The organism is Pseudomonas sp. BSw22131, from assembly GCF_026810445.1.
Taxonomy (GTDB): domain Bacteria; phylum Pseudomonadota; class Gammaproteobacteria; order Pseudomonadales; family Pseudomonadaceae; genus Aquipseudomonas; species Aquipseudomonas huanghezhanensis.
This window is the reverse complement of sequence record NZ_CP113949.1, coordinates 5,481,860-5,539,530: the sequence shown is the minus strand read 5'-3', so window position 1 is coordinate 5,539,530 and position 57,671 is coordinate 5,481,860. Positions and strand designations below refer to the sequence as shown.

The window sequence follows — 57,671 nt, the reverse complement described above, 5'->3', positions numbered from 1 at the left end:
TAATAATCAATCTTCAAGAATAAAAGGACTTATTTATGCCTGTTTCACCAGGTGGCAATGGCAAAGCCAATGCCCGTAACTTTATTAGCTATATCGAGTCTGGTGTAGATCCCCGCACCGGCACCTACAGTTTCAGCTTTTCACTGTCCGACATGCTGGCCAATAATTTGAGCGGTCCGTCGTTTTCACTGAGGTTGGGTTTTGATCTGTTCAACAGAAAAGACCAGGGGTTCGGAATTAACTGGGCAATCCCCCTGACCTATTTTGATAATCAGGCGAAGACGTTGTACCTGTCCAATGGGACTAGCTATAAGGCTGAGTTTGCCAAGGGCAAATTCACGCTGCTTGATAACAAAGTCAAAGACATTGTTATCAGAAAATACGAACTCAGTAATGAACTCATCGTTGAGCATAAATCCGGAATTGTCGAAGTATTAAGCGCCCGACTGGCACCCAGCAATGTATGGAGGGTTGAGAAAATCTTCTCGGCATCCGGTAAGTCCCTAAACTTGGGCTATGCCACAAATTCATTGGTACTCGCGACTGTCAGTGATGAAAGCCAAACGCTGGTACGCGTCGACACCTCCCACATTAATCGTCCTTCGATTTCAATCTGGCCCGATGTTCCCGAAAAGCGGCTCACCTTCAGTCTGCAGATTGATCGACCGTTGCGCGGACTGCCTGGCACATTGCGTCAGATTTCATTGCATGAGGGTGCAAGCGATGCGGCCGTCGCGGCGCTCTGGGCATTTACCTATCGTGACATAAGTCTGACTCGGAACTTTCCTAACCCCAAGCTCACTGTGATTTCCGGGGTAAAGTTACCCACTGGTGCTACTGAAACCATTCGGTACAAAGAGGGAGCTTTTCAGCTACAAATACGTGGCAAGGATGATGTTGGATACCCGGCGGTTGTGTCACATCAAATAGTGCCTGGCGGAAGTCAGCCGACTATAGAATATGAATTCGTCTATTCCGCGGAAAATTACCTAGTTGTCAGTACAGGATTCTGGAGCCCAGGCTCAGGCGGCATTGTCGATTACAACTATCGCTACGACTCTACGCAGACACTGAACGTTAGTGGGGTGAAAGTCGTCACCCAGCGTACTTACGACATTCACCACCTGCAGGTGAGCGAAACGGTCCAGCAGAACGGAAAAACAGTCAGTACGCGCACTGAATATCACAGTGTGCCATGGCAGCCTGTGGCATATCAGCCATCAAATTATCAACTGCCAAAAATGGTGGCGGTCACTTATTTCGATGCGAATGCTCCCAAAGTCGAACGCACGGAATTGACACTTACACATTTCGATGATTACGGTAATCTGCTGAAAAAAGTTTCACCCTCCGGCGTTACGGAACTTTACGAATATTATCCGCCTGCGGGTGCTGACGGATGTCCGGCAGATGCACTCCCATTTGTCCGTTGGCTTAAACAGAAAACAGTGCTTTCGGCGCCTGGCCAGTTTCTGGCGCCGTCAACTGTCATCCGCTATCGCTACCGGAATCTACCGAAAGCAAGTGCTGATCGAACGCACTTCAATGTGCTGCAGCTGGAGTCAGTGTTTGAGGCGGACAGTACCGGTAAAACGGTGAAAGGGTCGGCATTCAGTTCCAAGCGTTTTGAATACAACACGAGTATTTCCAGCCCGTTCTTCGGTCAGATTGTGCGCAGGACTGAAAACACCCAAGGCGTAGACGCTATCTATGACTTTGTCTATGAGCTGAAGGACGGCATCGTCAAGCTCGACACGAACATGAGTGGTAAGGACGGCGTTCGCGCTCAACGTTCATCCTGGCAGGACGCGCGTACCGGCAAGGAGATCCGAACCCGAGATACCTCCGGCGTGGTGATCGAGACGACCTATGACCGTCTTGGTCGCAAGGCAGTCGAGGTTGTTGAACCCGGCAACACTGGCCAGGCTTTGAGAAAGTATGCCTATCGAGCTGCCGACGAATACGGCAAGCCGATGAGAATCGAGATGACCGATCCCAAAGGGGGCTTGACCATCACCTCTTACGACGGGCTAGGACGCGAGGTTGCGATTCAAACACAAGACCTGGACGCCGTCGGCAAACCAATGCGGGACGTATACCAGGCAACCTTTAACGGCACCGATCAGCTTACGCAGGAAGTGCACATAGACTGGCTGGGCGACATACCTTGCCGACTGACCACCCGTTATCTATACGACGATTGGGGTAACCGGCGAGCCCATATCGGGCCTGACAATGTGACTAACCACGATCAATACGATCCCATTCTGCTGACCCAAAGCCGTTGGCGAGACGGGATGGGGAAAACCGTGGCGAAGAAAAATCTGTTCGGCAAAGACGACAAGGTCGAGCGTATCGCAGTGAATGGAAGACCCGCTGGCTTCACCAGTTACCTGTATGACGGGTTGGGCCGCTGCGTGCGAAAAACCGCTCCTCAAAATAGGGTGACGTCTTTTACCTACGACTTCGCCAATCGTTTAACGACTACGCAATTGCCGGACATGACACTGATCAAAAAGGAGTACGCCCAACACAGTGCCGGCGATTATCCGAGCCAGATCTGGGTCAATGATTACCTCGCCGGGGAGCGAGTCTACGATGGTTTGATGCGCGTAACGGAGGTCCGTGTGGGTGGCCGCGTCGAGAAATTCCAGTACGCCGGAGCAGCGAAGCAGCCAAGTGTTCACACACGAGCCAGCGGTGTAGTGATCAAGTATTCCAACAGCACACTCCCAGGGGCGCCGGTGCTGCAGCGCTCAGTCAACGGCAAACCCCATTTGACGACCACTTTTGGCTACAACGAGATTGACGGCCAGTTGATCTCTGCCTCGCTGCCATCGAACCGCCAGGAGCGCGACTACTCTGCGAATGGCAAACTGATTACCGAGCGCTTGCTTGAAGGTGGTGTGCGGCATAAATCCGGGCATGTGTCTTCACTGCGTGGGTTGCCCCTGAGGGATACCGACGCCAGTGGCATGACCACGATCACACGCTATGACGGGTTGTGTCGAGTGACCGAGGTCGAGCAGGGCTCCGTCACTGTTCGCTTCAGTTACAACGCAGGCGGGGAAATCGCCAAAACAGATAGTTTCGATGCTGCCAGTAATAACAGGCTGATCACCGAGCTTGAGTACGATGATTTTGGGCGTGAGGTCCGGCGTTGGCTTAAGGCCAGTGGCGCACAGGTTCAAGAGTTGGCTCAGAGGTTTGACGGCAACGACCGATTGGTCAGGCGATCATTGCTTCACGGCAACACCTTCGTACTTAACGAGCGCTTCGATTATGACTCGCGAGGACGCTTGAGTTCCTGCGAATATTCGGGGCTGCGCAGGCCTCTAGACCCCCATGGTAATACGGTCGCCCGAGAGTATTTCCGGTACGACGAAATGGACAATATCGTCTGGCTCAGAACTGTATTCAAAAACGGCAGCAACGATGCCACTTACCACTATGAAAACCGTGATAAGACCCAACTGACGCGTGTCACTCATACCCACCCTGACTACGCCGCCCAGCCGGTAGTGTTGCGATATGACATTGACGGCAATCAGCTCAACGATGAAAGGGGTCGTCAACTTAACTACAACGAACTTGGCCGCCTGGCCTCGGTAACGGAGGTACGGCCATGAACACGTCGACCGCATTGATCAGCTATCGCTACGACGCACTGGACCGCTTGATTGGCATTGACCGGGCAGGAAGCCCTGGATGTACACGCTTTTATGGCAACGGTGCAGTGTCCTGTCAACTTCAGGGCACCGAAAGCCAAAGCTTCTTGAGGCATGCAAACCAGTGGTTGGGCCAGTCCCGTCAAGGAGAGGGCGTCGCCGAAACCAGCCTGTTGGCCACCAATCAGCAAAACACCATTTTGCAGGCGATCTGCGGTAATCAGGTCGAGCATATCGCCTACACCTCTTACGGTCATCGCCCTGCATCCAGGGGCTTGAACTCTCTTTTGGGCTTTAACGGCGAACAGTCAGATCCGGTGACTGGCTGCTATCTGCTGGGTAACGGATACCGGACTTATAACCCTGTGTTGATGCGCTTTCACAGCCCGGACAGCATGAGTCCGTTTGACGCAGGCGGTATCAATCCCTATGCGTACTGCCTTGGAGATCCGGTGAACTTGAGCGATCCGACGGGGCACTTCTCCTGGCGATCCATTTTGAAAATCGGACTCGCCGTAGTCGCGGTTGCCATTTCGGTCGCTACCGTCGCGGTGTTGCCTGTCTCGGGTTTCGCGGCGGTCGGACTGGCGCTTGATATAGGCTCGAACATATTGAGTATCGCCGGGGTGATCGCTGAAGAGACCTCGCCCGATTCAGAAGCAGGAGCGATACTTGGGCAGTTGAGCCTGGGCCTGACCGTGGGGGCATTGGTCTTTGGTCGAATCGGGGCGCGTAGTCCGAAACCTGCCACAGCGCTGAACAGACGAGGGATCTTCTCCCCTCGCGCGGTAACCCCTCTGCGCCGACAAGGGGCGATCAGGGTCAGCAACGGGCGAGCCTTGCAAGGTTTCAACGGTGCGGCAAACCTGACATCCCGATCACGTAACACAGTGGCGCTCACTGAGGCGTTAAAGACAGCCGGTGATTACACGAAATACATCAAATACCCGTTCAAAGCCTTTGAAGCACTCAATGACTACGTAGTGCCTTATCTGAAAAGTCCGCAGGGTGAATCGCCGGAAACCGGGGAGTCGGGCTCCAACGGTTACTCGGCTGCGTCAAGCCAAAGCCTGACCGAGTTCCTGAGCCTGGATGACGAACGCATCCAGACCATTCGCGGCATCGGTTGATGGTGCGCGAACGGCGAGTCAGTGCTTGGAAAAGTACTCAGTCAGGAAGCGCTGTATTTCTGACCGAAAAAGCATAAGCATTGACTGAAAAATTATTGTCGGGGAATAAGAAAAATCGGTAATGTCCGCTCCACGCCGCCGACCACTTGGGTCGGCGGCATTCTTGCCAGCTCAAGTCGCCCATTGAAGGCGGCCGGATTTTCCTAAGGACATTGCATGAAAAAGACGTTGCTGTTGACCGCTCTGGCGGCCGCACTTTCCATCGGCCTGGCTCAGGCAGGTGAAAAACTGGTCGTTGGCGCTACTCCGGTTCCTCACGCCGAGATCCTCGAACTGATCAAGCCTGAGCTGGCCAAAGAAGGCGTGGACCTGGAAATCAAGGTGTTCACCGACTACGTACAGCCGAACGTGCAACTGAACGAAAAACGCCTGGACGCCAACTACTTCCAGACCAAGCCTTACCTTGATGGCTTCAACAAGGGCAAGAACGCTCATCTGGTGACCGGTGTCGGCGTTCACGTTGAACCGTTTGGCGGCTACTCCAATAAGTACAAGTCCATTGCTGATCTGCCGGAAGGCGCAACCATCGCCATTCCAAACGAAGGCAGCAACGCCGGTCGCGCGCTGTTGCTGTTGCAGAAAAACGGCTTGATTACCTTGAAGGACCCAACCGATGCGTTGGCCACCCCGAAAGACATCGCGACCAATCCGAAAAAATTCAAATTCCGCGAACTGGAATCCGCCGTACTGCCACGCGCCCTGAGCCAGGTTGACCTTGCCCTGATCAACACCAACTACGCGCTGGAAGCCAAGCTCAATCCGAAGAAAGACGCGCTGATCATCGAAGGTGCCGATTCGCCGTATGTGAACTTCCTGGTGACCCGCGAAGATAACGCTCACACCGACGCGATCAACAAATTGTCGAAAGCGCTGACCAGCCAGCAAGTCAAAGACTTCATCAACAAGAAGTACGACGGTGCGGTCTTGCCGGCGTTCTAATGGTTTGAAGTAGCGGTAGCAACAAGAGTCCGGGGCGCAATAACGTGCTCCGGACTTTCTATTTTTAACGTCCTGACACGATCTGTTCGTTGAGTCCTACAGCGCCTAACTAGGTTTGCCTTCATTCAGCGTAGTTGATACGCCATTGTATGTTTTCCTGATAAACGATTAATTAGTGGCGGTCGATAACTCTACGAAGTTAGCGAAAACTGCTGCCATGGGCGTTGTGCCCCATGAGTAATTAATTGTCTAAGCATTAGGGAAACATGTCATGGAAGATCGAAAGGATTTGAGTGAGTCGACGTGGGTCGATTTGAAGCTCATGAGCATCGAGGCAACCAATAGCCATCTGCTGTATGCAAACGGATTGCAACAGGTCGAACTGCTCGTTCGGGTTCTTGGGATAGACGCAAACGGCCACGATGAAGCAATCAGCGATGAAGAGCTCCAAAGTCTTGAGTTGTTCGATGCGCGTGGTACAGACATCGAAATAACGTTGCAAAAGGTGCAAGACAGTTACAGCTATAAAAACGACCCAGAGGTCGAGTACAAAGGCTGGGGTTGGGGTTACAGGCGCAATGCTGAAATCCTGCCGCTTTCTGCGACGGGCGATGCCCCGCCATCACCCACACCGGCCACCAGCACCCATGAGCGGCGTGTGAAGATTTACTTGCATACGCGGACCGCTCAGCCACTTCATCTGGGATTTCGTATTACTCAGCAAGGCGGTGACGTATTCCATTCCGGGGACATGGCCGGCGGCGTAGCCCGACTTCTGTCGATCCCGCCGAAGGTATACAGCCCGGCGCACTACACCTTCCGACACGACCACCGCAGAACGGAACTTAACGCCAGCGGCAACGAAGTTGATTTCATCTGCTACACGCTGTCGCTGTTTGAAAATGGTGCGCGTATCGAGTTTCTTCCGGATTTTACGGTGCCTGGACAAGTGGGCATGCTTGATCTCGGTAAAGATATTCAGCAAGTGGGCACTTACGCGGGTACTTCATTGTCGGGCGGACATGAGTTCCACACCTACATCGAGCGTGCCCATCTTCCTCGGGTGCCTGCCAGCGTCAAACGCTCCGGTGATATTCCATTGGTGCTTGGATGGCAGACACCGCTTAAACGAATAGGTGACCACTTCGCGAGTCTCCAGCCTATCTTCTTCAAGACGGTCGATCACTACGGCAATGCCCATAATATTGGCGTTTCCTTTACCGAAGACAAGCAAGCTTTGAAGCTCACTTAATAGGCAAATACCTTTGGCGTTTTCGCCAAAGGTCACGCCATGGAATATTTACAATGACTTCCGCTATTCTCGATGCGCCCTCGCACGCTCATAACTTTCCAAACTTCTTCAAGTCCGGTGTCGATCCACGAACCGGTACATTCAGCAGCAACATTTCACTGTGTTCATTAATGGCCAATGCGTTGACGGGGCCTTCTTGCCCTGTGGCGCTGGTGTTCAGCCCGCTACAGGGTGTGGACATGGGCTTCGGTATTGGATGGTCGATTCCGTGTTCACGCTATTCGCCTTCAACCCGACGCCTGAATCTGGTGTCGGGCGCCTCTTATGAGGCGCTCATGACCGCTGACAGCTTTCAGGTGCTCGATCAAAAAGTCCGGTCTATCAAGACGCGTCGCAACGGCGACGAACTGGTGATCGAACACAAATCCGGGCAGATGGAAATTCTGACCAACCCAGGGGAAAACTGGCCTGAGTGGCTTGTAACGAAAATCTACTCGCCGCAGGGCCGGATGATTCGTCTGGAGTACACGGTTCACCGGGGTAAGCAGTGCCTGCATGAGATCTGGGACGAGCATCAGCGGGTGCTGCTTGTCGAGCTCAACGAAGGTTCATCGCCTGCGATCACTGCGTGGCCCGATCAGCCTCAGAACGCGCTGCGTTTTCAGTTACGCCTGCGCAACAGCGAGTTGAGTTCCATCGCCCTCAACGCCGGGACTCAAACCGCCATTCAGTGGGCGTTCACCTACACCCGACTCAACACACTGTTGTTGATGTCTGAACTGCGATTGCCCACCGGCGGCGTCGAGCGCGTGACCTACGGCGCTGACGTATTGCAACTCCCCGAGGGTGCACCGTTGCGAGCGCTGCCGGCAGTTATGAGTCATAGCGTGTTTCCGGGTGCAGGCCAGCCGCCCATTGTTCGCACCTTCAATTACTCGCTGAAAAACTACTTGGGTTACGGCTCGAATATTCGCTGGAAAAGCGGCGAAGACAATTTGTATCTGGCGCTCGGCGAGTTCGAGTACAGCAGCGTGGAAGTATTGGTCACCGGCTATGGCAGCCGCCGCCGACCGGTGAAACAGATCACCCGAACGTATAACCGCTTCCACTTGCTTGTCAGCGAAATCACCAATCAGAACGGGCACCTGATCAGCAAGCGCATCCAGTACAACGACAAGGCCGGTCTGGGCTATCACCTGCAGCCCGGGAACTTTCAGCTGCCTTGGCGCACATCCACCGAGTACTCGCTCATCAGCGATCCCGCTAACTCCCGCGTCGAGGAAACGCTTACGGAGTTCGATGAACAGGGCAATCTGCTGAAGCAGGTTCTGCCGACCGGTGTGGTTGAACTGATGGACTACTACCCGCCTGAAGGTGCAGCCGGGTGCCCCGCCGATCCGTTCGGCAGCGTGCGCTGGATCAAAAGCAAAACGGTGATACCCGCCGGCTCATCGGCGGATGTGAGCGCTGAGTCTTTGGTCACTCTTTATCAGTACGTGGATCTGCCATCGGCCACGCCAGCGCGTCCCCGCTACATTGCTTTGCACCAGCAAAAACATTGTGTCTCGACCGTTGACGGCGCAAGTACACCGTTCAAAGCCATTACTCACCAGTACGTCAGCGAGGCAGGGAGTCGCTTTTTTGGGCGTTTAAGCCAGACGCTGGAAACCGTCAACGGTGTCGATTGCCGCTATGAGTACCGCTATCAGGTGATCGACGGTCAACTGGAAACCCGCACGACGTTCTCCTCGATGGGCGTCCAGAGCCAACAGTCGCAGCGTCAGGAATTCTGCTTCGGCGGGCAGACGCGGATGGAAGACCGCTGCGGCACTGCCGTCGACATCATGTACGACCGTCTGGGACGAAAGCTGGCCGAAAGCGTTGCAGGCGGCACGAGCAATCAGTGCTCCATCACCCACGGCTACCACTTGCCGGTGTCGGAAATGGTTGCCCAGAAGACGGTCACGACTGACTCCATCGGGCGTGAAGTGACAACGACCATCGACGGTCTGGGACGCAAAGTGGCAATCGAAGCGCAGGACCTCGACCACCCTGGCAAGCCGCTGCGCAAGCTCTACGCCGCCACTTATAACGACTTGGGGCAGCTGGTTCGCGAGGAACACACCGACTGGACCCAAGACCAGCCCCGTGCGTTGGTGACTGCTTATGAATATGACGACTGGGGCAATCAGTGCGCGACCCTGGGCCCCGACGGCGTGAGGATGCTTGATCGCACTGATCCAATTTCCCTCGTTCATACAACGGGAAAGGACGGCGCAGGCAAAACCGTCGCTAACAAAAATCTGTTTGGCAAAGACGATGGCATCGCTCGCCATGATCAAAAAGGGGCGGTTGTCAGTACCCGAAGCAATCGGTATGACGGCTTGGGGCGTTGCGTTGAAATGATCGACCCGCAGGGCAACCAGACCCGTTACACCTATGACTTTGCCAATCGGGTGGTGAGCGTTTTGCTGCCTGACCAGACATTGATTCGTAAAACCTACGCCGCGCACAGTCTGCAGGACATGCCCACGCAGATATGGGTCAATGACTACCTGGCCGGCGAACGCTCCTACGATGGCCTGATGCGAATCACCGAGGTCACAGTTGGCGGCCGCCGCGAGCGGTTCACTTACGACGGCGCTCAAACGCAGCCGACTACTCACACCAAGGCAAGTGGGCTGGTCACGCGCTGGCAATATGATCTTTCGCTGAATAGTCAGCCGCTCAGCCGCGAGGTCGACGGTCACCCGCAACTGAACTGCGCTTACCGGTATGACGCAGGCCATGCGGGCCTCATTCAAGCGGCGGCGCCTTCCCGGCTGCTGCAAAAGCAGTACTCGCCGTCGGGCAGATTGAAACAGGACGACACGGTCAATGACGCCGTAGAGCGGCATGCAACGCACGGCTTTTCAATGCGTGGGGAGTGCGTCGAGTATGTCGACCCCGCAGGTGTGTCCCAGCGCACCCGATACGATGAGCACGGCCGTGCGGCATCAGTCGAGCAGGGCGGTGTCGATGCGCGTCTTACCTATGACGCTCAAGGACGGCTGTCTCGGTCCGTCGTACGGAACGCCACAACCGGCGTACAGATGGCGACTGCGCTTGAGTACGATGATTTTGATCGCGAAGTACGCAGGCTGCTTGCCGTGGACGATGGTCCGGAAGATGAACTGGTGCAGCACTTTGATCCGTGCGACAGGCTGCAACAACGCACGCTGAACCGGGCCGGGCAAACCTTGCTGGACGAACGCTATGACTACGATGTTCGCGGCAGGCTGTCGCAATACCAATGCTCGGGCGCGGCGCTGCCGAAGGATAGCATCGGTAAATCGATACGCAGTCAGGTGTATGAGTTCGATGCCATGGACAACATCACTCGCGTGACGACGGTGTTCGATGGCGGGGAAAACATTACGTCCTACCGCTATGACAGGCCGGACAAAACCCAGCTCAGTGCGCTGACGCACAGTCATCGCGATTACACGCATCAGAACACGACGTTCGACTACGACGCAGATGGTAACCAGCTCAATGACCAGGCCAGTCGTGGCCTGATTTATGACGCGCTGGGCCGTCTGACAGCTGTCACGGAGAAGCAGCCATGACGGGACTCTCCAACGCCGTGGTCTACCGTTATGACGCCCTCGACCGTCTGGTTGGCCGCAGCACTGTGTCGGCGGACATCACCCGTTTTTATCGTAACAACAGCGTCGTCGCTCAGCAGCAGGAAGGGCGGCACGACAGTATCGTGCGCCTTGATCGCCAGCTCTTCGGGGTGTTATCGCAGGTGGGTGAACAGTCGAGCGCGGTTTTGTACGCAACCGATCAGCAGTCGAGTGTGCGCATTTTCCGGGACGCCGCCGCCGCGCCCCGGACGCAGCAATACACGCCATACGGTGAGACAGAAGGGGGAGTGCAGAGTCTGCTGGGGTTCAACGGCGAACTGCCTGACCCTGTAACGGGTTGCTACCTGCTGGGCAATGGCTACAGGGCGTATGACCCTGCGTTGATGCGTTTTCATTCGCCCGACAGCATGAGCCCGTTTGGCGCAGGCGGAATCAATGCCTACGCCTACTGTCTGGGTGATCCGATCAATCTGATCGACCCTACTGGGCATTTCTCCTGGCAAGCCGCGATGGCTATCACCCTGACGGCCGCGTCTCTGCTGTTGAGCATCGCAACGCTGGGGCTGGCGACACCGCTGACCGGCCCCGCGATGTACATCAGTGTCTCGTTGGGAGTGGCTGCGATAGCCAGCGATGTGCTCGGGATAGCTGGCACCGTCGTTGAGGAGCTTGCGCCAGACTCTGATGTAGGCGCTGTGCTGGGCTACATCAGTATCGGATTGGCCGGAGTGAACTTCGTAGGCAAACGAGCGGCGCGCGAGCTTTTGGAATCCGCGGTGACCCGCACGGTACTCGCCAGGCAAGGTGCTGTGCGGATACAGGCGCGGGCCAGGCGTGTGTCGCGCGCTATCCCTGACATAAGAAACAACGTGCAGGCCATGGAGCAGATCGATGGGGCCAGAGAAATGCTGTTCTACGCCAAGATGGCATGGAAAGTCTACGACAAGCGCGACGAAGCCCTGGCTTACACGCAAGCTGCAATTGGCTACGTGTTTGGCGGCAAGCAGGACATTGCGGCAGCGCAACCTGCCGAAAACCAGCAAGGCCTGATGGGAGGCTGTCAGTCCGTTCGGCACATGCTTTCCGATGATGACGCTCAACAACAGGAGGCCATACGTCGGCCACTGCTGGCGTAATCAAGGGGCGTCTTGCCGTGCATCAATTCGGCAAGGCGCCTGTCTCGGGCCCGGTTAGATTGGGCGGTAGGGCATATGCATATGCCCTAACGGTATTTAAATTTCGATTCTTATAGCTTTAGAGTTCTCCATCCTTAGCCACATGCCTTTTCTGGAGTCGGAGTTCTCATGCCAGCAGCCTCCCACGCTTCAACGTCCGTGCAAGCGCCCGGTCAGCTATTCGACGTGCGTCCATTCGCCGAAAAGGTGGGCGCGGAGATCGTCGGTCTGGACCTGTCCCGGCCGCTGAACGACGCAGATTTTGCCCGCATTCATAAAGCCCATCTGGATCACCACGTGGTGGTTTTCCGTGATCAGCACATCACACCTCAACAGCAGATCGATTTCAGTCGCCGTTTCGGCGTGCTGCAGATCCACGTCCTCAAGCAGTTTTTGCTCGCCAATCATCCGGAAATTCTTATCGTCTCGAATATCGTCGAAGACGGTCAGCCGACAGGGCTTGGCGATGCAGGCAAATACTGGCATTCGGATCTTTCATACAAAGAGCTGCCAAGCCTGGGGTCGATGCTTTACGCGCAAGAGCTGCCGAATGAGGGCGGCGATACGCTGTTTGCCGACATGCATCTGGCGTGGGAAACCCTGCCCAAGCACCTGCGCAAAGCGGTGGACGGTCGTCAGGCGGTACACAGCTACACGTCCCGCTACCGTGATGGCCATAACGCGCAAAACTGGCGCCCGACTTTGAACGCCGAACAGTTGGCCCAAGTCGTTGTGGTCAGCCATCCGATCGTGCGCACGCACCCTGAGAACGGACGCAAGGCGCTGTTCGTCAGCGAAGGTTTTACCACGCATATCGTGGGCCTGCCGGAGGACGAAAGTCAGCAGATTCTCAACGAGCTGTACGCCCACAGCGTTCAGCCTGAGGGCGTTTACCGCCACAAATGGCAAGAAAACGACATGGTCTTCTGGGACAACCGCTCCCTGATTCACCTTGCTGGCGGCACGCCCGACCATCTGCGTCGCCGACTGCACCGCACCACCATTCAAGGTGACGCGCCGTTCTGATTCAGGAGGGTTCCATGAACGCTGTTCTGCAAAGCCACACGGCTAGCAATGGCTCCACTGCCCACGCGCTCGATCAGCCTCATGCTGAACCGCTGTTGCAGGTGCAAGGCGTCAGCCTTGCATACCGCACGCCCGAACGCGTAGTGCGAGCAACCCATCAAGTCAGTTTCGAGGTCGATCCCGCCGATCGCTTCGTGCTGCTTGGCCCTTCGGGCTGTGGAAAATCGACCCTGCTCAAGGCCGTTGCCGGCTTTATTGCGCCGAGCGAGGGCACGATTCGTCTGGCGGGTCAGCAGGTCAAGGATCCCGGCCCTGATCGCATCGTGGTGTTTCAGGAGTTCGACCAGTTGCCTCCCTGGAAAACCGTGATCCAGAACGTCATGTTTCCGCTGCTGGCCTCGCGCACCTTGAAGCGTCGCGAAGCGGAGGAACGGGCACGGTATTACTTGGAAAAAGTAGGCCTCAGCGCCTTCGCCGATGCCTATCCACACACGCTGTCGGGCGGCATGAAAGCCCGCGTGGCGATTGCACGCGCGCTGGCCATGCAGCCGAAAATCCTGCTGATGGACGAACCCTTCGCCGCGCTCGATGCGCTGACCCGTCGCAAGATGCAGGAAGAGCTGCTGGAGCTGTGGGAAGAGGTGCGCTTTACGCTGCTGTTCGTCACGCACTCCATTGAAGAGGCGTTGGTGGTCGGCAACCGGATTTTGCTGCTGTCTCCGCATCCGGGTCGTGTACGCGCCGAGATCAACAGTCACCAGTACGACCTCAAGAGCCTCGGAGGCCTGGATTTCCAGGCCTCTGCGCAACGCATTCATCGGCTGCTGTTCGATGAGGGCGACGAGCCTGTGATTGAGCGGGACATACGCTTCCAGGACATTCGGATCGCTTACTAAATTCACGCCACCCCTGTAGGAGCGAACGTGTTCGCGAGCCGTTGGACCTGACACTCCGCATCAGGCCTCTCGCCAACAAGTTGGCTCCTACAGAATCGGCGCATGGCCTGTAGACGCGAATTCATTCGCGTGGGGCGATTCTGTTTCAACCCGGACGACGCCTCGCCAACACATTGGCTTCTACAGAGCGCTGCGTCGCCTTATTCAGAGATTAAACCCATGAGCCTTTCTCCCCCCATTCGTGAAGAGTACGAAGTCGCGCTGGAGCCTTTCACTCAGGAAGACCTGGTCCGCGACATTCCCCTCGCGCAACGCATCTGGCAACAGAGCTGGGTGCGCAAAAGTGTGATCCTCATCGCCCTGGCGGTGGTCTGGGAAATCGCTGCGCGTATTCAGGGCAATGACCTGTTGCTGCCCAGTTTCCTGCAAACGGCGCACGCATTCGTCGACGGCATTGCCAGCGGTGAGCTGCTGGAAAAAGTCTGGATATCCCTGAAAGTGCTGATCAAGGGCTACCTGATCGGCATTGTTCTGGCGTTCGCGTTGACCACGCTCGCTGTCTCCACCCAACTGGGCCGTGACCTGCTCGGTACGCTGACCGCGATGTTCAACCCGCTGCCCGCCATCGCGCTGCTGCCGTTGTCCCTGCTGTGGTTCGGGCTTGGCGAGAACAGCCTGGTGTTTGTGCTGGTTCACTCGGTGCTGTGGGCGCTGGCACTGAACACGTACGCGGGTTTTCTCGGCGTCTCGGAAACCCAGCGCATGGCGGGTCGCAACTATGGTCTCAAAGGCCTTCGTTTCGTCTGGTACATCCTCATCCCTGCTGCGCTGCCGTCGATTCTGGCGGGGCTGAAAATAGGCTGGGCGTTTGCCTGGCGCACCCTCATCGCTGCCGAACTGGTGTTTGGCGCCTCGTCCGGCAAAGGCGGCCTCGGCTGGTACATCTACCAGAACCGAAACGAGCTCTACACCGACAAGGTCTTCGCAGGGCTGGTGGCCGTGATCCTGATCGGGCTGCTGGTGGAAAATCTGCTGTTCGCCAACATTGAGCGCCTGACCGTGAAACGCTGGGGCATGCAGCGCTGATGCTGGCGAACTAGAACTATCGTTATTCCAAATGCGTATTTATCTGTGGTCGTTTCGTAACAGTAAGGTATATGCACCGGACCACTGGATTCGTCGTATTTCATTCCCTATTGGTTTATCGCGAGGATTTCATGGTCTCTTCATTCAAGCGTCCAACGCTTACAACACTCGCTGCAGCGTTAGGCTTGACCGGTGCATTGCTGAGCAGCGGCGCCCACGCCGAAGGCAAGATCAGCATCGCCCAGCAGTTTGGTATCGGTTACCTGATCCTCGACGTCGTCCAGCAGCAAAAGCTGATCGAGAAACACGGCAAGGCAGAAGGGCTCGACATCAAGGTCGAGTGGAACAGCATCTCCGGCGCCACCGCGATGAATGAAGCGCTACTGGCTGGCGCGCTGGACGTCGTGTCCGCAGGCGTGCCGCCCATGCTGACCGTCTGGGACCGCACCAAGGGCAAGCAGAACGTCAAGGCGATTGCTTCTCTTGGCTCGATGCCCAACTACTTGCTGACCAACAACCCTGACGTTAAAACCCTCAAGGACTTCACCGACAAGGACCGCATCGCTGTGCCAGCCGCTGGCGTCGGCTTCCAGTCGCGCACCTTGCAGATCGAAACCGCCAAGCTGTTCGGCGATGCAGAGTTCAAGAAATTCGACAACATCTCGGTCAGCGTCCCGCACCCGGACGCGACCTCGGCGCTGATCGCAGGAGGCTCGGAGATCAATTCGCACTTCTCCAGTCCGCCGTTCCAGTACCAGGAGCTGGAAAACCCCAAGGTGCACAAAGTGCTGAGCTCCTACGACATCCTGGGCGGTCCGGCCACGTTCAACGTGCTTTACACCACACAGAAATTCCACGACGAAAACCCCAAGACCTACAAAGCGTTTTACGACGCACTGGCTGAAGCCGAGAAAATCATCAAAGCCGACAAGCCCGCCGCTGCGAAGACCTACATCGACGTTGAGAAATCGAAGCTGGCGCTGCCGTTCGTGGAGAAGATCGTCTCCGATCCTGAAATCGACTTCACCGTCGTGCCGCAACGCACCTTCATCTACGCCCAGAAGCTCCAAGAGCTAGGCGTACTGAAGAACAAGGCCGAGAGCTGGAAAGACTACTTCTTCGAAGAAGCACATGGCGGCGCCGGCAGCTGAGTCAGATTTGTTAACCCTGTAGGAGCGCGCTTGCCCGCGAATAGCAATTTGTCAGTGACACATCTGTCGCCTGAAACACCCTCATCGCAGGCAAGCGGAACGCATCATCTTTTTTCAGCGAAATCGATATGCATGTATCGACAGCCTCAATCCGGCCAGTGCCACGCCGGTTGATCGAGCATTCCCTGGCCAACCATTTCGGTCTGGCCCAGGGTTTTTTCCAGCACGATGCAATTGCACGACGTGTCTTGTTCCAGCGCGGCGATCAAGCGACTGGCGTGGGACACCACCCAGACCTGGCATTCCCGGGATGCACGAATGATCAACCGCGCCAAGGCAGGGAGCAAATCCGGGTGCAGGCTGGTTTCGGGCTCGTTCAGCACCATCATCGTTGGCGGGCGTGGTGTCAGCAGCGCGGCAATCAGCAGCAGATAGCGCAAGGTGCCGTCCGACAACTCCGCCGCCGACAACGGTCGCAGCAAGCCCTGTTGATAAAACTCAATCGCGAAGTGACCGCCCGCCGCCGCGTTGATCTCTAAACGCGCGCCGGGAAAGGCGTCAGCGATTGCTGCGTCCAGCGCTTCGGGGTCGCCGATCTCGCGGATGGTCTGCAGCGCAGCCGCCAGGTCACGACCGTCGTGATGCAACACCGGCGTGCGGGTACCCAGTTGCGGTTGTCGAGCCGGGGCTTCTGTGTCACTGCGAAAATGATCATAAAAGCGCCAGCCGCGAATGCTCTCACGCAAACGCAGCACTTCGGGCGATGAGCGCAGGCTGCCGACCTGATCGAAGAGGCTGTCGAACGTTGGCAGTTTTTGCGCCAGTACATCCCACTCGCGGCCCTCTCGCGCACGCACCATTGGACCTTTACGGTCGACCAGCAAGCTCGCAGGCCGATACAGCGGGCCCGCCCAGATGCACTCACGCTTTATTTCAGGGTCAAGGGAAAAGGCTGTCGGCGCGCCGGGCGGCGCAGGCAATCCCAGCGAAATGGCGTAGCTGAAATCCTCGCCTGCGAAGCCCAGCCGCAGGCGTTTGACCTCGGTGCGCGGCCCGCCCTGGATCTCGACTTCGCCGTTGCGCATGCGGCGACTGATGTTTTGCGGCCCGGCCCAGAACGTCGAGTTCAGTCCACCCTCACGCGCCAGCGCGTTGATCACACCGCCTTGAGCGGTTTCAGCCAACAGACGGAGGGCGCGATACAGGTTGGACTTACCACTGCCGTTGGGACCGGTGATCAAGTTCAGTCGCGCCAACGGCATGACCAGCGAGTTGATAGAGCGGTAATTGGCGACGGCGAGTGTGGTGAGCATTGGGCGCTTCCTTGGCTGCCAAGAGATCTGAACCTGTCAGTGGGATCTGAGTTTAGCCGCGCAAGGAACCCTGATCTACGCTCACAGTCGCATGATCACGGCGCGATCGCCTCCTTGAGCACATGGCTCGGAGCGTTTCAGCGAACGGCATAGGCACAAGGAGTTTGCATGCCTGCTCATCCCACTGTTTCACGTACCGGTCTGACGGCCGTTGGCGTTGCTTTGTGCATGTCGATTCTGGTTGGCTGTGGCAAAGAAAAACCCCAGGAGCCTGAGCTTCCCCGCGTACAGGTCCAAGAGGTCAAAACCGTTGAGTACGCGGCCGCGGTCGCACTGACGGGCGATGTGCAGGCACGCGTGCAGACCCAGTTGTCCTTCCGCGTGAGCGGCAAAATCATTCAGCGCATGGTCGATGTAGGCGACAGGGTATCGGCCCGGCAGGTGCTCGCCAAACTCGATCCCAAGGATTTGCAGACCAGCGTCGCCTCGGCCGTCGCGGTCGAAGCCGCCGAGCAAGCCCGTGTCAAACAGACCAGCGCCGCCTTCGTGCGTCAGGAGAAACTGCTGCCCAAGGGTTACACCAGCCGCAGCGAATACGATTCGGCCCAGGCGGCGTTGCGCAGCAGCCAGAGCGCGCTCAAGGCGGCACAAGCGCAGTTGGCCAACGCTCGTGAGCAACTGAGTTACACCGCACTGGTTGCCGATGCGCCGGGCATCATCACTGCGCGTCAGGCTGAAGTGGGCCAGGTGGTCCAGGCCACCGCGCCTATTTTCGGCCTCGCCCGCGATGGCGAACGCGACGCGGTGTTCAACGTCTATGAATCGCTGTTCGTCGAGCCGCCCACCGATCAGTCGGTCAATGTCACGCTGCTCGATGATCCTGCTATCAAAACCACTGGCAAAGTGCGTGAAGTCACGCCTGCGGTATCGGCGCAAACCGGCACTCTTCAGGTCAAGATCGCTTTGAACTCACTGCCTTCCGGCATGGAACTGGGGTCGGTGGTCAGCGCGGCGATGACCGTCCCTGCCAAGACGAGCGTCGAACTGCCTTGGGCGGCGCTGACCAAAGGCTTGGGCGATCAGCTGGGGCAGCCCGCGGTCTGGGTGGTCGATGATCAAAACAAGGCGAACCTGCGCGGGGTGACGATTAGTCGTTATCTGACCAGCAAAGTCGTCATCAGCGATGGCTTGAAAAGCGGAGACAAAGTCGTGGTCGCAGGCGGTCAATTGTTGCACCCGGACATGCAGGTTGAGTTGGCCGAAGTACTTCAACAGCCCGCAGGGGCGCAGCCATGAAGCGCGCGTCCGGTGTTCTGCTGATGGTCGTTCTGTTGTCCGGCTGTAGCGCCGAGGAGCCACCACCAGAGCCGGTGCGTCCGGTGTTGTTCGTGCAGGTGCAAACGCAGTCCGCGCAAGATCTCGGGCGCTTTGCTGGCAACATCGCCGCACGTTACGAGAGCACCCTTGGCTTTCGGGTGTCGGGGCGGATCGCACAGCGCAAGGTCGATGTCGGCAGCGAGGTCAGCAAAGGCGACTTGCTGGCAGTACTCGACCCAACGGATCAGCAAAATCAGGTGCGCTCGACGCAGGGCGATCTGGCACGCGTCGAGGCTCAGTTGATCAACGCACAAGCCAACTCCCGGCGTCAGCACGAACTGTTTGATCGCGGTGTTGGCGCGCAGGCCGCGCTGGACGTTGCCGTGACGGACCTTAAAACCACGCAATCCTCTTATGACCAGGCCAAGGCGCAGGTGCAGCAGGCCAAGGATCAACTGAGCTACAGCGAACTGCGCACGGACCACGACGCCGTGGTCACCGAATGGAAAGTCGAGGCCGGGCAAGTGGTCACGGCTGGCGAGCAGGTCGTGACGCTGGCGCGGCGGGACATCAAGGAAGCGGTGATCGATCTGCCCGCCGGGCTCGCCGAGCAACTGCCGCCAGACGTGGTGTTCACAGTCGCCAGCCAACTGGAACCCACCATCAAGACCACCGCAACCGTGCGCGAACTGGAGCCGCAAGCCGAGCGCAGCACCCGAACCCGTCGTGCACGCCTGACGCTGGCTGATACCCCGGCTGCGTTCCGGCTGGGCACTGCGATCAGCGTGACTGCCAGTTCAGCCATTGAACCGCGTATCGAATTGCCCGCCAGCGTGGTGCAGGAAGTCGATGGCAAGACGCAGATATGGATCGTCGACATGCAGAACCAGACCGTGTCGCCCCGCCAGGTCAGCGTGCTCAGCCACGAGGAGGACCGCGTTGTGCTGAGCGGCGGCGTCAAGTCGGGCGACCGTGTCGTCACTGCCGGTGTGAACAGCCTCAAGCCGGGGCAGAAAGTCAAAGTCGATAAGGAAAGCCCGAAATGAAAGGGAAGTTCAACCTCTCCGATTGGGCACTGAAACACCAATCCTTCGTCTGGTACCTGATGTTCGTCGCGCTGTTGATGGGCGTGTTTTCCTACATGAACCTTGGTCGCGAGGAAGATCCTTCCTTCACGATCAAAACGATGGTCATCCAGACGCGTTGGCCGGGCGCGACGGTCGACGAAACGCTGGAGCAGGTCACCGACCGTATCGAGAAAAAGCTTGAAGAGCTTGATTCCCTCGACTATGTGAAAAGCTACACGCGGCCGGGCGAGTCGACCGTCATGGTTTACCTGCGTGATACCACCGATGCCGAAGCGATTCCGGAAATCTGGTACCAGGTGCGCAAGAAGATCGACGACATTCGCGGGCAGTTTCCCCAGGGCTTGCAAGGCCCGGCGTTCAATGATGAGTTCGGTGATGTGTACGGTTCGATTTACGCGTTCACCGGCGATGGCCTGACGATGCGCCAGTTGCGCGACTACGTCGAAGAAGTCCGGGTGCAGATCCGTGATGTGCCGGGGCTGGGCAAGGTCGAGATGATCGGCCAGCAGGACGAAGTGCTGTACCTCAATTTCTCCACGCGCAAACTCGCTGCGCTTGGGCTTGATCAGCGCCAGGTTGTGCAAAGCCTGCAATCGCAGAACACCGTCACCCCTGCGGGCGTGATTGAGGCCGGGCCAGAGCGGATATCGGTGCGCACATCGGGCCAGTTCGCTTCGGAGAAGGATCTGGCGGCGGTCAATCTGCGGCTCAATGACCGGTTTTATCGCCTGAGTGACATTGCGGATATTTCCCGCGGCTACGTCGATCCGCCCAAGCCGCTGTTCCGCTTCGACGGCAAACCGGCCATCGGCCTGGCGATTGCCATGAAGAAGGGCGGCAATGTCCAGGAGTTCGGCAAGCAGTTGCATGCGCGCATGGACGCCACCACCGCCAACTTGCCGATCGGCGTTGGCGTTCACAGCGTGTCGGATCAGGCCCAAGTGGTCGAGAAAGCCGTTGGCGGCTTCACCAGCGCGTTGTTCGAAGCGGTCGTGATCGTGCTGATCGTCAGCTTCATCAGCCTCGGTATGCGCGCCGGACTGGTGGTGGCGTGCTCGATTCCGTTGGTGCTGGCGATGGTGTTTGTATTCATGGAATACAGCGGCATCACCATGCAGCGGATCTCCTTGGGCGCATTGATCATCGCCCTTGGCCTACTGGTCGATGACGCAATGATTACCGTGGAGATGATGGTCACGCGCCTGGAAATGGGCGACACCAAAGAGCAGGCTGCGACGTTCGCGTATACCTCCACCGCGTTCCCGATGCTCACCGGCACGTTGGTCACGGTCGCAGGGTTTGTGCCCATTGGTTTGAACGCCAGCTCGGCGGGGGAATACACGTTCACGCTGTTTGCTGTAATTGCCGTGGCGATGCTGGTGTCCTGGGTGGTGGCTGTCCTTTTTGCGCCGGTCATTGGCGTGCATATCCTCAGCGCGAACGTCAAAAAGAAGGACGAACATGCCAAGCCGGGCCGTGTGGCTCGCGCCTTTAACGGCAGCATGTTCTGGGCCATGCGCCACCGCTGGCTGACCATCATCATCACCCTTTTGCTGTTTGCAGCATCGCTGTTCTGCATGCGCTTCGTGCAGAACCAGTTCTTCCCGTCCTCGGACCGTCCCGAGATTCTGGTGGACCTCAACCTGCCGCAAAACGCCTCGATCAACGAGACCCGCAGAGTGGTGGACCGCCTTGAAGCGACGCTTAAAGATGACCCGGATATCGTGAGCTGGAGCTCCTACATCGGTCAGGGCGCGGTGCGTTTCTACCTGCCGCTGGACCAGCAACTCGAAAACCCCTACTACGCGCAACTGGTCATTGTCAGCAAAGGGCTGGAGGAGCGTGGTGCGCTGACCGAGCGCTTGAAACAGACGCTGCGCAAGGATTTCGTCGGGATCGGCACGTATGTTCAAGCACTGGAAATGGGGCCGCCGGTTGGGCGTCCGATTCAGTATCGGGTGAGCGGTGATGACGTCGACAAGGTGCGTCAGCATGCTATTGACCTGGCGACCCTGCTGGATAAAAACCAGCACATAGGCGAGATGATTTACGACTGGAACGAGCCGGGGAAAGTCCTGCGCATCGACATCAATCAGGACAAGGCTCGCCAGCTCGGGTTGTCGTCCGAAGACGTTGCGCAGCTGATGAACAGCATTGTTTCGGGCTCTGCAGTCACCCAGGTGCGCGACGATATTTACCTGATCAATGTGGTGGGCCGTGCCGAAGACGCCGAGCGTGGTTCGCCGGAGACTCTGCAAAACCTGCAGATCGTAACGCCGGGCGGCACGTCGATTCCGTTGCTGGCGTTTGCCACTGTGCGTTATGAGCTTGAGCAGCCGCTGGTCTGGCGTCGTGATCGCAAGCCGACGATCACGCTGAAAGCGGCTGTGCGCGACGAGATGCAGCCGACCGATCTGGTCAAGGAACTCAAACCCGATATCGACAAGTTTGCGGCCGGTTTGCCTACAGGCTACAAGGTCGCGACTGGCGGTACGGTGGAGGAGAGCGGCAAGGCCCAAGGGCCTATCGCCAAAGTCGTGCCGCTGATGATCTTCCTGATGGCGACGTTTCTGATGATCCAGCTGCATAGCGTGCAGAAGATGTTTCTGGTCGCCAGCGTCGCCCCGCTTGGATTGATCGGTGTGGTGCTGGCGCTGGTGCCGACCGGGACACCCATGGGCTTTGTGGCGATTCTCGGGGTGCTGGCGTTGATCGGCATCATCATCCGTAACTCGGTGATTCTGGTGACGCAGATCGACGCCTACGAGAAAGACGGTTATTTACCGTGGGATGCCGTGGCGGAAGCGACCGAGCATCGTCGCCGGCCGATCCTGCTGACTGCTGCGGCGGCAAGCCTGGGCATGATCCCCATCGCCCGTGAAGTCTTCTGGGGCCCGATGGCCTACGCCATGATCGGCGGGATCATCATCGCCACGCTGCTGACGCTGCTGTTCCTGCCCGCGCTGTATGTGGCCTGGTACAAAATCAAAGAGCCAAGCGATGAGGATCGGCAGAAGGCTGAAGCTGATAAAAAGGCCAAGAAGGAAGGCGATGGCGACGGCGGTACGGATGCAGATGTAGATGCAGATGGTGAGGATCGCGGGGAGCCAGCGCCTGCGCGGTGACAGCTTCGCGGGCAAGTCGCAATGCCCGCGAGGGAGGCGACGGGGGTTATGTTTTAACCAACGTTCGCCGGTCCAGTCACGACTTACGCCTTACGCCAGACACTCGCCAACCAGGGTTGTTGTTCAAGCGGCAAACCCGCTGGCCGGTAATAGTGTTCCAGCTCCACAAATCCCGCGCGGGTGAGCAAGCCTTGCCATGTTTCCAGATCGTGGTACGAGCCATAGCGCTCGCCTTTCCAGCCTTCTTGGTTCTGCCTGCGTGGGTTGGAGCTGAACAACACGCCGCCAGGCTTCAGGCTTGCACGCAATTGGCTCAAGACCCTGGGCAATTCCTGATTGGGGATATGAAACAGACAGGCGTTGGCGAAGACACCGTCGAAGCGTTCGGCGGGTAGATCGAGTTCCAGAAAATTCTGCTGCAACACCGCACAGCCACTGTCTGCGCGTGCCATTTCGGCGAAGCGCTCCGAGCCATCAAGCCCGGTCGCGATGTGTCCCAGGGCGGTAAAGGTTTTCAGATCTCGCCCCGGCCCGCAGCCGACATCCAGAATCTGCCAAGGCTTGTCGCTCTGGATATGGCGCAGCAATGCATCGATGTTCTGGCTGACGTCGTGATCGCGGGTGCCCTCGCGAAAGCCTTCGGCCGATTCGTTGTAATCGCTCAGCGTAATGGCATCATCATCGCCACGTTGCTGACGCTGTTGTTCCTGCCGGCGCTGTACGTGGCCTGGTACAAGATCTGAGAGCCAAACGATGAAGATCGCCAGAAGGCTGAGGCTGATAAGAAGGCTGGCGATAGCGATGCCGACGATGAGGATCGCGGGGAGCCAGCGCCTGCGCGGTGACAGCTTCGCGGGCAAGTCTCGCTTGTATGGTAGGACTTGAAGGGAGGAGGAGGGACAAGACTCGCATCTGACTGTTCGCGCAGTACAGACCGTTGGAGATTTCACCCCTCCTCCTTTCACCCAAGCGCCGATAAAGAATGCTTCTGGCTAGACCGACGATAGGAACAAGCCTGCGCCTCTGGGTAACCCCTTCAAGTCCCTGAACCTTATCCCGGAGGTTGTTCCCATGGCAATGCTGGTCTGTGCGTCAAAACCGATCGTGGGCGTGGATGTCGCCAAAGATGAGTTGGTGATTTTCCACGCCGAGCGTGATCTGCTGGAGGCTATTCCCAACACCAAAACGGCTATCAAACAGTGGTTGAAGGCGCTGCCGGCTAAAGTCGCGATCGCCATTGAAGCCACCAATATCTATCACCTGCTGTTTGCCGATCTGGCCCATGAGACCGGCTGTGTCATTTACATGGTCGGTGGATACGAGCTGAGCCACTACCGCAAAGGCGTCAATGTACGCGCCAAGACCGATGCTCTTGATGCCCGTTTACTGGCGCGCTATTTGAAAAATGAAGCCGAAGAGCTGCATCCATGGACGCCACCATCCCCGCTCTATCGCCAATTGCTGAGCCTGTTCCGCAGACGTGCCGCGCTGGTCCAGGCACGCACCAGCCTGACTCAAAGCTGGGCTAATGAGCCGCTTCTGAAAACGTCATTTACGGCGCAGGTCAAGTCAATGCAAAGACTTGAGGCGCTTGTCGAAAAGATGATCAAGAGTCTCCTGGAAAAGGCCGGTTTGCTGGGAACATTAAAACGTTGCATGCAGGTTGAGGGTATTGGATTTTTAACAGCGGCCCGGCTGCTGGCCACCTTTGAGCGAGGCACGTTCAGAGGCAGCGATGCGTTTATCGCTTTTCTGGGCATGGACTTGAGGGTGTCCAAATCGGGACAAAAGGACGGGCGCCGCAGCCTGACCAAACGGGGCGACTCAGAAGCCCGTCGCCTGCTTTATAACGCGGCGATGTCCGCCAGCCGCACAGCCGCCTGGAAGCCTTTTTATGAACAGCAAAGAGCCCGCGGATTCAGCACCACACAGGCGCTGGTCATCCTTGGCCGCAAACTGGCGCGGGTGGTGTTCGCTTTGCTGAAAAACCAAAGCGAATACCAATCAAAGGCAGTTTAAGGGCTTTCGCAGGACCATAGAATCTCCAACAATGTCTTGCGAGTCTGTTGGAGCGACGCGAAGTTAGATAGTGATTACGACAGCGACAACGCCAGATGTATCGTTGACTCCCTTTGAATGTTGTAGTCGGATAATGTTCGTCCATCCTCCAATCGCGTTCCAGCAAAAATTAATCGTTGTCGAGTCACCGGAATTTGGGAAGCATCAGTTATTTGGGCCTTTAGGCTCTCGATCGTGTCAGAAGGCTCCACCTCTAGCGTGAAACTTTTGACCTGTCAATTCAAGAATGTAGATGTTCATCGCATTATCTCTTGTGTCGCTGAATAACGCCGGAGTTCACACGTATTCAGCTTTTGGTAAGTGAGACCGATTACGGGATGACGCAAATACTTGCTCCTTGTCAGAAATTACAGTTTTATAATGACTTGCTATAAACGGCCAGTGTTCTCATCGCTCATAAAAAGAATGACTGCATCAATAGCGAGCTCGTCGGCGCCTTCAATAGGAAAACACTGAAGAAGACTTTAAAATCAGTGCAATACTCCCGTCGCAAAGAAGCGACGGGGTATGTTGGTGGGAAGGCAAAAGATAGAAGTTGGATCAGCTCTGTTTGTTTTTACGTTAGGCTAAAGTTTCCAACCCGAACAGGGCCCTCTTCGACTTCTTTATCTGCCGGTCTATCAGTTTTTATACCTGAGCCAATACCGCAGGTTACCGTTAAAATTGCGCTGGCGTAGTCCTGTTCTGGGTAAATGCCTACATCATATTTTGTCCACTCAGGTGATGCGAAGACAGGCATGGGTGAAGCGGAAATACCTCCATCAGCAGCCATCAAAATAAGTACCAGTACCACAATGACGTCGGGGCTATAGCTTTTAACGTCAAACTTGAATCTCAGCTCTCCGGTACCTACAGCCCCCAACGTCTGGGATATTTGCTGGCTTGGCATCAGCAATAGACTGTAGCCAACCTCGTACTTTTCATATTTCTCTGTAAAGTCAGCAGGTTTTTTTGCCCAGTCTGTCAGTGTTTTATTGGAAAAATTGCCATTTCTCATCATTTCGGAAGCCATGTTTATTCTCCTTGCCGATCGTAGGCCAATTCCCTGTAGAGCCCGCAAGGGAAGTATCTGTCGATTCAGTTGCGAGCTGGATTTACAAGTTTAGTGTATGGGAGTAATCGCCGTGCCGAACAGTTTTGAATAACAATTTTTTAGATTAATTCGCGATAGCAGCGGAACGGCTTACTTGCAATAATCTTATTGTTTTCGCCAGACGCTTGCCAACCAAGGCTGCTGCTCTTTCGGCATACCTGTCGGCCGAAAGTAATGCTCCAGCTCGATAAAACCAGCATCAATCAACAATCCGCGCCATGCATCCAGATTGTGGTACGAGCCATACCGTTCGCCCTTCCAGCCTTCCTGGTTATGCCCCCGGGGATTGGAGCTGAACAGCACGCCGCCCGGTTTCAGGCTCGCCCGCAACTCGCGCAGCACACGCGGCAACTCTTGCTTGGGGATGTGAAACAACACGGCGTTGGCGAAGATGCCGTCGAATCGTTCAGCAGGGAGGTTCAGCTCAAGGAAGTTCTGATGAAGCACTTCGCAGCCGCTGTCGGCACGGGCCATTTCGGCGAAGCGTTCGGAGCCGTCCAGGCCGGTGGCGATGTGGCCCATGGCGGTGAAGGCTTGCAGATCACGGCCAGGCCCGCAGCCGAAATCAAGAATCTGGAACGGCGCCGGGCTTTTGATATTGCGCAGCAGCGCGTCGATGTTCTGGCTGACGTCATGGTCGCGAGTGCCTTCGCGAAAGCCCTCGGCGACCTCGTTATAGTTGCCGAGGGTAGTGGCCGTGATCTGGGCGAGGTCGGTTGGATCGAGTTTCATGAGGCGGTTGTCTGGGCGAATAAGGCCGCCAATATACTCCCGCTCAGGTTTTGATCAATTGCTCAGTAAGGATCAAATCGACCACCTCGTCGATGGTTTCAATCCGTGCCCAATCTTCGGGCGTTGGCTTGAGTTTGTATTGCCACTTCACCTGCATCATGAAACAGGTGAGATCGTCATCGATGATCTCGAAGTCGCGGATGAAATTGGTGGTGGCCGTGACGTTGTTTCGCGGGATAAAGCCAATGATAGAAACAAAAAGCTCAATCACTTCCTGAGTCAGTTGCGCCCGATCAGAGTTGTTTTGCATTTCTCGCCTCATATGCACACAGGCCTATGCTCACCAGATCGAATACTGCCAGCCCTGCAGTCACGAAGGGAATTCCCTATAAACATCGGCACGAACCTGTAGGAGTGACCGGGGTGGCGATCCACCTTGCTCGCGAATGCCTCGTGTCAGCCAACATCCAGGTCACAGACCCACCGCTTTCGCGACCGTCGTAACCTCCGATTGCTCCTACAGTTGATTTGCATTGGGCGCGGGCTTGGTAGGACCGGCTAAAGCCGGGAAGGGGCCCGTGGCAGCGCCATCAATTTTGCAGTGTCGCATCTGACGCTTTCCCGGCTAAAGCCAGTCCTACAGGGATGGCGCGCTTTGATCAGCGCTTATTCAAACGCAACGCCAATCGATCCCCGCCCAATTGAATCACCGCCACCAATATCACCAGCAACACGATCACGGTGAGCATCACCTGCGTGTCAAACCGCTGATAGCCATATCGGTAAGCAATATCCCCCAATCCTCCCGCCCCAATGGCACCGGCCATGGCCGACGAATTGATCATGGTCACAATCGTGATGGTAAATCCGCCCACGATACCCGGCAGCGCTTCCGGCAACAGCACTTGCCAGACGATGTGCCAGCGGCGGCAACCCATCGCTTGTGCCGCTTCGATCAGACCGTGGTCGACTTCGCGCAGGCTGACTTCCGCAATGCGTGCGAAGAACGGCGTCGACGCGATGGTCAGTGGCACCACCGCTGCCCACACGCCGTAGGTCGTGCCGACGATCAGCCGGGTGAACGGGGTCAGCGCGACCATCAGAATCAGGAACGGCACCGAGCGGAAAATATTCACGAACGCGCCCAGCACCCGATTGACGTTGGGCGCTTCAAAGATGCCGCCCTTGCCGCTGGTGACCAGAATCACGGCCAGTGGAATGCCCATAATCAAGGCGATCAGCGACGACACGCCGACCATCAGAAAGGTGTCGATGACGCCCTGCCAGAGACGATCAAGCCACATAGCCCAGTACCTCCGCGTGCTGTGCGTGTTTGCGGGCGCGATTGAGCAATTCGTCCACCGACAACGGCGAGTGAGCCACCGCCAGCAGGAGATGACCCAGCGCACGCCCTTGAATGCGTTCGACGCCGCCATGCAGCAGGCTCACGCGCCCGCCAAATGCATTGAACAGCGCCGACAGATCAGGCTCCTTGCCGTCGATGCCGGTGAACTGCAGATCCAGCACAACGCTGGCGTGAAGCTCTGAAGGATGCGGCTGCAGACGCGCTTGCACATCCTCCGGCAGCGCGTGCTGCAGCGGCGCCAGCAGCGTCTTGCTCACCTCATGCTGCGGATTGCCGAACACCTGCCATACCGGGCCCTGCTCGACGACTTCACCTTTTTCCAACACCACCACGCGGTCACAGATCTCCCGGATCACGGCCATCTCGTGGGTGATCAAAATGATCGTCAGCCCCAGGCGCTGGTTGATCTCGCGCAGCAGGCCGAGAATCGATTGCGTGGTCTCCGGATCGAGGGCGGAAGTCGCCTCGTCGCACAGCAGAATCGCCGGATCATGCACCAACGCCCGGGCAATGCCGACGCGCTGCTTCTGCCCGCCCGACAACTGCGCCGGATAGGCCTTGTGCTTGCCTTCCAGCCCGACCAACTCCAGTAGCTCGGCGACTTTGCGCTGACGCTGCGCCTTCGGCACGCCTGCGACCTTGAGCGGCAGCTCGACGTTCTGCCACACGGTTTTCGCCGACATCAGATTGAAGTGCTGGAAGATCATGCCGATGCGTCGACGCAGCTCCACCAGCTTGTCTTCGTTGAACTCCCCGATGTCTACCTGATCGATGAGCACGCGCCCGCTGCTGGGTTTTTCCAGACGATTGATGGTGCGGATCAGCGACGATTTGCCTGCGCCGCTGCGGCCGATAATGCCGAACACCTCACCGTGCTGGATATCCAGATCGATGCCCTGAAGCGCAGGTACCAGCCCTTGCTGACCTTCATAGACCTTGCCCAGATTGATGAAGCGCACATGGGCGCGCTGCTTTTCCGGGTGCAGTTCGGCTTGCTCGGCGGCATGTGGGGCAGCAGCCTCAAGCCCTAAAGCGCGTTGCGCGGATGCAGTCATGATCAGTTCTTCCAGCCGACCTCATACAGCGAGCCGTTGACCTTATCCAGCGAGGCGCGCACGACCGGCGAGTGTTGGTAGATGTCGATGAACTTGGCCAGACGCGGGTCATCCTTGTGGTCCGGTTTGATGACGAACTGAATCACGTATTCCGGGTGGTCGAGGCCGTCGAACAGAATCGCCGAGCCGGCATCGAAGGTCTTCGACAAACGAATGTATGCCGGGTAGCCCTGCACCAGATCGGCATCGTCATAGGCGCGCACCAGCTGCACGGCTTCGACCTGGATCAGCTTGATCTTCTTCGGGTTGGCGGTGATGTCGTCTTCGGTGGCCTTGTAACCCACGCCCGGTTTCAGCGTGATCAAGCCGGCCTTGGCGAGCAGTTGCAGGCCGCGACCGCTGTTGATCGGGTCGTTGGCGATCGCCACGGTCGCGCCGCTCGGCAGCTCATCGAAGCTCTTGTACTTTTTCGAATACAGCCCGACGTTGTTGATGATGCCCGGCGCGTACGGCACCAGATCGAAGCCGGACGCGGCTTTTGCGTTTTCCAGAAACGGAATGTGCTGGAAGTAGTTCACGTCGATATCCCCGGCCGCGAGGCTGACGTTCGGTGCGATCCAGTCGGTGAACTCCACCAGATCAACCTTCAGACCCTGCTTGTCGGCTTCAGCGACGGCAGCTTCCAGCGGGATGGCAAAGGCTGCCGTGGTGCCGACCTTGAGCGGCTTGTCTGCGGCGTGAGCGGTCAGGGCGAGCGCGCTGAGGGCCAGAGCAATCAGGGTTTTTGTCATTTTCGGTAGTCCAGTAATCAAATGGTGGGGGAAGGCTGGAGGAGCGTGCTTGTGCCCGGCAAATTGCATCGCAGCCTCGCGTTGCTCGTCAGCGCCTACAAAGGACGTGCGATCTATTTGTTGTGTGTTCTGAAGCTCGCTCCCGCATGCCGCTCGGGCAATCGTGCACCGCCGTCGGGAAACAGTTTTTCGCGCAGCGTGCCGCTCTCGTAAGCAGTCTTGTACGAGCCACGGCGCTGCAGCTCGGGGATCACCAGATCAATAAAGTCCTCGTAGCTCTCTGGGGTGACGATTCGTGTCAGGTTGAAGCCATCGAGCCCGGTCTCGGCGATCCAGGATTCCAGCTCGTCCGCGACCTGCTCCCCAGAGCCGACCAGTGTGATATAGCGGCCACCCAAGGCATGCTGGTCGAGTAGTTTTTGCCGGGTCCAATCGTTGTTCTTGAGGATTTTGGTGGCCGATTGAATCGCGTTGCCCTTCACATGCTGGATCGGCTCGTCCAGTTCGTATTCGGCAAAATCGATCCCGGTCGACGCGGCGAAATGCGCAAGTCCGGCCTCGGCGCTGGCATAACCCTGATATTCGGCGAGCTTGGCCTGGGCCTGTGCTTCGGTTTTGCCGACGATCACGTTCAGCCCCATGAACACCTTGATGTCGTCAGGGTTACGCCCCGCGCTCTGAGCCACGGCGCGGACCTTGTCCACCTGCTCGCGGGTTGAGGCTTTGTTCTGCCCGCTGATGAACACGCACTCAGCGTTGGCTCCTGCAAACTGCAAACCGCGCTCGGAACTGCCCGCCTGAAACAACACCGGTGTGCGTTGCGGCGAGGGCTCACACAGGTGATACCCCTCAACCTGATAAAACTCTCCCTTGTGCCGGACCTTGTGCACTTTGTCCGGCTGGGCGTAGACGCGGGCCTGCCGGTCATCGATGACCGCACCATCTTCCCAGCTGCCCTCCCAGAGTTTGTAAAGCACCTCCAGATATTCATCGGCCTGGTCGTAACGGCGGTCGTGCCCATTCTGTTCGTTGAGGCCCATTGCCTTGGCTGCGCTGTCCAGATAGCCGGTGACGATGTTCCAGCCCACGCGTCCGCGGCTCAGGTGGTCCAGCGTCGACATGCGGCGTGCGAACAGATACGGCGCTTCGTACGTCAGATTGGCGGTCAGGCCAAAACCGAGGTTGCGGGTAACAGCCGCCATCGCCGATAACAGCAACAGTGGATCGTTGACCGGCAATTGAATCGACTCCTTGAGCGTCACATCCACCGAGTTCTGATACACGTCATAGACGCCCACGATGTCGGCGATGAACAGGCCGTCGAACAGGCCGCGCTCCAGCAACTGCGCCAGATCCGTCCAGTATTCGAGCGTCTTGTACTGGGTGGACGTGTCCCTCGGGTGGGTCCAGAAACCGTGATTGATATGGCCGATGCAGTTCATGTTGAAGGCGTTGAGAAGGATTTTTTTCTTGCTCATCAGATCGTCCCTCGACGCGGCGGATTGACGTTATTGAGGTAGAAATTGCCGATGGCGTGATACTTCCAGCGCACCGGGTCGTGCAGCGTGTGCACCCGTGCATTGCGCCAGTGGCGGTTCAGATTGTGTTCGGCGAGCGTTGCCTGCGACCCGGCCAGTTCGAACAGCGTGCTGCCTGCGGCGAGTGAGATTTCGGTGCTGATGGCGCGCGCTTCGGCGATGGCAATGGAGGCTGCGGCGACGTTTTCAGGGCTGCTGTCCGCCTGAGCGCGGTCCAGAAACTCCCCTGCGCGCTCAAGCAGCGCTTCTGCAGCGTGCAAGCGAATACCGAGCTTGCCGAAGCTGTGCAGGGTGAGCGGATCATCCACCGCCTTTTCGATACCGGAATCGATCCACGGCTGTGTGCGGGTGCGGACGAAATGCAGCGCGTCTTCAAAGGCGGCGCGGGCAATGCCGGTGTCGATAGCGGCATGAAGGATCTGCGCCAACGGACCGACAGTGGTCGGGCGCTCGAAGGCAGTTTGAAACGGGACCACATCTGCGGCGTTGACAGGTACGTTGTCGAACACCACCGAGCCGCTGCCCGTGGTGCGCTGGCCAAAACCGCTCCAGTCGTCGATCACTGTAAGGCCGGGCGTATTTGCCGGTACGAACGCCAACTGCTGAATGCCGTCTTCGTCGATCACCGACGTGGGAATTCGCTGTGCGTACAGCGCTCCGGTGGAATAAAACTTACGCCCGCTAATGCGAAATCCTTCGCCGTCTCGGGACAGGTGCGTCGTCCGCTCATGGGCGTTTTTGGTGCCCAGTTCTGCAAGCGCATTCCCGAAGCGCTGCCCTGCGAGAACTTCTGAGTACAGGCGTCGCTGCTGCTCCGAATTGCCATTCACGCGCAAGACTTCAAGGGCGTAGAAATGATTTTGCGGGATCTGCCCGAGTGAGCCGTCAGCTGCCGCAATGATGCGAATGACTTCGGCCAGCGTGACATTGGAAACACCCGCGCCGCCAAAGGCTTTTGGGACGCTGATGGCCCACAGACCGGACTGCGAAAACTGTTCGAGTTCGGCATGCGGCAAGCGGCGCTCGCGATCACGCGCGCTGCTGCCTTGTTTGAAGCGCAAGGCCAGGTCCCGCGCGATGTTCAGTGCTTGGGCGTCATCTTTGATGATCACGATGGTGGTTGCCGTCTGATGCTCAGGCAGCGAAACAGTAGCGCTCATAACAGTGATTCCAGTGGTCTGGTCAGATCCAGGAGTGGCGGGCAGGCAGGGCGCCGTTGAGGTGGTAGGCGCCCACGGCGTGGACCTTCCAGCGGACGGGGTCGTGCAGGGTGTGGACCCGTGCGTTGCGCCAGTGCCGGTCCAGGTTGAACTCGGCAAGCGTGGCGCGGCTGCCGGCCAGCTCGAACAACTTCTCGCTGGCTTGCAGGGCAACTTCGGTGGTCAGGACTTTGGCTTCAGCGACCGCGATAGACGCTCTGGCAGCGGATTGCTCAGTGATCGGGCTGGCTGCGATTTCGTCCAGCACCCGGCCAGCTTTTCGCAACAGCGCCTCGGCGGCGTGCAGTTCGAGCTTGAGTTTGCCGATGTCGGCAATGACATAGAGGTCGTCGCTGGCGCGTTCGATGTTGGCCTCGATCCACGGGCGCGAGCGCTCGCGCACAAAGGTGATGCTGTCATCGATGGCCTCACGCGCGATGCCTGCGTCAATGGCGGCCTGGATCAGTTGAGAAACGGCGCCCTGAATATTGGGCATCAGGACCAGTTTCCCGTGTTCAATCACACATTCGTCGCTGACGCTCACATCGGTCAGCAGCACAGTGCCGCTGGCCGTGGTGCGCTGGCCGAAGCCTGACCAGTCGTCAACGATGTGCAGCCCCGGCGTGCCGCGCTTGACGAACACCAGCACCTGATCGCCGTTATCGTTCAGCGCCTTGACCGCGACCCAGTGCGCAAACAGCGCGCCGGTTGAGTAAAACTTTTCACCGTTGAGTAGGAACCGGTCGCCGTCGGCTGTCAGGCGCGCCCGCAGATCAAGGGTGTTTTTGGTGCCGCGTTCCGGCCCGCCGTTCCCGATTCTTGCGCCCTGAAGCACGCTGCCGAACAGGGCTGTTTTCTGGGATTCGCTGGCGCTGCCGCTCAATGAATGGAGGATGCCGAAGTGGTTCTGCGGGATCTGTCCTACTGCGGGATCTGCCGCTGACAAAATCCTGAGCACCTCTGCTACGGTGGCGAAGGAGACCTGCGGCCCGCCATAAGCCTGGGGGACCGAGATGCCACCCAGACCGCTGCAGGTGAATTGCTCGATTTCTGACCAAGGCAATTGCCGCTCACGATCACGCTGCGCGGCATTTACGCGTACCGCTTTGGCAAGTTCGTGGGCGGCGGCGATGGCTTCTGCGTCGTTGCGCAGCAATGCTGCCGGCAACAGGGAAGGCGATACGTCCAGTGAGTGCTGGACGTGAGTGGCGCTCAGATCAGTCATGGTGGCGACCTCTGCAAGCGCGCAATTCCCTGGCGTTGTGCACGGGGGTAATTGTAGAAATGGCCATGCGAACCTCGTTGAGCCGCTGCTGCGGCGGTAAAGATGACGATGGTCCGGTGGTCCGGTGCATATACCCTAAGCGTGTATAAAAACTAAATAAACTTGAATTTTGGAATAAGCATAGAAGGGCAATAACGTGAGCTCGCCCTCGGCTGCCGCGCAGGTGAGTGCACACAGACTCAAACGTCGCGATGCTTGTCCATGGCCACGCTGATCGTCCGCGAAGGCGCCCACATCGAGTTGTTTCCTACCCGGTCAATGACGCAGTACGTCACATCCTGTGGCGCACCCGCACTCGCTTCTTTGATAAAGGCGCCGGGGAGGTGAAAGGTGATGGGCTGGCCAACGTCCTCCTGAGTCACGATCGGCAGATCAATACGTGTATCGCCCCAGCTCAGGGTAATTTCGTCGTAGGCGTCCATGTTTGGATACGCCTTAATCGATACATCAATGCCGTTGCTCATGTGCGTTTTGTTTAGCCCGTGGAGCAAGACTGTGTGAGGAAATGACAACGCTTGCAGTCCCTGATTTTCGTACAGGTCGGGGCCGATCAATTCGCCGCCGGGGGGTTCCAGTTTGACCCAAAGTTTGAACGGCGACGACTGAACAGCCTGGCTGCCGATCTTTTTAACGCTATAGTAAGTTTTAACTTTGCCTGTATTCAGAAAGCTTTGTGGAACATGCAGCACGCAGGTATGGCCAATATCAGATGCTGTCAGGAGTTTTGAAGCGACATAACAATCGCCCCAAAAAAGTTCCACGAGGTCGCCGATGTCCATATCCGGGTAAGGGTCGATATTGACAGCCAGGCTGGCCGCGGCGACGGAGCCAATCCCGTGCTTGTTGGCTTGAGGGAGGTAAGGGGCGAGCAATTTGAAGGGTGCGGGTTTGAATGCATTGTGGGTCATATCAGAATACTCATTTAATGGTGGTAACCATGTCTGCGTAGATCAAATGCGTGCGCAGCTTCGTGGGCTTAATCAACGGGGCACGTCTCTGGTGCGGATGAGTACACGCTCAGTACGAACTTATGGCAAACATTACAATTGGTCTCAAATCGCCACTTGAAAGTTGTGCGAGTGCCCTGCTCGTTACTCTCGAGGTAATTGTGTTGTTGGCTGAATGTCAATGGGGGAATAACGGTTATAGCCAAATGTTCATAAGAAAAAGATCTTTCCTACAAGTTGACTGAGTTCTTCAGCTTTTAGAGGTTAGGCGTTCCTACTTATTGATAAATGAGGTTGCGGGAGGAGGCGCTAAGAGAGGCTAAGCTGACGATATTCGGACATGAATGCCCACTATGAAAATTACTCGCTCAATACCGGCTGAATCAATTTGTAAAAGGCAGAGAATAAAAATAGATACGTCGGTGCTGCGCTGCTCGCATAACCGAACCACTCTTTAGATGGGATTAAAGTTGTGTAAATGTAAGGCTGTAAGAAACGGCGCTAATTAGCGCCGTTTTGGGAGTTGCATCTGTAGGATCAATTCCTGCTGCGTTCGAGAAACTGACGGGTGCGCTCTTCTTGCGGATTGGCAAACAAGGCTTTGGCCTCGCCCTGCTCAACGATCACACCCTTGTCGATGAATACCACCCGATTGGCGACGTCTCGCGCAAAACTCATCTCGTGCGTGACGATGACCATCGTGCGGTTTTCCTCGGCCAGCGCCCGAATCGCGGTGAGCACCTCGCCCACCAGTTCCGGGTCCAGAGCGGAGGTCGGCTCGTCGAACAGAATGACTTCCGGCTCCATCGCCAGCGCGCGTGCAATCGCCACGCGCTGCTGTTGCCCGCCAGACAAACGACGCGGGTAGGCGTCTTCCTTGCCTGCCAACCCGACTTTCGCCAACAAGCTGCGGCCCAGCGCCACGGCGGCGTCTTTGGCCATTTTCTTGACCACCAACGGGCCTTCGATGACGTTTTCCAGCGCTGTACGGTGGGGGAACAGGTTGAAGTTCTGGAACACGAAGCCTACGTGCTGGCGTAGCTGCCGAATCAGCCCTTGTTGCTGGCTCAGCGGACGGCTGCCATCAATCTTGATATCGCCTACCACGATGGTGCCGCTGGTAGGTTCTTCAAGAAAATTCAGGCACCGCAGCAACGTGGTTTTCCCGGAGCCGCTGGGCCCGATGATAGCCACCACTTCTCCTGCCTCAACACGCAGATCAATGCCCTTGAGCACCTGATTGCCTTTGAATTCCTTGGTCAGTTTTTCAACCACGATCATGCTTCAGGACTCCACGTCATGGCGATTGACCCTGGTTTCGAGCCGGTTCTGGAAATGCGACAGGATGGTCGACAGCACCCAGTACATCAGCGCAACGGTGAGGTACATCGAGAAGATTTCGAACGTGCGCGATGAAATCAGCTGCGCCTGACGGAACAGTTCGGGCACCTGGATCGTGGCGGCCTGCGCGGTATCCTTGACCAGCGAAATGAAGCTGTTGCCCAGCGGTGGCAATGCAGTACGCGCTGCTTGCGGCAGGATTGCCCGACGCATGATCTGCGCTCGGGTCATGCCGATGCTGGCGCCTGCTTCCCACTGACCACGGTCTACCGAGGAGATGGCTGAACGCAGAATTTCGCAGGCGTAGGCGCCCATGTTCAGCGATAAACCGATCAGCGCAGCGGGAATCGGGTCAAGCTCGATCCCCAACTGCGGCAGGCCGTAATAGATCATGAACAGCTGTACAAGCAGCGGCGTACCGCGAAAGAACGACACGTAAACCCGTGCAATACCGCGCAGAACGATTAGCCGCGACAGCCGCATCAACGCCAGGCCGAAGCCCAGCGACAGGCCGAAAACCATGCTGCCCAGGCTCAAGGGAATGGTGTACATCATCCCCTTGAGCAGGAACGGCAATGATTCCCAGAAGAGCTGGAGAAACGATTCAATCATTGGGTAACGTCAGCCTGGAAGTACTTCTGCGACAGCTTGGCAAGCGTGCCGTCTGCACGCATTTTGTCGATGGCTTTGTTGATCGCATCCAGCAGCTCGGGTTCGCCCTTGCGCAACGCGATACCGGACTCCTGACGCGAGAACGGTTTGCCAGAGACAGCCAATGTGTCTTTGGTCTTGGCAACCAGTTCCAGTGCGGCCAGGCGGTCCACCAGAATTGCATCGATACGGCCTACGCGCAGGTCCTGATATTTGGTCGGATCATCGTCGTAGGTTTTGACGATGGCGCCCGGTACGTTCTCTTTCAGCCATTGTTCGTAGTTGGTGCCCAGGCCCACGCCGATCTTGTGGTCCTTGAGGTCTGCTGCAGTCTTGAACTTGTCAGCGTCTTTTTTCTGCACCAGCGCCTGGATGCCGGAAATGGTGTAAGGCGTGGAGAAGTCATACTTCTTCTTGCGCTCGTCGGAAATGGTTACCTGGTTGATCACCACGTCCAGACGCTTGGATTCCAGAGCGGCCAGAATGCCGGCCCATGGCATTGCTTGCAGCTGCACTTTGAGGCCCAACTCCTTGGCGAGTGCTTCGGAGAACTCGACTTCGAAACCGCTCAGCTTGCCGTTGGTATCGACGAAGCTGAACGGTGGATACGTGCCTTCCAGACCCACTTTAAGGGTGCCGTTCTTTTTGATCGTATCAAGTTGATCGCCAGCCACTGCCTGGCTGACCAGACCGGTGCCCAGCACCAGGTTAAACGCCGACAGCAAAAAGGTGCGGCGGATTGCAGACATGTTCATGAGAGTCCCCTGTTTATTGGAATATCCGGCAAGAATCAGACGTGCACGAAAGCTACTGTGACGCTAAAAGTTTATCCAGCTTTTTCAGTGGCCTGCCGCACAAGCCAAGGCGCATGCTTGCGAGTGTCGGCATATCCGACCTCTCGTCTGCGCGCCAGATCCCGGCATGGGTTTAGCTCGGCCGTCACTGCCCGGAAAATACGTCCGGATAAGCAAAAAGCGCGGGGGCGCCACCGGTGTGCAGGAAAATGATCGGCCCGTCGTTGAAGCGCTGGCGGCCAATGCCGTCGAGCAAGCCGGCCATCGCCTTGCCGGTGTAAACCGGGTCCAGCAACAGACCCTCATGGCTGGCCACCAGCTTGATCGCCGATAGCGTTCCGGCATTCGGCTCGCCATACCGTGGCCCAAAATACTCGTCCCACAGTTGCACCTTGAACGCGGGCGGTAGCGGCACGCTGAGCAGCTGCGCCGTGCGTTCGGCAAGCCCTTGCACTTTGGGCGCCTGGGTTTCTTCAGGCCGGGAAACCGTCACGCCAATCACCGGCAACTGTGGCAGCACCTCAGCCAACGCCAATGCCAGGCCGCTGTGTGTGCCGGCACTGCCCGAGGCCAGCACCACTGCAGCAAACTCAAGCCCCGACTGACGAATCTGCTCGGCCAGCTCAAAGCCTGCTCGCACGTAGCCCAGCGCGCCCAACGCATTGGAGCCGCCAATCGGCACGAGATAGGGTTTTCTGCCACTGGATTGCAACCGCTCAGCCAGCGCTTGCAGTTGCTCGTCAGCGTTGTCGAGGTTCTCGACCAGCTCAACCCTGGCGTCGAACAAGTCCAGCAGCAGCCGGTTGCCGTTATTCAGGTAGTGAGGGTCTTGGGTGCCGATGGGGTTTTCCAGCAACGCCACGCAGCCCAGTCCCAGCCTGGCGGCCACGGCAGCTGTTTGTCGCACGTGATTGGACTGGATCGCGCCTGCCGTGATCAGCGTGTCAGCGCCTTGGGCCAGCGCGTCGGCGGCCAGATACTCAAGTTTGCGCAGCTTGTTGCCGCCCAGCGCGAGCGGTGTGATGTCATCGCGTTTGACGTAAAGATCGCGCCCTGCCCAGATCGACAGCCGTTCAAGCTTCTCCAGCGGCGTCGGTGCGCCCAGCAGTTCCAGGCGGTTAAAGCGTTCAAGCTGGTCTTTGATCATGAGGGAGGTTCTTTCTTCTGGTCAGTCGTGTGGCGTGTCGCAGGACTATAGGCAGACCATTCCTACACAGCAACCAAACCATTGCTGACGACCTATGCTCCAAAGGCTTACTAAAGCTGTTATTTTTTCGCGATAAACGTTTGCTGTGGAGTGGCCGGTACTTCAGCCACGCAAGGCAGATGCGCCGTCAAACTGAGGAGAGATCTGCGTGAGCACTATTCCCGAACCGTCTTCAGAGGCATGCGCCGAAGGCCTCACTGGTCACTGGCAGCTGCAACGGATCGTCGGTGAGCTGCGCGCTGCACGAGATGAATGGCGCACGCGCAACGGTCGCGTAAGCGGAGAAATGGGCGGCCGTGAACTGCCTTCGCGCGCGGCCATGCGTGACATTCTGGAAGCGCTGATTGGGGCGTTGTTTCCCATGCGACTGGGCCCTGTGGACCTGCGCGAGGAGAGCGAGGACTTCTACGTCGGGCACACGCTGGATGTTGCGCTCAATTCGCTTTTGGCGCAGGCGCGGCTGGAACTGCGCTACGTCGCCCGCCAGCGCGGCGAAGATGCCAGCTGCGCCGATGTGCACGCCGAGCGGCTGATTCAGGATTTTGCCAGTGCATTACCCGCGATCCGCAAAATTCTCGACAGCGACGTGCTGGCCGCCTATCACGGCGACCCTGCCGCGCGCAGTGTCGACGAAGTGCTGCTGTGCTATCCGGGAATTCTGGCGGTGATCCATCACCGGCTGGCCCATCATTTGTATCGTAACGGTCTGCCACTGCTGGCGAGAATCAGCTCGGAGCTGGCGCATTCGGCCACCGGGATCGACATTCACCCAGGCGCGCAGATCGGACCGAGCTTTTTCATCGATCACGGAACGGGTGTGGTGATTGGTGAGACCGCAGTCCTCGGCGAGCGCGTGCGTATCTATCAGGCAGTGACGCTGGGGGCGAAGCGGTTCCCGGCTGATGAGGATGGCCAGCTGCAGAAAGGCCACGCACGTCACCCGATTGTCGAAGACGACGTGGTGATCTATGCCGGTGCGACCATTTTGGGTCGAATCGTTATAGGCAAGGGCTCAACCATCGGCGGTAATGTCTGGCTGACCCGAGGTGTACCGGCTGGCAGCAACGTCAATCAGGCGAGCTTGCAGCACGACAATGGCAGCCAGGAGTGATGCGCCGGGTTGAAACCGGCCTCTCGCGAACGAATTCGCATCTGCAGAGAGTATCTGCGGGAGGCAAAGCTGCGTTCCGACCGACGGGAACGATCCCTCTAAACCGTGCGTCATACCTTCGCGTGAGCTAGCGTCCGAGGGCCTGAAATTGGTCCTTTGAGGCCTATCCGTGTTTAAATTGAACGGTCAGTCAATTTAAACCGGTGGTTCGCTGCCCGCTCACAACAGGAGGCTTACCCTTGCCGTATCCGCTCTTTTCTATCCGATTCCCCGCTATCAACGCGTGCCGCTCATGAGTGCCGTCAACGGTCACACCGGCTCGCCGGTACGCATGAACCCCCCCGTTTTCTACTTTGCCGCCAGCTTCATTCTGATCTTCGGAATGGTTGTCATCGGTTTTCCCGAGGCCTCGGGCAAGTGGCTCCTGGCAGCGCAAAACTGGGCAGCCAACACCGTCGGCTGGTACTACATGCTGGCGATGACGCTGTACCTGGTGTTCGTGGTGGTGACCGCCATTTCCGGCTACGGCAAGATAAAGCTCGGCGCCGACCACGATGAGCCTGAGTTCAGCTATCTGTCCTGGGCCGGCATGCTGTTCGCCGCCGGGATCAGCATCACGCTGTTCTTCTTCTGCGTCTCCGAGCCGCTCACACACATGCTGCAACCTCCGCAGGGCGAGGGCGGCACTTCTGAGTCTGCGCGTCAGGCGATGCAGCTGCTGTTCCTGCACTGGGGCCTGCATGGCTGGGGCGTGTTCGCGTTTGTGGGCATGGCGCTTGCCTACTTCGCCTATCGCCACAATCTGCCGCTGGCATTGCGCTCTGCGCTTTACCCGCTGATCGGCAAACGCATCAACGGACCTATCGGTTATGCAGTCGATGGTTTTGGCATCATCGCGACGATCTTCGGTCTGGGCGCCGACATGGGCTTTGGCGTGCTGCACCTCAATTCGGGTCTTGATTACCTGTTTGGCGTGCCGCATACGCAGTGGATTCAGGTCGGCCTCATCACCTTGATGATGGGCGCGGCAATCCTGGTCGCCATCGCCGGTGTCGATAAAGGCGTGCGCGTCATGTCCGACATCAACATGCTGCTGGCCTGTGCCTTGCTGCTGTTCGTGTTGTTCGCCGGGCCCACGCAGCATTTGCTGAACACCCTGGTGCAGAACATCGGGGATTACCTCGGCGCGCTGCCGGTCAAGAGCTTCGATGTCTACGCGTACAACGGCCAGAGCGACTGGCTTGGCGGCTGGACAGTCTTTTACTGGGCGTGGTGGATCGCATGGTCGCCGTTCGTTGGGCTATTTATCGCGCGTATCTCGCGCGGCCGGACCATTCGTGAATTCGTCTGTGGCGTACTGTTGATTCCTCTGGGCTTCACGCTGGCCTGGATGTCGATTTTCGGCAACAGCGCCATCGATCAGGTGATCAATCACGGCATGACGGCGTTGGGCCAGGCGGCTATCGACGACCCGTCCATGGCGCTCTATCTGATGCTGGAAAACTACCCGTGGAGCAAAACGGTGATTGCCGTCACGGTGTTCATCAGCTTCGTATTCTTCGTGACCTCGGCCGACTCCGGCACGGTAGTGCTGTCCACGCTTTCGGCAAAAGGCGGCAGCCCGGACGAAGACGGGCCGAAATGGCTGCGCGTGTTCTGGGGCGTGATGACGGCGCTGATCACCAGCGGGCTATTGTTCTCGGGCAGCATTGACGCGCTCAAATCAGCGGTGGTGCTCACCTCGCTGCCGTTCTCGTTGATCTTGCTGCTGATGATGTGGGGGTTGCACAAGGCGTTTCACATGGAGTCGCAGCGTAAGATCGCGCAGTTGTACTCGCTCGCTCCGGTGTCCGGCGCACGGCGTGGCGGTTGGCGACAGCGCCTGACTCAGGCCGTGGCATTTCCTTCGCGCGACGAGGTGTATCGCTTTCTTGATCAGACGGTTCGTCCGGCCATTGAAGACGTCACCGGAGTGTTCGCCGAGAAGGGCCTCAACGTTGTGACTCAGCCGGATCCGGAAAACCATACGGTTGGACTGGAAATCGGTCACGGCGAAGAGCGGCCTTTCATCTATCAGGTCACGATGCGCGGGTTCTTCACGCCGTCGTTTGCGCGAGGCGGCATGGGCTCCAAGCAGTTGAACAATCGACGCTACTACCGCGCTGAAGTGCACTTGAGTGAGGGCAGTCAGGACTACGACCTGGTGGGTTACACCAAAGAGCAGGTGATCAACGACATTCTCGATCAGTACGAGCGTCACCTGCAGTTCCTGCATCTGGTGCGTTAAAAGCGCTCTGAAGACGACCCACGGCGCTTGCTGCCGTGGGTTTTCGCGTTACCCTCCGGCTTGCTTCTTTAAAAGACAATTCCGACAACAAGAGAGGATTCGATGACTTACATTGCTGCTGAAAACCGTTATGACGTTGTCCCTTATCGCCGCGTCGGCCGCAGCGGTCTGGTCTTGCCAGCGCTGTCGCTGGGGCTGTGGCACAACTTTGGTGACAGCACGCCAATCGAGACGCAACGCGCCATGTTGCGCACAGCGTTCGATCACGGCATCAACCACTTCGACCTCGCCAACAACTATGGCCCTCCTTACGGCAGTGCCGAGATCAACTTCGGTCGCCTGCTCAAGGAAGACTTTCAGCAGTACCGTGACGAGCTGATCATTTCGACCAAAGCCGGCTGGGACATGTGGCCTGGGCCTTACGGCCAGGGTGGTGGTTCACGCAAGTACGTACTGGCCAGTCTTGATCAAAGCCTGCAGCGCATGGGCCTCGATTATGTCGATATCTTCTACTCCCACCGCTTCGACCCGGACACCCCGCTTGAAGAAACGGCCAGCGCGCTTGCTACCGCCGTGCAGCAGGGCAAGGCGTTGTACATCGGTATCTCTTCATATTCCGGCAGTAAAACCCGGGAAATGGCCGCGTTGTTGAAAGAATGGAAAGTGCCGCTGCTGATCCACCAGCCTGCTTACAACATGCTCAACCGCTGGATCGAAAAAGACCTGCTGGACGTGACGGATGAGCTGGGCGCTGGCGTTATTGCCTTTACCGCGCTGGCTCAAGGGTTGTTGTCGGACAAATACCTGAACGGCATTCCTCAGGATGCGCGGGTCAATCGTCCGGGTGGCGGTTCGTTGCAAGCGTCGCACTTGTCCGAGCAGAACATTGCGCACGTGCGGGCGTTGAACGAGATCGCCAAGCGTCGCGGTCAGAGCCTGGCGCAAATGGCCTTGGCGTGGACCCTTCGCGATCCACGCGTGACGACGTCTTTGATCGGTGCAAGTCGCCCGGAACAGATCATCGAAAACGTCGGCGCACTGAAAAACCTCGAATTCAGTGCAGCAGAGCTGGCTGAAATCGATGGGTTTGCAGTGGAAGGTGGAATCAATCTGTGGGAAAAGCCGTCTTCGGCTGAATAGGTTCTTCCTGCGGAATTTGTTCCGGGTAACACACCGTGCAGAGCATTGGGCGCCACGCGATGGTAAAAAATCGTGTGGACGGCTCAGGGGCCCCAAGGGTAGGAGGGTTATTTAGCGGGGCCCAGTCGATAGGGAAAAAGCGCTGGTTCATGGCAGGCTCCTGCTACCTAACGAAATTGTCGGGTCTGCCGAGCACGTTGGCGGCAAATCTCGAACCCTGGGAATGTTGTCCGGTCGCCTGGTCCTGATTGAGAAGTCGGGATCCGGCGGTGCCGCTTGGTGGTATTCAGGGAATCGGTCCTGAAAATCGATCGCCGCCTGCACGATCAGCACTTCATCAAAGCGACGTCCCCAGAACGCAGCGGTTATAGGCATCGGGCTTGTCACATCGGTATTGCCGTACCCAATGGGGAAGGTCACCACCGGCCAGGCGAGTCCGTTGGGTGCCTCGACAAAGCTGCGGCGCACGGGGATACGGTCGTAATGCTCCGCGAAACGTGGGTCAACGTGTCCGCCGACGGGCAACATCATCATGAAATCGATGTCCTCCTTATCAAGCGCCTGCGTATAGAGTTGTTGCTGCTGGCGCCTGCGACTTTCCGCTTCTACACGCACGCCAGCCGGAATCAGGCTGGCCGTGTCATGACTCCATTGCGGACTGATTCTCTTAAGCAAAAAATCCCGATGCTCCGTATTGGTCAGCGACTCGGCAAACTCCTGAACCGCCAGCCACTGCCTTGTTTCCAGCTGTGCAGGCCAGGTCGTCCCCAACGCTGCGTTGACCATCAGCAGATTCTCACCGTCTTCGCCTTTAAGGCTGTAGAAAGGGATGCCTGACAAGTAGGGTGCGTTTTGCTCAAGAGACAGATCCAGTCCGGGGAAATCGACAACGTGTGCTCCGAGGGCCGTTAACTGGCTTTTGAAGCGCAGGAATGCTGCTCGGTGGTCTGCGCCATAAGATTCCAGAGGAGACCTGATCGGCGTGGTCATCCAGTCTGTCTGGGGGATGCCGATCTTCAATCCCAGCAGCGGAGTTTTGCCAGGGCGTGCCGCAATGGGAAGCGCGGGCAGCGGAATAGGGGCCGATAGCGTCTGCGGGTCATTTTCCCTGTCCAGTCCGCCGACGATAGCGAGAATCAACGATGCGTCTCGCATTGACCGTGCCATTGGCCCTAGCGTGTCCCAACCGGCGCGCAATGGCATAACGCCCGCCGCCGATACGAACCCTGGCGAGGGCTTGATCGCACTTACGCCATTGACGGCAGCGGGAATAATGATTGAGCCAGACGTTTCTTCCCCCAGTGTTGCAGCTACCAGGCGAGCGATGGGGGCAACGGCCGATCCCTGACTTGAGCCTCCAGGAACCCGATCAGGATCCCATGCATTCCCGGCAAACTGGCCGATGACGTCGCCGGAAAGCTCTGAGCAAATGGTATGTCCGACCAGCACCGCACCCTGGGCCCTCAGACGGGCCACGGAGGTTGCGTCATTGATTGCGAAGTTGGTGCTAAATGCCTGAGTGCCGTTTTTGCTCTCACGGCCTTTGATCCCAATCGTATCCTTCACCCCCAAGGGGATGCCGCACAGCGGTGGGGCTGGGCCTCTTGGATCTGTTTGGCTGGCGAGCCAGATGTCCGCCAGTGCCGCTTGCTCCAAGGCCTCGTTCGCATCGATACGGATGAAGGCGTTATAACCGCCATTCTCATCGTAGGTTTCGAAACTGCCGTTTAGCGTGCTGATTCGATTGATATACGCGACAGTGATTTGTACCGAAGTCAGCTCGCCGGTACGGAAAAGTACGGCCATTTCGACGATTTCATAATCGACAATTCGGGCGCGCAGTTTGAGGGTGTCGCGGCGTGGCAAGGTTGCCAGAAGGCGGGCGTTGAGTTCGTCGTCCAGCAGATAGTTGCGATTGCTAGTGCTCATTATTGTCAGCTCCTTTGACAGTTCGAGGTCGGTCAAAGGAGCTAATCAGCATAAGCGTGCTGCGTAAACTGTCATAAATTACAGGTCAATCAGCCCTCATCTCCCTCGTCGTCATCCCCTCCGTCGATCTTCATGCCTAGCTCCTTGATCTTGCGAGTCAAGGTATTGCGGCCCCAGCCCAGCAACACGGCGGCATCGCGACGGCGGCCAGCGGTGTGCTTGAGGGCGGTTTCGATCATGATGCGTTCGAAGGTCGGCACTGCGCTGTCGAGCAGGCTGGACTGGCCGCGAGCAAGCGCCTGATCGGCCCATTGACGCAGCGCCTGTTCCCAGTTGGTGACCGGCGCTGAATCTTGCGGCAGGCTCAGCAGTTCAGGCGGCAGATCGCTGACGTGGACCTCACGACCCGACGCCATGACCGTGATCCAGCGACAGGTGTTTTCCAGCTGACGCACGTTGCCAGGCCACGGGAGGTGCTTGAGGTATTCCTCGGTTTCAGCCTTCAGCAGCTTGGGCTCGACCGCCAGTTCCTGCGCCGCGCGGGCCAGGAAGTGCCTGGCGAGTGTCGGAATGTCTTCACGGCGATCGGACATGCGCGGAATGTGAATCCGGATAACGTTCAGGCGGTGAAACAAGTCCTCACGGAACTTGCCAGCCTGCACCAGTGTTTCCAGGTTCTGGTGAGTGGCGGCGATGATTCGTACATCGACCTTGACGGGCGTGTGGCCGCCGACGCGGTAGAACTCGCCGTCTGCCAGAACGCGCAGCAAGCGCGTCTGAGTGTCAGCCGGCATATCGCCAATTTCGTCGAGAAACAACGTACCGCCATCCGCTTGCTCGAAACGGCCGCGGCGCAGGTTTGCTGCACCGGTGAATGCGCCTTTTTCGTGGCCGAACAGCTCGGACTCCATCAGGTCTTTCGGAATCGCCGCCATGTTCAGTGCGATGAAGGGCGATGCCGAGCGCGGGCTGTGGCGATGCAAGGCATGGGCAACCAACTCTTTACCGGTACCCGATTCGCCGTTGATCAGCACAGTGATGTTGGAGTGGCTCAAGCGCCCAATGGCGCGAAACACTTCCTGCATTGCCGGCGCTTCACCGATGATTTCAGGGGTGCGCGTCAGCGTGGGCGCAACCTCCAGACCTTGCTGCTCCTGTGCGTGCTGATTGGCGCGCTTGACCAGTGACACGGCCTCATCGACGTCGAACGGCTTGGGCAGGTACTCAAACGCGCCGCCCTGATACGAGGCCACGGCACTGTCGAGGTCCGAATGGGCGGTCATGATGATGACCGGCAGGCGAGGGTGCGACTCGCGAATCCGTGCCAACAGGTCCAGACCGCTAGCGCCCGGCATACGGATGTCGGAAATGATCACGTCCGGTTGCTGACGCGCCAGTCGGCTCATTACGCCATCGGCACTGTCGAAGCTCTGCGTGGTCATGCCTTCTTGTTGCAAGGCTTTTTCAAGTACCCAGCGGATGGAACGGTCGTCATCGACGATCCAGACAGTTTCACTACGGCTCATGTCGAAGCTGCTCCTTGTTCCAGTGGCAAGAAGATCGAGAAAGTGGTGTGGCCAGGATGGCTCTCACACTCGATCAGCCCCTGGTGCTGACTGATAATGTTCTGGGTGATGGCAAGCCCCAGCCCCGTGCCATCCGGGCGGCCGCTGACCATCGGGTAAAAAATGGTTTCCTGAAGCTCGGCGGGAATGCCGGGCCCGTTGTCGATGATTTCGATCTTGCTGACCAGCCGATGGCGAACATGGCCAATGGTGAACTGACGCATTGCGCGGGTGCGCAGGCTGATGCGGCCAAGGCGCAGTTCGTTCTGTCCGCTGATGGCCTGCATTGCGTTACGCACAATATTGAGCACCGCCTGAATCATCTGTTCGCGGTCGATCAACACGTCCGGAATGCTTGGGTCGTAATCGCGCACCAAGGTGATGCAACCCTGACTCTCTGCTTCTACCAGGCTGCAAACCCGTTCGAGCACTTCGTGCACGTTGGTCATGGCAAGCGAGGGCAGCTTGTTGGAGCCGAGCATGCGATCTACCAGATTACGCAGGCGGTCGGCTTCCTCGATGATGACGTTGGTGTAGTCCTTGAGGCTCTCTTCGGGCAGCTCACGGGCGAGCAACTGCGCTGCACCGCGAATGCCTCCGAGTGGATTCTTGATCTCGTGAGCAAGGCCTCGCACCAGCATCTTGGTGGTTTCCTGCTTCGACAGCTGGGCTTCTTCCTTGGTGATGCGCAACAGGCGATCACGTGGATGAACCTCAAGCAAGAGCATGGTTTCGCCTTGGGACAGGATCGGAGTTACCGCGTAATCGACGGTCAGCGTCTGACCGGTCAATGCGGTGAGCATCGCTTCGCGCTTGGTGAACGGGTGGGCTTGCTCGACAGCCTGACGCAGCGAGCTGAGCGCTTCGGCGGACTCGGTGAAAAGTTCGCTGATGAATTGCCCGTGGCTGCGCTGTCCACTGATCGCCAGCAGCATTTCGGCTGCGGGGTTCATGTACTCAAGGCGCAAGTCCGAGTTGAGCAGAATGGTGGCAGTGGTCAGGTTGTCGAGTAACAACCGGTGCAGCGTATCGCTGATAGTCATGAATTCCGTTGACCTCATTTGGCACATTGCACTTGGGGCGGGCCCGAGGTAGCAGGCGCTGGGTGGTCTTCGCCAGCGCTGAAATGCCGCTGATAGATTGCTTACGCCTTACTTATTCGTAAGAAAATGCAAAAACCAAACCAAGGCTCCGAAAAGAAGCGTGAATAGAGTTGATTCGAGCTTTTTTTGGACAGTGCATGTCTGCGCACCTTAAAACTGCGCGTCGTGTGAACCAAAATGGGCTGTGCGTGTGCTGAGCTGTTCAGGTAGTGCGCCACGATGGTGCGCACCATCTTAGGCTGAGCGCTTCAGAAGAATGGGAAAATGCTGCTTTTTTCTTCGGGCTTATCTTTTAGCGGGCATTCCGGACGCACGCCGTAGTCTTCTTTTTCGCACGGTTTCGCCTGTCTCTTCTGGGCAAGCGAGGTGCGGAACATGTTGAAGGGCTGGTTTGGGGTGCGCTCTGCCACTCGATCATGTGAATCGACGATCTCGATCGAGAGTTGATGGGTGCCACGATCGATGTTCGTCAGCGGGAAAACCGGGCTGCGGCCTATTACGCCATAGGGTTTGCCGTCCAGCAGCAGGCGATAGCGGTGGCCCGCGTGCAAGGCGGGATCGTTGGTCACCGTGACCGTCATGTTGCCTTGCATGTCCCGAATCGCAGCATCAGGCTCCGGCGCCAGGATGCGCAGCAGTTGATAGGTGAGCAGCGGGGCTTCGCTGGATATTTTGGGAGGAGCTTTTTTTGCTGGCACAGCCATGTTGTTGCTGGGCGCGATCTCGACCTTCTTGGCGTTGCGCCTGGGCTGGTCGGTGAAAACGCGATTGCCCTCGGCGTCGATGTACGTATAAACGTCGGCCGTAGCCGCGCCCGCCGCGAACATCAACAGGCACAGGAGCGCGATACGCGCGATCAAGGACTCAGGGCTGGCCAACATGAACTCGCTGCACCGTGAAGGTGACGGTCTGGCTTTGCTTGATGGATTGTTGGTTTTGCAGTACCTGAACGGCCAGGCTGTGTTCCCCCCGGTCAAGCTCTGTCAGTTGCAGGCGCGGGACGTTTGCAGGTTGCCCGTACGGCACACCGTCCAGAAGCAGTTGCAGCAAATGGCCGGGCTGCAGGCGCGGTTCAATCCTCACTCCCACAGTGAAGGTGCCGTTGTTGGCGCGCAGTGCTTCGGCGTCTGGCAGGTCGGTCAATTGTAGCGTCTGGTAAGCGACTGTATTTTGCTTTGGCAGCCCTGGAGGTCGTTGCGCGGGCGGTGGTGGCGCAGGAGCGACCGTGTCGACCCTGTTCAAGGGCGGCAATTCTACCTTTTGGGCTTTGGTGCCATCAGGCGGTTGATTGCTGTACGCCGTGTTGCCGTTGGCGTCGGTGTATTTGTAGATCTGCGCGGCAGCGGGCAGTGCGAACACCAGCAACAGAAGGGCGAGACATTGACGCATGAACACTCCAGTGCAGCGATCAGGACAACCAACAATGGTGCCGCGCTCAATGCATGGCGCGGCACAGGGTCAGCATAGAGGAATACTGATCGACGGTGTCAGTTGAGAAGCGCATCTGCGCGCCTGCTCACTGGCTTGCCGTGGTCCGACAGAGGTCGCCTGCCGCCCGTTGCAGGGCGGTCACGATGACCGGATCACTTGCCTGTCGCTGGATTTCCGACTGCACCCACCCTGGGCATTTGGCATCGTTGCGGTAAGGCTGAAACGCCGAGTAACTTTGCATCAACACCGGCAGCAGCGTATCCAGCCGACCGCGGATGCCATCGGTCAGGTTGACGTCTGGCTTCTCAGGGGAGTGACCGGTGTCGCGCCATTGTTCGAGGCGCGCGTATTGCACCATCTTGTTGGCTTCCATCTGGGCCGCCATGAAATAGCGTACGTCGTCGTCGGCCAGCTTGAATTCGCCTGCCCGTGATTCGGCGTTCTGGATCACCTGGCGCTCGCGCTCACTGTCCTGCACCGGCTTGCCGCTGTGCCATTTGCTACGCGCCACGTCATTGGCGATTTCCAGCCTTTGCTCCATGGCCGCGATAAGCGGCTGAAGTTGCACAGGAGGCTGCTGAGCAGGCGCCGCGTGAAGGCCGGTCGATAACAGGCCGCAGGCTAATGCCGCGAGTTGGAGCTGTTTAAGCATTGTCATGTCCTCACGTATGACCGAGCGATCACTGTTTAACACTTTGGCTGGTAGATAGTGGCATTCCCGGGGTCCCCGCGTAAAAAAACGACGAGCTCCACTGCGGTGTCCACCGTCAGGCCGCGATGCTGCCTGTTGACCATTTCAGGCAGCACATCACCTGGCTTGAGCAGAATCGACTCGCCGCCTTCGCGGGTTTCCATCGTGAGATTGCCGGACACGACATACGCCGCATTGGGCATTGGGCATCGGGTGCTCGTGCCATTTGGGGGCGGTGTTGGCGGGAATCTTGATGTTGAGAACGGTCAGCTCAGGCTTGCCGACAGGGTAGGCGTCATAGGCTGTTCCATCCCACGAGTTCGAGCTTTTAAGCAGAACAGTGGACTGGACCGTTGAGACCGACGCAGAGCTGGACGGTTTAGCGGTGGCGCATCCGCCAAAGGCGATCATCGCCAGCAGCAGGCAAGCGGGGGCGATGTTGAACATGAACGAAATCCTTGTGCTTGTTGAAGAGCAGAAACACCAAGGTTGCCGGAAGCGTCGTTCCCATCTGCGGTGCATATTTATAGCTTTAGAACGGCCGAACAATGGGCGCCCAGTAATAGAAAAGACCTCCCGCAAGACGTCTATTCAATCACATACAGAATCGGATTCGTCCTATAGGTCAGTTAGTCGCTATCCACTAACTTGGCGTCCATTTGCCTGCTTTGATGCTAACTGCATCTGACAGAAAAGCCCTCGTTCCGTATCAGCTTAATCTGACGTGGTTGGTCGGATAGCAGGACACGTTAACTGTTCATTAAGGATGACAATCAACCGGACTTGGCTGCATTCCGGTTTGCGATGCACACCGGTGACGGGAGATCTGCTGAGGCGAGCTGGCGCTCTCAGGCCAGCGCCTCCAGGTTGGAAGGACGTATAGCCCACCAAAGGATAGAAATAAAAATGAAAGGGCATTTTCTTGTACGGGGTGACAGAACTTCGTGCGGCGGAGAAATTCTGGCGGGTTCACCTAGCTTTACGTTCAACGGACACGAGCGCATTTGCGAAGATGACCCCGTGAGCTGCGGCAAGGACGGCAACATCTACAAAGTTACTGGCGGTCTTGATCACTTTATCTATCACGGACGGCGAGTGGCCGGCACGCTCGACAGTTTCAGTGGGTGTCCATGCAAGTCCAGACTGCTGCACTCGATAGATAGCGCCACCTATGAAAGCGCTACGCACCCGTTGCTTTCATCGAGAGATGCTACCGCTCGTAAGTCGCAAGTGCTTTTCAGGTCATCATCCTCGGCGTCGACGACGTCGCTGTTTGCAACCCAGCAACCCAGCAACCTCCGGCCTTGCCGATCGCACCGGTGCTCGTGACGGCAACCTGTCCTCATCCTGATCACATGAATGAACTTGCCGGTTACATTGCCGATGAGATGAATCGCAATATTCACCATCCTTCGGTTTTGAAGATGAGGGAGTTGAACGGTTATGACGCGGTAGAAGAGACCAAAAAATACTTTGAACAGCCGTTTTATCTGACGATGGGGCATGTGCCTAACTTCAATGCCATTGAGTTAGCGAAAAAAGCTGAGGCGTTTGCGTTGTGGACTGAGCGGGTGGGGCAGAATCGGCCTTGGGATCATAAGCCGAAGTTGCTGAAAAGATATAACGGTATCGCTTGGCATAAGCACGGGAGATATAACTATTTCCATGATATTTGGTCGAATATTCATTATGGATATATTGGTGTTGCAGCAGGGTTTTCTGAAAGCATTCTGCTAGATGGAGCAGGCCTCGAACAGATTGGCTCTGATTTGGTAAGAAAAGTTGCAGAGTGGGAAAATCGCCCGGGGCCTCATAGGTCCGCTAATGTTGAGGGACTGAGAGCGTGGGATGATGTGGCTGATAGGCAGTCAATCATGATTGGAATCAAGTTGTACGAAGTATATAAAGAAAGTTTTGTTGACTCGATACTGATCATGAATGAGGTGCTGTCGATAGATCCAGTAGATTGGGGTAGCGATGGGGCACGACTGCACGAGTGTTTTAGGAAATAATAATGAAACATGTAAAGTGGTGGTTCCTGTTTCTTATTCTTCCCCCTGTATTTTTCTGGTACATCGCCACGCCACGAGTGAGATTGCACTATCCAGAAAATGCTAACGGAAGGCTTCATGTTCTTATAATTACGCCATATGAAAAATACAGCGGCGACATATTTCCAGGCGAAACCATTGGTGGCATTGGTCGGATTTTTCCAGATGAAAATTACTTTATGCAAATCGATTGGAATGTGCCTGGAGGCTATAGGTGTATCAATGTGAAGCCGAAGTGGCCAATCGTTAACATCTATCTGGGCGCTGACAGGGATATTGATAGAAGTCTAGGGCGGGGGACCGATAATGACCGGTTGTTTCATTGCGCTACCTACGACTGAGAACTAGAGGACTCTGGGAGTTTCTATAGAGCGAGAAATCGCTCCATCCGCAATCATCTAGCACAAAAAAGGCCTCCCGAAGGAGGCCTCTTGTTCACGCGGCTTTCGCAGACGCGACTGGATTAGCAGCTGTAGTACAGCTCGTATTCCAGTGGGTGTACGAAGGTACGTACTTTGATTTCTTCTTCGCTTTTCAGAGCGATGTAAGCATCGATGAAGTCGTCGCTGAAAACGCCGCCTTTGGTCAGGAACGCACGACCTTTGTCCAGTTCTTCCAGGGCTTCTTTCAGGCTGCCGCACACTTGTGGGATCTCTGCAGCCTCTTCAGGTGGCAGGTCATACAGGTTTTTGTCAGCTGCGTCGCCAGGGTGGATCTTGTTCTGGATGCCGTCCAGGCCAGCCATCAACAGTGCAGCGAACGCCAGGTATGGGTTGGCAGCCGGGTCCGGGAAGCGCGCTTCGATACGACGGCCTTTAGGGCTGTTGACGTAAGGAATACGGATCGAGGCGGAGCGGTTACGTGCCGAGTAGGCCAGCATCACTGGAGCTTCGAAGCCTGGAACCAGACGCTTGTACGAGTTGGTCGCCGGGTTGGTGAAACCGTTGAGGGCCTTACCGTGCTTGATGATGCCGCCGATGAAGTAGAGGGCGGTGTCCGACAGACCGGCATAACCTTCGCCAGCGAAGGTGTTCTTGCCATCTTTGGAGATGGACATATGAACGTGCATGCCCGAACCGTTATCGCCGTACAGAGGCTTCGGCATGAAGGTCGCGGTGCGGCCGTAAGCGTCAGCAACGTTGTGTACGACATACTTGAGCGTCTGAACTTCGTCAGCCTTCTTGACCAGCGTGTTGAATTTCACGCCGATTTCGTTCTGGCCAGCGGTTGCCACTTCGTGGTGGTGAACTTCGACGATCTGGCCCATTTCTTCAAGGGCGTTGCACATTGCGGTGCGGATTTCGTGGTCGTGGTCGAACGGAGGAACCGGGAAGTAACCGCCTTTGATACCTGGACGGTGGCCCTTGTTACCGCCTTCGATGTCGGCGTCGGACATCCAGGAGCCTTGTTCGGAGTAGATTTTGAACATGGAGCCGGAAATGTCGGATTTGAATTTAACTTCGTCGAAGATGAAGAATTCTGGTTCCGGGCCGGCGAATACAGTGTCACCGATACCGGTCGACTTCAGGTATTCCTCAGCGCGGTGGGCGATGGCGCGTGGGTCGCGATCGTAACCTTGCATGGTCGAAGGTTCGATGATGTCGCACACCAGAATCAGCGTTGGCTCTTCGGTGAACGGATCCAGGACGGCAGTTTCGTCGTCTGGCAGCAGAATCATGTCGGAGGCTTCGATGCCTTTCCAGCCAGAGATGGAGGAACCGTCGAACATTTTGCCGACTTCAAAGAAGTCGTCTTCCAGCGCATCGCGAGCTGGCATGGTCACGTGGTGCTGAGTGCCTTTGGTGTCCGTGAAGCGCAGATCAATCCACTTAACGTCATGATCTTTGATGAGTTGAACCGACTTCGACATGTTGTCCTCCGGGGTGGATTAGGGCTTGGTAGTTGTGTGCCCTTCAATTTGGGTGACGCCGGGCGCGATAGTCGGCCAAGGCAACCTGCCTCACAAGGGAGCAATTTGCATGCCAGTGCCCTATGTTGGGTTTTCCGCCTCAACACCGAGATTAAGCGCGTTAAAAGATGCATTTATGAAAATTCATTGCACCTTTTTGGTGCTCGATAATTGTGCAGGGTGTTGTTTTGGTGCGCTGATGATTGACTGCACGATAGCTGGTTAAACCTTGAGCAATTTCCGCTATAATTCTGCCCCCTATTTTTCGACCGGCACCCTGCGCGCTGTTTTCATGAAACTAATCGTTAAAGTTTTCCCCGAGATCACTATCAAAAGCCGGCCTGTGCGTAAGCGCTTCATCAAGCAGTTGGCCAAAAACATCCGTACCGTGCTCCGTGATCTGGACCCGGCGCTGGTGGTGGATGGTGTGTGGGACAACCTTGACGTCGAAACCAGGGTCACTGATCCCAAAGCCCTGCAAGACATGACCGAGCGCCTGAGCTGCATGCCAGGCATCACGTATTTCCTGCAGGTCGATCAATACCCGCTGGGTGACTTGGAAGACATTTACGATAAGTGCAAGCTGCACTTCGGCGATGCCGTCCAGGGCAAGATATTTTCGGTTCGCTGCAAGCGTGCCGGTCATCACGATTTCAGCTCCATGGACGTCGAGAAATATGTCGGCAGCAGACTGCGCGAAGAGTGCGGCGCGGCCGGTATTTCCCTCAAGTCGCCCGAAATCGAAGTGCGGATGGAAATTCGCGACCAACGGTTGTCCGTGATCCACAGTCAGCACACTGGCCTGGGTGGCTACCCGCTGGGTTCGCTGGAGCAGACGTTGGTTTTGATGTCCGGCGGGTTCGATTCGACCGTTGCGGCCTACCAGATCATGCGCCGCGGTATGATGAGCCACTTCTGCTTCTTCAATCTGGGCGGAAGGGCCCACGAGCTGGGCGTTATGGAAGTCGCGCATTTTCTCTGGAAGAAGTACGGCAGCTCGCAACGGGTGCTGTTCGTCAGCGTACCGTTCGAGGAAGTTCTGGGAGAAATTCTCGGAAAAGTCGATAACAGTCATATGGGCGTAGTATTGAAGCGTATGATGTTGCGCGCTGCGACCACGATCGCTGATCGTCTGGAAATCGACGCACTGGTGACAGGTGAAGCCATCTCCCAGGTGTCGAGCCAGACGCTGCCAAATTTGTCGGTGATCGATCAGGTGACGGAGAAGCTGGTGTTACGCCCGCTGATCGCCACCCATAAGCAGGACATCATTGATCAGGCAGATCAGATAGGTACCGGAAATTTCGCCCGGCACATGCCTGAGTACTGCGGGGTGATTTCGGTCAATCCCAAGACCGCTGCAAAGCGCAATCGCATCGAGTACGAAGAACAACAGTTTGATATGGCGATTCTGGAGCGTGCGCTCGAGAACGCGAAGATGGTCCCCGTTGATCGTGTGATCGAAGAATTGGGCCAGGGCGTCGACATAGAAGAAGTCAGTCTGGCGCTGGCCGGGCAGGTCGTCATCGACATCCGTCATCCGGATGCACAGGACGATCAGCCGCTGGCATTGCCTGGCATTGAAGTACAAACGCTGCCGTTCTATGCATTGAACGGCCGTTTCAAGGAACTGGATTACACGCGCCAGTACCTGCTGTATTGCGACAAAGGCGTCATGAGTCGCCTGCATGCTCACCATTTGCTCAGTGAGGGGCATGCCAATGTGCGCGTTTATCGACCGAGCTAAGTGCCCGGGGCTGTTTGCCTGTGGCTTGCGTCACCGGCCCCCCGACACCAGTCGTCAAGCCGTAACGGCTTTTGCCGACTCTACTGTTCATAGCTGCCTGTAACCAGTCAGCTGACCGAATCCTCTGATCGAGATACACAAGTGATCGAAAATCTACGCAACATCGCCATCATTGCTCACGTTGACCACGGTAAAACTACCCTCGTTGACAAGCTCTTGCGTCAATCCGGCACTCTGGAACGCGGCGAGCTCAACGATGAGCGCGTGATGGACTCCAACGACCAGGAAAAAGAGCGTGGTATCACCATTCTCGCGAAGAATACCGCGATCAACTGGAATGGCTACCACATCAACATCGTTGACACCCCGGGCCACGCCGACTTCGGTGGTGAAGTAGAGCGTGTGATGTCGATGGTCGACTCCGTTCTGCTGCTGGTCGATGCTCAAGACGGCCCTATGCCGCAAACCCGCTTCGTGACCAAGAAGGCTTTCGAAGCCGGCCTGCGTCCAATTGTGGTTATCAACAAGGTTGACCGTCCAGGCGCGCGTCCGGACTGGGTTCTGGACCAGATCTTCGACCTGTTCGACAACCTGGGTGCTACCGAAGAACAGCTGGACTTCAAAGTCGTTTACGCCTCTGCGCTGAACGGTATTGCCGGTCTGGAACACACGGACATGGCTGAAGACATGACCCCGCTGTACCAGTCCATCGTCGACAACGTACCGGCTCCAAAGGTTGACCGTGATGGTCCGTTCCAGATGCAAATCTCGGCACTGGACTACAATAGCTTCCTGGGCATCATCGGCGTTGGCCGTATTGCTCGCGGCAAGGTCAAGCCGAACACTCAGGTCGTTGCTATCGATGCTGACGGCAAGCGCCGTAACGGTCGGATCCTGAAGCTGATGGGTCACCACGGTCTGCACCGTGTAGACGTTGAAGAAGCAGCTGCCGGCGACATCGTCTGCATCAGCGGCTTCGACGAGCTGTTCATCTCCGACACCCTGTGCGATCCGCAGACCGTTGAAGCGATGAAGCCGCTGACCGTTGACGAACCAACCGTTTCCATGACCTTCCAGGTGAACGATTCGCCTTTCTGCGGTCGCGAAGGCAAGTTCGTCACCAGCCGTAACATCAAGGAACGTCTGGACAAAGAGCTGCTGTACAACGTTGCTCTGCGCGTTGAAGAAGGCGACACCGCCGACAAGTTCAAAGTTTCCGGCCGTGGTGAGCTGCACCTCTCGGTACTGATCGAAACCATGCGTCGCGAAGGCTTCGAAATGGGCGTTGGTCGTCCTGAAGTTATCATCCGCATGGTTGATGGCGTCAAGCACGAACCGTACGAAAACGTCACCATCGACCTGCCGGAAGAATCCCAGGGCTCGATCATGGAACAGATCGGTATCCGTAAGGGCGATCTGACCAACATGGTTCCGGATGGCAAAGGCCGTGTTCGCCTTGAGTACAACATCCCGGCACGTGGCTTGATCGGCTTCCGTAACGAGTTCCTGACCCTGACCTCCGGTGCAGGCATCCTGACCTCGATCTTCGACCGTTACGACGTGATGAAGTCCGGCGACATGTCCGGCCGTCAGAACGGCGTGCTGGTTTCGGTAGCTACCGGTAAGGCTCTGACTTACTCGCTGGAAACCCTTCAAGCTCGTGGCAAACTGTTCCTGGGTCACGGTGAAGACGTGTACGAAGGTCAAATCGTCGGCATCAACAGCCGCGACAACGATCTGGGCGTTAACCCAACCAAAGGCAAGAAGCTCGATA

At 57.2% G+C, this 57,671-nt stretch carries 46 protein-coding genes and 1 pseudogene (1 of these 47 cut by a window edge); 22 read left to right on the top strand and 25 right to left on the bottom strand.

From position 1 onward, the window contains the following. Positions 1-35: 35 nt before the first annotated feature. The 10 genes from OYW20_RS25025 (at position 36) to OYW20_RS24980 (ending at position 16,012) form a co-directional block, all read left to right on the top strand. On the top strand, positions 36-3,629 hold the full coding sequence (locus tag OYW20_RS25025) for an RHS repeat domain-containing protein (protein WP_268798538.1): 3,594 nt from the start codon (positions 36-38) through the stop codon (positions 3,627-3,629). After that, positions 3,626-4,798 (top strand): RHS repeat-associated core domain-containing protein, encoded by a 1,173-nt coding sequence (locus OYW20_RS25020; protein WP_268798537.1) that lies wholly within the window; start codon positions 3,626-3,628, stop codon positions 4,796-4,798. The genes OYW20_RS25025 and OYW20_RS25020 overlap by 4 nt, the downstream gene beginning before the upstream one ends. A gap of 216 nt (positions 4,799-5,014) precedes the next feature. Next, complete coding sequence (locus OYW20_RS25015) at positions 5,015-5,797, top strand: MetQ/NlpA family ABC transporter substrate-binding protein (protein WP_268798535.1); 783 nt, start codon at positions 5,015-5,017, stop codon at positions 5,795-5,797. A gap of 271 nt (positions 5,798-6,068) precedes the next feature. Further along, complete coding sequence (locus tag OYW20_RS25010) at positions 6,069-7,049, top strand: hypothetical protein (protein WP_268798534.1); 981 nt, start codon at positions 6,069-6,071, stop codon at positions 7,047-7,049. A gap of 53 nt (positions 7,050-7,102) precedes the next feature. Further along, positions 7,103-10,657 (top strand): RHS repeat domain-containing protein, encoded by a 3,555-nt coding sequence (locus tag OYW20_RS25005; protein ID WP_268798532.1) that lies wholly within the window; start codon positions 7,103-7,105, stop codon positions 10,655-10,657. Continuing rightward, on the top strand, positions 10,654-11,814 hold the full coding sequence (locus OYW20_RS25000; protein ID WP_268798531.1) for an RHS repeat-associated core domain-containing protein: 1,161 nt from the start codon (positions 10,654-10,656) through the stop codon (positions 11,812-11,814). The genes OYW20_RS25005 and OYW20_RS25000 overlap by 4 nt, the downstream gene beginning before the upstream one ends. Positions 11,815-11,982: 168 nt before the next feature. Next, positions 11,983-12,879: a TauD/TfdA dioxygenase family protein gene (locus tag OYW20_RS24995; protein WP_268798530.1), complete on the top strand. Its 897-nt coding sequence runs from the start codon at positions 11,983-11,985 to the stop codon at positions 12,877-12,879. 14 nt (positions 12,880-12,893) lie between these two features. After that, positions 12,894-13,775, top strand: coding sequence for an ABC transporter ATP-binding protein (locus OYW20_RS24990; RefSeq protein ID WP_268798529.1), 882 nt, complete (start codon positions 12,894-12,896; stop codon positions 13,773-13,775). 219 nt (positions 13,776-13,994) lie between these two features. Beyond that, entirely contained in the window at positions 13,995-14,861 is an 867-nt protein-coding gene (locus OYW20_RS24985; protein ID WP_268798528.1) for an ABC transporter permease, read from the top strand. Positions 14,862-14,992: 131 nt separating this feature from the next. Then, positions 14,993-16,012: an ABC transporter substrate-binding protein gene (locus OYW20_RS24980; RefSeq protein ID WP_268798527.1), complete on the top strand. Its 1,020-nt coding sequence runs from the start codon at positions 14,993-14,995 to the stop codon at positions 16,010-16,012. 146 nt (positions 16,013-16,158) lie between these two features. Here OYW20_RS24980 and OYW20_RS24975 read toward each other — a convergent pair whose 3' ends face one another. Then, positions 16,159-17,325, bottom strand: a complete 1,167-nt coding sequence (locus OYW20_RS24975; protein ID WP_268798526.1) for an AAA family ATPase — start codon at positions 17,323-17,325, stop codon at positions 16,159-16,161. Between the two features lie 168 nt (positions 17,326-17,493). Here OYW20_RS24975 and OYW20_RS24970 point away from each other — a divergent pair, with 168 nt between their 5' ends. The 3 genes from OYW20_RS24970 to OYW20_RS24960 are packed head-to-tail and all read left to right on the top strand — an operon-like array spanning position 17,494 to position 22,855. Further along, positions 17,494-18,621: an efflux RND transporter periplasmic adaptor subunit gene (locus OYW20_RS24970; protein WP_268798525.1), complete on the top strand. Its 1,128-nt coding sequence runs from the start codon at positions 17,494-17,496 to the stop codon at positions 18,619-18,621. Next, positions 18,618-19,688 carry an efflux RND transporter periplasmic adaptor subunit gene (locus OYW20_RS24965; protein ID WP_268798524.1) on the top strand — a complete coding sequence of 357 codons (1,071 nt, stop codon included), beginning with the start codon at positions 18,618-18,620 and terminating at the stop codon, positions 19,686-19,688. The genes OYW20_RS24970 and OYW20_RS24965 overlap by 4 nt, the downstream gene beginning before the upstream one ends. Beyond that, a complete protein-coding gene (locus OYW20_RS24960) occupies positions 19,685-22,855 on the top strand; it encodes an efflux RND transporter permease subunit (RefSeq protein WP_268798523.1) in 3,171 nt (1,056 codons plus the stop codon). Before OYW20_RS24965 ends, OYW20_RS24960 begins: the two co-directional genes overlap by 4 nt. Positions 22,856-22,938: 83 nt before the next feature. Here OYW20_RS24960 and OYW20_RS24955 read toward each other — a convergent pair whose 3' ends face one another. Next, a complete protein-coding gene (locus tag OYW20_RS24955; protein ID WP_268801232.1) occupies positions 22,939-23,526 on the bottom strand; it encodes a class I SAM-dependent methyltransferase in 588 nt (195 codons plus the stop codon). A 400-nt stretch (positions 23,527-23,926) separates the two neighbouring features. Here OYW20_RS24955 and OYW20_RS24950 point away from each other — a divergent pair, with 400 nt between their 5' ends. Continuing rightward, the gene (locus tag OYW20_RS24950; protein ID WP_268798522.1) at positions 23,927-24,874 is read left to right on the top strand and encodes a transposase; all 948 of its coding nucleotides are present in this window, start codon (positions 23,927-23,929) and stop codon (positions 24,872-24,874) included. 74 nt (positions 24,875-24,948) lie between these two features. On the opposite strand, the gene OYW20_RS26415 is transcribed toward OYW20_RS24950, so the two are convergent. The 15 genes from OYW20_RS26415 to OYW20_RS24880 form a co-directional block, all read right to left on the bottom strand. Further along, positions 24,949-25,125, bottom strand: coding sequence for a ubiquitin-like protein (locus OYW20_RS26415; protein WP_408005443.1), 177 nt, complete (start codon positions 25,123-25,125; stop codon positions 24,949-24,951). 365 nt (positions 25,126-25,490) lie between these two features. After that, entirely contained in the window at positions 25,491-25,946 is a 456-nt protein-coding gene (locus tag OYW20_RS24945; RefSeq protein ID WP_268798521.1) for a hypothetical protein, read from the bottom strand. A 186-nt stretch (positions 25,947-26,132) separates the two neighbouring features. Beyond that, on the bottom strand, positions 26,133-26,759 hold the full coding sequence (locus tag OYW20_RS24940; protein WP_268798520.1) for a class I SAM-dependent methyltransferase: 627 nt from the start codon (positions 26,757-26,759) through the stop codon (positions 26,133-26,135). 43 nt (positions 26,760-26,802) lie between these two features. Next, positions 26,803-27,069 (bottom strand): acyl carrier protein, encoded by a 267-nt coding sequence (locus OYW20_RS24935; protein WP_268798519.1) that lies wholly within the window; start codon positions 27,067-27,069, stop codon positions 26,803-26,805. A 349-nt stretch (positions 27,070-27,418) separates the two neighbouring features. Then, the gene (locus OYW20_RS24930; protein ID WP_268798518.1) at positions 27,419-28,063 is read right to left on the bottom strand and encodes a methionine ABC transporter permease; all 645 of its coding nucleotides are present in this window, start codon (positions 28,061-28,063) and stop codon (positions 27,419-27,421) included. Further along, a complete protein-coding gene (locus OYW20_RS24925; RefSeq protein WP_268798517.1) occupies positions 28,053-29,180 on the bottom strand; it encodes a methionine ABC transporter ATP-binding protein in 1,128 nt (375 codons plus the stop codon). The genes OYW20_RS24930 and OYW20_RS24925 overlap by 11 nt, the downstream gene beginning before the upstream one ends. Before the next feature lie 2 nt (positions 29,181-29,182). Then, positions 29,183-29,971, bottom strand: a complete 789-nt coding sequence (locus OYW20_RS24920; protein WP_268798516.1) for a MetQ/NlpA family ABC transporter substrate-binding protein — start codon at positions 29,969-29,971, stop codon at positions 29,183-29,185. A 113-nt stretch (positions 29,972-30,084) separates the two neighbouring features. Next, the gene (locus OYW20_RS24915; protein WP_268798515.1) at positions 30,085-31,449 is read right to left on the bottom strand and encodes an LLM class flavin-dependent oxidoreductase; all 1,365 of its coding nucleotides are present in this window, start codon (positions 31,447-31,449) and stop codon (positions 30,085-30,087) included. After that, positions 31,449-32,669, bottom strand: coding sequence for an SfnB family sulfur acquisition oxidoreductase (locus OYW20_RS24910; protein ID WP_268798514.1), 1,221 nt, complete (start codon positions 32,667-32,669; stop codon positions 31,449-31,451). Before OYW20_RS24910 ends, OYW20_RS24915 begins: the two co-directional genes overlap by 1 nt. Before the next feature lie 22 nt (positions 32,670-32,691). Next, a complete protein-coding gene (locus OYW20_RS24905; RefSeq protein WP_268798513.1) occupies positions 32,692-33,933 on the bottom strand; it encodes an SfnB family sulfur acquisition oxidoreductase in 1,242 nt (413 codons plus the stop codon). 239 nt (positions 33,934-34,172) lie between these two features. Continuing rightward, a complete protein-coding gene (locus tag OYW20_RS24900) occupies positions 34,173-34,901 on the bottom strand; it encodes a hypothetical protein (protein ID WP_268798512.1) in 729 nt (242 codons plus the stop codon). Positions 34,902-35,477: 576 nt separating this feature from the next. After that, positions 35,478-36,221, bottom strand: coding sequence for an L-cystine ABC transporter ATP-binding protein TcyN (gene tcyN, locus OYW20_RS24895; protein ID WP_268798511.1), 744 nt, complete (start codon positions 36,219-36,221; stop codon positions 35,478-35,480). 3 nt (positions 36,222-36,224) lie between these two features. Next, complete coding sequence (gene tcyL, locus OYW20_RS24890) at positions 36,225-36,893, bottom strand: cystine ABC transporter permease (protein ID WP_408005442.1); 669 nt, start codon at positions 36,891-36,893, stop codon at positions 36,225-36,227. Further along, positions 36,890-37,687 (bottom strand): cystine ABC transporter substrate-binding protein, encoded by a 798-nt coding sequence (tcyJ, locus tag OYW20_RS24885; protein ID WP_268798510.1) that lies wholly within the window; start codon positions 37,685-37,687, stop codon positions 36,890-36,892. The genes tcyL and tcyJ overlap by 4 nt, the downstream gene beginning before the upstream one ends. A 184-nt stretch (positions 37,688-37,871) precedes the next feature. After that, positions 37,872-38,873 (bottom strand): D-cysteine desulfhydrase, encoded by a 1,002-nt coding sequence (locus tag OYW20_RS24880; RefSeq protein ID WP_268798509.1) that lies wholly within the window; start codon positions 38,871-38,873, stop codon positions 37,872-37,874. A gap of 217 nt (positions 38,874-39,090) precedes the next feature. Between OYW20_RS24880 and epsC the strand changes: the two genes are divergently transcribed. The 3 genes from epsC (at position 39,091) to mgrA (ending at position 43,471) form a co-directional block, all read left to right on the top strand. Continuing rightward, on the top strand, positions 39,091-40,044 hold the full coding sequence (gene epsC / locus OYW20_RS24875; protein WP_268801230.1) for a serine O-acetyltransferase EpsC: 954 nt from the start codon (positions 39,091-39,093) through the stop codon (positions 40,042-40,044). A 331-nt stretch (positions 40,045-40,375) separates the two neighbouring features. Beyond that, positions 40,376-42,331 carry a choline transporter BetT gene (betT, locus tag OYW20_RS24870; RefSeq protein ID WP_268801229.1) on the top strand — a complete coding sequence of 652 codons (1,956 nt, stop codon included), beginning with the start codon at positions 40,376-40,378 and terminating at the stop codon, positions 42,329-42,331. 102 nt (positions 42,332-42,433) lie between these two features. Continuing rightward, positions 42,434-43,471, top strand: coding sequence for an L-glyceraldehyde 3-phosphate reductase (gene mgrA / locus OYW20_RS24865; RefSeq protein ID WP_268798508.1), 1,038 nt, complete (start codon positions 42,434-42,436; stop codon positions 43,469-43,471). A 147-nt stretch (positions 43,472-43,618) separates the two neighbouring features. Here mgrA and OYW20_RS24860 read toward each other — a convergent pair whose 3' ends face one another. The 7 genes and pseudogenes from OYW20_RS24860 to OYW20_RS24830 all read right to left on the bottom strand — a co-directional run bounded on the left by OYW20_RS24860 (position 43,619) and on the right by OYW20_RS24830 (position 50,637). Next, a complete protein-coding gene (locus OYW20_RS24860; RefSeq protein WP_268798507.1) occupies positions 43,619-45,436 on the bottom strand; it encodes an amidase in 1,818 nt (605 codons plus the stop codon). Positions 45,437-45,489: 53 nt separating this feature from the next. Further along, complete coding sequence (gene ntrC, locus OYW20_RS24855) at positions 45,490-46,926, bottom strand: nitrogen regulation protein NR(I) (RefSeq protein ID WP_268798506.1); 1,437 nt, start codon at positions 46,924-46,926, stop codon at positions 45,490-45,492. Continuing rightward, positions 46,923-48,008: a nitrogen regulation protein NR(II) gene (gene glnL / locus OYW20_RS24850; RefSeq protein ID WP_268798505.1), complete on the bottom strand. Its 1,086-nt coding sequence runs from the start codon at positions 48,006-48,008 to the stop codon at positions 46,923-46,925. Before glnL ends, ntrC begins: the two co-directional genes overlap by 4 nt. A 308-nt stretch (positions 48,009-48,316) precedes the next feature. Then, on the bottom strand, positions 48,317-48,949 hold the full coding sequence (locus OYW20_RS24845) for a DUF4124 domain-containing protein (RefSeq protein WP_408005441.1): 633 nt from the start codon (positions 48,947-48,949) through the stop codon (positions 48,317-48,319). Continuing rightward, on the bottom strand, positions 48,933-49,457 hold the full coding sequence (locus OYW20_RS24840; protein WP_268798504.1) for a DUF4124 domain-containing protein: 525 nt from the start codon (positions 49,455-49,457) through the stop codon (positions 48,933-48,935). The genes OYW20_RS24845 and OYW20_RS24840 overlap by 17 nt, the downstream gene beginning before the upstream one ends. Before the next feature lie 127 nt (positions 49,458-49,584). Further along, positions 49,585-50,151, bottom strand: a complete 567-nt coding sequence (locus OYW20_RS24835; RefSeq protein ID WP_268798503.1) for a chorismate mutase — start codon at positions 50,149-50,151, stop codon at positions 49,585-49,587. 28 nt (positions 50,152-50,179) lie between these two features. Further along, a pseudogene (locus tag OYW20_RS24830) lies at positions 50,180-50,637 on the bottom strand (cupin domain-containing protein). Positions 50,638-50,994: 357 nt separating this feature from the next. On the opposite strand from OYW20_RS24830, the gene OYW20_RS26410 reads away from it, so the two are divergent. The 3 genes from OYW20_RS26410 to OYW20_RS24820 are packed head-to-tail and all read left to right on the top strand — an operon-like array spanning position 50,995 to position 52,582. Then, the gene (locus OYW20_RS26410; RefSeq protein WP_408005440.1) at positions 50,995-51,519 is read left to right on the top strand and encodes a PAAR domain-containing protein; all 525 of its coding nucleotides are present in this window, start codon (positions 50,995-50,997) and stop codon (positions 51,517-51,519) included. Continuing rightward, positions 51,495-52,202: a polymorphic toxin type 44 domain-containing protein gene (locus OYW20_RS24825; RefSeq protein ID WP_268798501.1), complete on the top strand. Its 708-nt coding sequence runs from the start codon at positions 51,495-51,497 to the stop codon at positions 52,200-52,202. The genes OYW20_RS26410 and OYW20_RS24825 overlap by 25 nt, the downstream gene beginning before the upstream one ends. 2 nt (positions 52,203-52,204) lie before the next feature. Beyond that, entirely contained in the window at positions 52,205-52,582 is a 378-nt protein-coding gene (locus tag OYW20_RS24820) for a hypothetical protein (protein WP_268798500.1), read from the top strand. Positions 52,583-52,704: 122 nt separating this feature from the next. Here the strand turns inward: OYW20_RS24820 and glnA are convergent, their stop codons facing one another. Next, a complete protein-coding gene (glnA, locus tag OYW20_RS24815) occupies positions 52,705-54,111 on the bottom strand; it encodes a glutamate--ammonia ligase (RefSeq protein WP_268798499.1) in 1,407 nt (468 codons plus the stop codon). Positions 54,112-54,442: 331 nt separating this feature from the next. Here glnA and thiI point away from each other — a divergent pair, with 331 nt between their 5' ends. Then, complete coding sequence (gene thiI, locus OYW20_RS24810) at positions 54,443-55,897, top strand: tRNA uracil 4-sulfurtransferase ThiI (RefSeq protein WP_268798498.1); 1,455 nt, start codon at positions 54,443-54,445, stop codon at positions 55,895-55,897. 141 nt (positions 55,898-56,038) lie between these two features. After that, positions 56,039-57,671 carry the 5' portion of a translational GTPase TypA gene (gene typA / locus OYW20_RS24805; protein WP_268798497.1) on the top strand. 188 nt of this gene lie beyond the right edge of the window, so the window shows 1,633 of its 1,821 coding nt (coding positions 1-1,633); the start codon lies at positions 56,039-56,041; its stop codon lies off the right edge, out of view.

Coding starts and splice junctions, on each gene's coding strand:
- OYW20_RS25025 (WP_268798538.1), top strand. CDS start 36: ATGCCTGTTTCACCAGGTGGCAATGGCAAAGCCAATGCCCGTAACTTT.
- OYW20_RS25020 (WP_268798537.1), top strand. CDS start 3,626: ATGAACACGTCGACCGCATTGATCAGCTATCGCTACGACGCACTGGAC.
- OYW20_RS25015 (WP_268798535.1), top strand. CDS start 5,015: ATGAAAAAGACGTTGCTGTTGACCGCTCTGGCGGCCGCACTTTCCATC.
- OYW20_RS25010 (WP_268798534.1), top strand. CDS start 6,069: ATGGAAGATCGAAAGGATTTGAGTGAGTCGACGTGGGTCGATTTGAAG.
- OYW20_RS25005 (WP_268798532.1), top strand. CDS start 7,103: ATGACTTCCGCTATTCTCGATGCGCCCTCGCACGCTCATAACTTTCCA.
- OYW20_RS25000 (WP_268798531.1), top strand. CDS start 10,654: ATGACGGGACTCTCCAACGCCGTGGTCTACCGTTATGACGCCCTCGAC.
- OYW20_RS24995 (WP_268798530.1), top strand. CDS start 11,983: ATGCCAGCAGCCTCCCACGCTTCAACGTCCGTGCAAGCGCCCGGTCAG.
- OYW20_RS24990 (WP_268798529.1), top strand. CDS start 12,894: ATGAACGCTGTTCTGCAAAGCCACACGGCTAGCAATGGCTCCACTGCC.
- OYW20_RS24985 (WP_268798528.1), top strand. CDS start 13,995: ATGAGCCTTTCTCCCCCCATTCGTGAAGAGTACGAAGTCGCGCTGGAG.
- OYW20_RS24980 (WP_268798527.1), top strand. CDS start 14,993: ATGGTCTCTTCATTCAAGCGTCCAACGCTTACAACACTCGCTGCAGCG.
- OYW20_RS24975 (WP_268798526.1), bottom strand. CDS start 17,325: ATGCTCACCACACTCGCCGTCGCCAATTACCGCTCTATCAACTCGCTG.
- OYW20_RS24970 (WP_268798525.1), top strand. CDS start 17,494: ATGCCTGCTCATCCCACTGTTTCACGTACCGGTCTGACGGCCGTTGGC.
- OYW20_RS24965 (WP_268798524.1), top strand. CDS start 18,618: ATGAAGCGCGCGTCCGGTGTTCTGCTGATGGTCGTTCTGTTGTCCGGC.
- OYW20_RS24960 (WP_268798523.1), top strand. CDS start 19,685: ATGAAAGGGAAGTTCAACCTCTCCGATTGGGCACTGAAACACCAATCC.
- OYW20_RS24950 (WP_268798522.1), top strand. CDS start 23,927: ATGGCAATGCTGGTCTGTGCGTCAAAACCGATCGTGGGCGTGGATGTC.
- OYW20_RS24945 (WP_268798521.1), bottom strand. CDS start 25,946: ATGGCTTCCGAAATGATGAGAAATGGCAATTTTTCCAATAAAACACTG.
- OYW20_RS24940 (WP_268798520.1), bottom strand. CDS start 26,759: ATGAAACTCGATCCAACCGACCTCGCCCAGATCACGGCCACTACCCTC.
- OYW20_RS24935 (WP_268798519.1), bottom strand. CDS start 27,069: ATGCAAAACAACTCTGATCGGGCGCAACTGACTCAGGAAGTGATTGAG.
- OYW20_RS24930 (WP_268798518.1), bottom strand. CDS start 28,063: ATGTGGCTTGATCGTCTCTGGCAGGGCGTCATCGACACCTTTCTGATG.
- OYW20_RS24925 (WP_268798517.1), bottom strand. CDS start 29,180: ATGACTGCATCCGCGCAACGCGCTTTAGGGCTTGAGGCTGCTGCCCCA.
- OYW20_RS24920 (WP_268798516.1), bottom strand. CDS start 29,971: ATGACAAAAACCCTGATTGCTCTGGCCCTCAGCGCGCTCGCCCTGACC.
- OYW20_RS24915 (WP_268798515.1), bottom strand. CDS start 31,449: ATGAGCAAGAAAAAAATCCTTCTCAACGCCTTCAACATGAACTGCATC.
- OYW20_RS24910 (WP_268798514.1), bottom strand. CDS start 32,669: ATGAGCGCTACTGTTTCGCTGCCTGAGCATCAGACGGCAACCACCATC.
- OYW20_RS24905 (WP_268798513.1), bottom strand. CDS start 33,933: ATGACTGATCTGAGCGCCACTCACGTCCAGCACTCACTGGACGTATCG.
- OYW20_RS24900 (WP_268798512.1), bottom strand. CDS start 34,901: ATGACCCACAATGCATTCAAACCCGCACCCTTCAAATTGCTCGCCCCT.
- tcyN (WP_268798511.1), bottom strand. CDS start 36,221: ATGATCGTGGTTGAAAAACTGACCAAGGAATTCAAAGGCAATCAGGTG.
- tcyL (WP_408005442.1), bottom strand. CDS start 36,893: ATGATTGAATCGTTTCTCCAGCTCTTCTGGGAATCATTGCCGTTCCTG.
- tcyJ (WP_268798510.1), bottom strand. CDS start 37,687: ATGAACATGTCTGCAATCCGCCGCACCTTTTTGCTGTCGGCGTTTAAC.
- OYW20_RS24880 (WP_268798509.1), bottom strand. CDS start 38,873: ATGATCAAAGACCAGCTTGAACGCTTTAACCGCCTGGAACTGCTGGGC.
- betT (WP_268801229.1), top strand. CDS start 40,376: ATGAACCCCCCCGTTTTCTACTTTGCCGCCAGCTTCATTCTGATCTTC.
- mgrA (WP_268798508.1), top strand. CDS start 42,434: ATGACTTACATTGCTGCTGAAAACCGTTATGACGTTGTCCCTTATCGC.
- ntrC (WP_268798506.1), bottom strand. CDS start 46,926: ATGAGCCGTAGTGAAACTGTCTGGATCGTCGATGACGACCGTTCCATC.
- glnL (WP_268798505.1), bottom strand. CDS start 48,008: ATGACTATCAGCGATACGCTGCACCGGTTGTTACTCGACAACCTGACC.
- OYW20_RS24845 (WP_408005441.1), bottom strand. CDS start 48,949: ATGTTGGCCAGCCCTGAGTCCTTGATCGCGCGTATCGCGCTCCTGTGC.
- OYW20_RS24840 (WP_268798504.1), bottom strand. CDS start 49,457: ATGCGTCAATGTCTCGCCCTTCTGTTGCTGGTGTTCGCACTGCCCGCT.
- OYW20_RS24835 (WP_268798503.1), bottom strand. CDS start 50,151: ATGCTTAAACAGCTCCAACTCGCGGCATTAGCCTGCGGCCTGTTATCG.
- OYW20_RS26410 (WP_408005440.1), top strand. CDS start 50,995: ATGCACACCGGTGACGGGAGATCTGCTGAGGCGAGCTGGCGCTCTCAG.
- OYW20_RS24820 (WP_268798500.1), top strand. CDS start 52,205: ATGAAACATGTAAAGTGGTGGTTCCTGTTTCTTATTCTTCCCCCTGTA.
- glnA (WP_268798499.1), bottom strand. CDS start 54,111: ATGTCGAAGTCGGTTCAACTCATCAAAGATCATGACGTTAAGTGGATT.
- thiI (WP_268798498.1), top strand. CDS start 54,443: ATGAAACTAATCGTTAAAGTTTTCCCCGAGATCACTATCAAAAGCCGG.